Genomic DNA, 57,671 nt, shown 5'->3' on the forward strand with positions numbered 1-57,671 from the left:
GAACCGTCACCCGGGCGCGCCCCGAGACGCGCGAGCGCAACTGGTCGAGCACCAGCCTGACGAGCTCGTGACCGATCTGGTGGAAGTCCTGCTTCACCGTGGTCAGGGGGGGTGAGGAGTACCCGCTCAGGGCGATGTCGTCGAAACCCAGCACCGAAACATCCTGCGGTACCCGCAAGCCCTGTTCGTGCAGCGCGCGGATCAGCCCGAACGCCATCTCGTCGTTCGCGCAGTACACCGCGGTGATCGACTGCTCGCGGGCCAGTTGCTGCCCGAGCTGGTAACCGGAGCGCGCCGTCCAGTCGCCCTGCCACAGCGCGGGCACGACCAGCCCCTGTTCTTCGAGGCTGCGCCGCCAGGTGGCCGCCCGCACCAGGGCCGGCTCGGAGTCGGCCGGCCCGGCGAGGTGGTGCACCGTGCGGTGGCCCAGGCCGAGCAGGTGACGCATCGCGTCACGAGTGCCCTGACCCTGATCGGAGACCACCGCGGGGTAGTGGCCGATCAGTCGCGAGTCGGACACCGCAACGGCCAGGCTCGCCGGCAGCGCCAACGTTTCGGGGGCGACCTGTTCGGCTCGAATGATCACCAGAGCGTCGATCGCCTGGTGCGAAAGCCGGAACACCGCATCGCGCCACTGGCTCTCGACGGGGCGGGCCACATTGAGCAGGGTCACCGAGAGATCCTGAGCCTCGGCGGCCTCGACCACGGCCTCAGTGGTGAGGGCCTCGCCGGTTCGTTCGAACCGGTGGGCGACCACGCCGATGGTGCCGAACGACCCGTTGCGCAAGGCTCGGGCCGCGCGATTGGGCGAATACCCAAGCTGGTCCATCGCGTCGAGCACCCTGGCCCGGGTCTCTTCTCGCACCGGGTCTGCACCAGTCGACACCCGCGACACGGTCTGTGCCGAGACTCCGGCCAGCCGCGCGACGTCTTCGATAGACGGGCCCGTCTTGCGTCGTCCCCGGCGCGGATTGCTGGCCATGGGTCGATGCTAGCCGGTGTCATGGCTACGTCACCATGCCGATGCCTGACCGGCTCCGCGACGTCGAATATTTCGTGGAGTTCTGGCTCAAAATTGCGTGACAGTGGCCGCGGCGACTGCTACGTTAACGTAAACATTAAGCCGCTGAGTAAGAGTGATTCACCAAGGGCGACGGAGCCCTTGACGGGAAGCACCGACCCGGGATTTCGGTACACCACCGCGACCAAAGAAGGAATCGCACCCAGATGAACAAGTTCTCAACGATCGCCACCGTGGCGATCACCGCGTTGCTCAGCCTGGGCATCGCGGCCTGCAGTGGCGGCACTCCCGCCACCAGCCCGGCGGCCACCACGGTGGCGTCCAGCGGGCCCAAGACCGGCACCCTCACCGTGTGGTGCTGGGATCCGACCTTCAACATCTACGCGATGAAAGAAGCGGCCAAGATCTACGCCAAGGACAACCCCGACGTGAAGGTCAATGTCGTCGAGACCCCCTGGGACGACCTGCAGACCAAGCTGACCACCCTGGCCCAGTCGAAGGAGACCAGCCAACTGCCCGATATCTTTTTGGTGCAGAACAACGCCTTTCAGAAGAACGTGATCAACTACCCCGAGTTGTTTGCCGACTTCTCGACCTCGGCTGTCGACTACAGCCAGTTCCCCACCGGGGTCACCGCGTACTCCACCGTCGACGGCAAGAACTACGGCGTGCCCTTCGACAACGGCACCGCCATCACCGCGCTACGCACCGACGTGCTGAAAGAGGCCGGCCTGACCATTGATGACTTCACCGACATCACATGGAGCGACTTTCTGACCAAGGCCAAGCAGGTCAAGGCCAAAACCGGCAAGCCGCTGCTGTCTGGCCAGGCCGGGTCGTCCGACTTGATCACGATGATGCTGCAGAGCGCGGGCGCCAGTCTGTTCGACGATCAGGGCAACCCGACCATCACCAACAACGAGGCGCTGCTGAAGTCGATCGAGATGTACCAGCAACTGGTCAAGGCAGGCGTGCTGGTCGAAGTCAACAGTTGGGATGAGTATGTGGGCAGCTTCGTGAACTCGAGCGTTGCCGGCACCATCAACGGTGTCTGGATTCTCGGTTCGATTCAGAGCGCCAAGGCGCAGAAGGGCAAGTGGGCGATCACCAACCTGCCCAAGTTCGACTCGGTGCCGAACGCGACCAACTTCTCGGCCAATGGCGGCTCGTCCTGGGCGATCAGCCCCAACGCCAACAAAGAGCTGGCGGCCGACTTCCTGGCCAAGACCTTCGCCGGTTCGAAGGAACTCTACGAGACCATCCTGCCCAGCTCTGGCGCGCTGGCGAACTGGCTGCCGATGGCCGACAGCGCCGTCTACCAGCAGCCGCAGCCTTTCTTCAACGACCAGCCGGTGTTCAGCAAGGTGGTCGGCTTCTCCAAGCAGGTGCCCGCGAACAACACCGGCGCCTACTACTACGAGGGCCGTGACGCGGTGAGCGCCGCGATCACCAAGATCATGAACGGCGAAGATCCGGCCAAGGCGCTCGACGAGGCGCAGAAGACCGTCGAGTTCGCGATGAAGTGACCTCGTCGCACCTATAGAGGGAAGCACTGATCAACGCGACCACCGCTGGTTGAGCCTGTCGAAACCCCTTGCCAGGGCACTATGCCTGCGGTCTCGACAGGCTCGACCAACGAAAATCAGCACTCCCTTTAGTAGTCCAGTCCCGAACGGGCCAGCGGTGGCCGGGGCGCCCGGCCGCCGCTGCGACTCGGCTAGAGATGGGAAACCCGATGGCAACTTCGGCCAGACCCGCGCGTCCGCAGGCCACGCCGCGCGACGACAGCGTCGCACCGTCCGATCGTCGGCCCAACCGCCGCAGCCGGCGTTTCGGCATCGAGCAGCGCCGCAACCTGACCGGCTGGTGGTTTCTGCTGCCGGCCGCGGTGCTGATCGGCTGGATGAACTTCTGGCCCATGTTCGAGGCGTTGCTGCTCTCGCTGCAGACCGGACGAGGTGCCCGGCTGACCTGGGCGAACCCGCTGTGGTACAACTACGCCCGGCTGTTCGACGACGAGATCTTCAAGCTGACCGTCGTCAACACCTTCATCTACCTGATCGTTCAGGTGCCGATCATGCTGGTGCTGGCTCTGATCTTGGCCAACCTGCTGAACGCGCCCAACCTGCGCCTGCGCGGCTTGTGGCGCACCGCGATCTTTCTGCCGTGCGCGGTGTCGCTGGTGTCGTATTCGCTGGTCTTTCGCACCATGTTCGCCACCGACGGCCTGGTCAACGATGCATTGTTGGCGCTGCACTTCATCGACTCGCCGATCAACTGGCTGGGCCAGACCGGCACCGCACGGCTGGTGATCATTCTGGGCCTGCTCTGGCGCTGGACCGGCTACAACATGGTGTTCTACCTGGCCGCCCTGCAGAACCTCGACTACTCGACCATCGAGGCCGCCCGAATCGACGGCGCGGGTTCATGGCGCACCTTCTGGTACGTGACCGTGCCCCAGTTGCGGCCGATGATTCTGCTCACCGCGATCATGTCGACCAACGGCACCATTCAGATGTTCGACGAGTCGTGGAATCTCACCCAGGGCGGGCCGGCCTACACCTCGATGACGATGTCGCACTACCTGTATGAACTGACCTTTCAGAAGAGCTCGAACATCGGGTATGGGGCAGCCATCTCGTACGTGATTCTGATCATGGTGGCGCTGCTCGCAGCGATTCAGATGAAGGTGGGTGACAAGCGTGATTAAGGCGCTGCGCGGTCTTCCGGGCTATCTGTTCCTGGCCGTCGCGGCTTTCGTGTCGGTCGGGCCGCTGTACTACATGGCCGTCTCGGCCACCAACACCACCGCGGACGTGCTCAACTCGCGCCTGCTGCCCGGCAACGCCCTGATCGACAACTTCAACCGACTGGTCGGGGCGCAAGACGTCGGCGCGGCGATGTGGAATTCCACGGTCAACGCGGTGGTCACCACGGTGCTGGCGCTGCTGGTCTGCTCGATCGCCGGTTACGGTTTCGAGGTGTTCCACTCCCGGGGTAAGGACCGGCTGATGAGCGTCATGCTGCTGGCCATGATGGTCCCGTTCGCCGCCACGATGATTCCGCTGTTCCGCATGTTCGCCACGTTCGGGTTGACCAACACGACCATCGCCGTGGTCCTGCCGGCGATCGCCACGCCGTTTCTGGTGCTGCTGTTTCGACAGGCGTCGCGATCGTTCCCACATGAGATCATCGAAGCCGCCCGCATCGACGGGCTGAACGAGCTGACCATCTTCTTTCGGATCTTCCTCCCCACCATGAAGTCGACCTACGCGGCCGCGGCGGTGATCACCTTCATGGCGGCTTGGAACAACTTCCTGTGGCCGAAGGTCATCCTGGTCAAGAGCGAATACCAGACCATGCCCATGCTGATCGCCAACCTGCGGGCCGGTTATGTCACCGACTACGGCGTGCTGATGCTCGCCGTGCTGATCACGTCACTGCCCACGATGGTGATCTTTCTCGTGCTGCAGCGCAGCTTCGCCCAGGGAATTACAGGAGCAATCAAGTGAGTTTCGATTCAGCGCGCATCGCTGAGCCCACCTATTTCGCCGAGAACCGGCTGGCGCCGCACTCGGACCACCGCTGGTTCGCATCCGCCGACGAGGCGGCGCAGGGGGTCAGCAGCTTCGAGCAGAGCCTGAACGGGGTGTGGAAGTTTCACTACGCCAAGAACCCGGCGGCGGTGCTGCCGGGCTTCGAGGCGCTCGACTACGACTGTTCGGGCTGGGACGACATCGCGGTGCCCGGGCATCTGCAATTGCAGGGCTACGACCGGCCCCAGTACGTCAACGTGCAGTACCCGTGGGACGGTCACGAGAGGGTCGAGCCGGGCGAGGTGCCGCGGCTGTTCAACCCGGTGGGCAGCTATGTGACCTGGTTCTGCCTCAACCACCCGATGGCCGAGGGTGAGCGGGTCAGCGTGTCGTTCAAGGGTGCCGAGAGCGCGGTGGCGGTGTGGCTCAACGGCCACTACCTCGGGTTCGGCGCCGACTCGTTCACACCCTCGGAGTTCGACCTGACCGACGCCCTGGTGCCAGGGGAGAACAAGCTGGCCGCACAGGTGTTCAAGTGGACCTCGGGCTCGTGGATCGAAGACCAGGACTTCTACCGGTTCTCGGGGCTGTTTCGTGACGTGGTGCTGTACCGGCGTCCGGTCGCCCACGCCGAAGACCTGCGGGTGAGCACCGAGGTCGCCGGCGACCTGAACTCGGCCGAGTTGACGGTGTCGGTCGCGCTTCAGGGCGCAGGCAGCGTCCGGGCTCACCTCGAGGGCGTCGGCGCGTTGAGCGAGGCGGCCGACGGCTCGCTGTCGGTGCGCCTGGTGCAGCCTCGGCTGTGGAGCGCGGAGCATCCGCACCTGTACGAGCTGGTGCTCGAGGTGCTCGATACCGCCGGGGCGGTGGCCGAGGTGATCGTGCAGCCGGTCGGCGTGCGGCGGTTCGGCATCGAGAACGGGCTGCTGGCGATCAACGGGCAGCGGATCGTGTTCAAGGGGGTCAACCGGCATGAGTTCGGGCTGAACGGCCGGGTGGTGTCGCGCGAGCGAACTGAGGCCGACATTCGGCTGCTCAAGGCGGCCGGGGTCAACGCGGTACGCACCAGTCACTACCCGAACAACTCCCACTTCTACGAGTTGTGCGACCGCTACGGGCTGTACGTGATCGATGAGATCAACCTCGAATCGCACGGGCACTGGGACGCCCTGTGGCGCGGCCGGATCACGCTGGACCAACTGGTGCCGGGCGATCGTGAGGAATGGCGGCCGGTGCTGCTCGACCGGGCGGCCAACCTGTTGCAGCGCGACAAGAACCACCCGTCGGTGGTGATCTGGTCGTGTGGCAACGAGTCCTACGGCGGCACCAACATACTGGCCGTCAGCGACTACTTTCGGGCTCACGACAGCCGTCCGGTGCACTACGAGGGTGTGCATCACGACGAGCGCTTTCCGCAGACCAGTGACGTGCGCAGCGAGATGTACACACCGGCTCGCGAGGTCGAGGGCTATCTGGCCACGCACCGCGACCGGCCGTTCATTCTGTGCGAGTTCGCCCACGCCATGGGCAATTCCTTCGGCGCGGTCGAGCGCTACGTCGACCTGGCCTACCGTGAGCCGCTGTTCCAGGGTGGGTTCATCTGGGACTTCGCCGACCAGGCCATCGCGCTGACCGACCGCTACGGCACGCCCTATTTCGGCTATGGCGGCGACTGCGGCGAGGCTCCGTCCGACTACGAGTTCAGCGCCAACGGCATCGTATTCGCCGACCATTCGCCGACGCCGAAGCTGCAGGAGGTGAAGTACCTGTACCAGGGCTTTGTCATCGCGGTGACGGCGGTCGACTTCGAGGTGACGAACCGGCTGCTGTTCACCGCATCGTCCGACTACGAGTGCGTGGTGAGCCTGGCCCGCGAGGGGGTCGTCCTGGGCGGGGGTGTGGTCGACACCGACGTGGCGCCCGGCGCCTCCGCCCGCTACCCGCTGCCTTTCGCACTGCCAAAACGGCCTGGCGAATACACCGTCGAGGTGTCGTTTCGGTTGCCCGCGGCCACGGCCTGGGCGCCGGCCGGGTACGAGGTTGCCTACCAGCAGGAAGTGTTCGCGGTGGCAGGGGTAGCGGCCGTCGTCCGCGGCGCGGCGCCGGAGTTGATCGACGGCATTCACAATGTCGGCGTGCGCGGCAGGCATTTCTCGGCCCTGTTCAGCAAGCTGCACGGCGGGCTGGTGTCGTACCGCTTCGGGTTCACCCCCGACGGTGGCAACGAGTTGTTGCAGGCGCCGCCGCGGGTGAACTTCTGGCACGCGCCCACCTCGAACGAGAGGGGCTGGGGCATGCCGTTCGAGGACGGCCAGTGGCTGCTGGCCAGCCGCTACGCCAAGCCCGACCCCGAGGCGTCCGGCCCGCTAGTGAGTGTGGCCGGCGACGTGGTCGAGGTGCGCTACGCCTACCTGCTGCCGACCACGCCGGTTGGACGCTGCGAGGTGGCCTACCGGGTGCGCGGCGACGGGCACGTGACGGTGACGGTGACGGCCTCGCCAGGGGCGGGGCTGGGCGATCCGCCCGAGTTCGGCATGTTGTTCACCGCCGACGCCGACCTGCACCGGCTCACCTGGTATGGCGAGGGGCCGCAGGAGTGCTCCGTCGATCGTCGCGGCGGGGCCCGGCTCGGGGTCTACAGCGGTGAGGTGCGCGACCAGTTGACGCCCTACGTACGTCCGCAAGAGGCGGGCAGCCACACCGGGGTGCGCTGGGCCGCCGTGACCAACGACCGCGGGCTCGGGTTGCGGTTCGACTGCCCGGGAGGCATGGAGTTCTCGGCGCTGCCGTGGACGCCGTTCGAGATCGAGAACGCCGCCCACCCCAACGAGTTGCCGCCGATTCACCACACGGTGCTGCGCCCCGCGCTGATGCGCCGAGGCGTCGCCGGCGACAACTCGTGGGGGGCCCGCGCGCACCCCGAATACCGGCTGCCGGCGGGTCAGGAGTTGGTGTTCACCTTCGGCTTCGAGGGCGTCCGCTGAACCATCGGGACGGTTCTGTTGGTTCAGGGGACGGTTCCGTTGGTTCAGGGGACGGTTCCGGTTGGTTCAACGCGCCGGCGGTCGACGAAACCCCATCCGGGACGCCACCAGGGTGGCCCGCTGAACCCGGCGAAGATCGGCGGTGCTTCCGCCGCCGGCGGCCCAGCACCCCGTTGCCGGGCGAAGCCGAGCACCGAAAGTGGGATCCCCCTTGGCTTGCGGATGATTTAGGTTAGGCTCGCCTTACTGAAATCGTTCTGGCCGAGACCAGGGGGGCATGTGCATTCCACCAACGCCGAGCAGACCGACACGCTGCGCCAACGGTCGCTCTCGCTTGCGCGCCGGCTGCTGGCCGGGGCCGGACGTGCCTCGCTGGTCGCCTACGATCTCGCACCGCTGGTCGAAGCCGGAGCGTTGAGCCATGGTATGAGCGCACATGGCGACCTGGTGGTGGCCTGTCTGACCGATCGTGAGATTCCCGCGACGATGTGGCACTCCACTCCGCTGCGGGTGCGGGTCGACGTGGTGAAGGAGGCTCCCGAGTGGGAGGTGCGGATCACCGCCTGTGCCGTGCACCTGCTGGGTGAACTGGAATGGTTGGCCCCCGACCTGGTGGCGGACTACCTCAGCCAGGCCGCCCTCGACCCGCAGTTGGTCGAACTCGCCACCGCACCCGGTGGCCGCATCGGCATTGTGCGCACCGACCGGGTGCTGGTGCACGACATTGCCGGTGTGCTGCCGTTCGCCTACGACGAGGTGGCCGAGCGTCGCGACAGCTTCCCCGACCGCGATCAGGAGTGGGCTGCCCGCGATCTGCTCGGCCAGCTTCCGCCGGCCCAACTCGCCGGGCTGGCGTATGCGGCGGCGTCCGGCTGGATGTCAGGGGTCACGCTGTCGGTGCGCGAAGAAGCGGCCTGCCCACACATCGAGGGGCATGTCTTCTGCGTCGATGTCGATCGCACCGGCCTCACCCTCATGTCGGTCGACCTGGGCCGCGCGTGCGTGCACTTCGTGGCCTTCGACCGGCCCGTTGACGCAAGCGACGAGCTGGCCGATCGAATCGGCCAGCTCGTCGAGGCTAGTTCGGCGATCAGCCCGCGGAGTAGCTGAGGCAGTCGGCGCTGTCGCCGACCGAGATCACGCCGGCGGTGCAGAGCAGATCGGTGTTGTGCACGCACTCGAGGCGCTTGCAGGCCCCTACCTGGCCGGTCGCCGACGACAGTCCGCCGCGGGCGTCGAGCGCGACGAAGGTGGTGCAGGTGGCAGCCCCCGAGCCGCCGACGGTGATGCCGATGGCGGTGCAGCCGCCGTTGTTGAACGAACAGGTGGTCGTGCCACACGACTGGACGAGCGATGCGGTGCTCATGTTGTGTACCTCCCGGTGTTAGGGCGTTGCCGTCGATTACCAAAAGAATAGGCCGATGATTGTGGTCGTACAAGGATTGTTAGCCTTACCTAAGTCGTAGACAAATATCACTCAACAACATTTGCGTAAATCGCGATGGGTGCCTACTGCTGCTCTGTGGCTAGGGGTGACGCCATCGGGCCCCCTGGGTGGGGATGTTTTGCAACATGGCTCAGTAATGTCAACACGTGCGTTTTGTAAATAAACTTTGCGGCATGTCGCGCGCTCGATGCGCGCTGCGCTGATGGCAAGCCGTCCAGCCGTCCAGCCGTCCATGCTCGGCCGGGCTGGACGGGGGTGGGCGAGCGCCGCCGTGCCGGCCCGGAAAGCCGGGGGGGGGGGGTCTTGCTGGTCAAGGTCCCGGGCGCCCTCTGGGTGGAAGATTTGCCGATCTTCCCGTCTCGCGGCGGGCTCGAAGTGCCGTGGGGTGCTGACGCGGAGAGTCGCCGACCCGCCGTCTCGATCCGCGCGCGAAGCCGCGGTCAGTCGCTGGCAAGGGGGTTTCGACGTAGCTCAACCAGCGGTGGTTGCGTCGATCCGATGGGTCAAGGCCTCGGGGGTGCAACTCTTCGAGAGCCGAGGGGGCGACGACGGCAGTGCCGAGGCAGGCGTGCGGCATTCGAGTGCACTGCCGAGGTTGCGTTTGCGTTTCGCGTGTCGAATCAGGCTATTGCTCCGCAATAGCGAAGCAATAGCCTGCGCGCATGACGAAACTACGGATTCGTGACGCTGCCACCTACCTGGGGGTGAGTGACGACACCGTGCGGCGCTGGATCGACTCGGGGCAGTTGCCCGTCGAGTCCGATGCGAGCCGCCGCAAGGTGATCGACGGACGGGTGCTGGCCGAGTTCGCCGCCTCGCTGGCGCGCCCGATTCCCGACCCGTCCGAGGTTGCTCGGTCGGCCCGCAACCGGTTCGTGGGTCTGGTTACCCGGGTGTTTTCCGACCCGGTGATGTCGCAGGTCGAACTGCAATGCGGGCCGCATCGGGTGGTCTCGCTGATGAGCACCGAGGCCGTCCGTGAGCTTGGGCTGGAGCCCGGCTCGGTTGCCGTCGCGATCGTCAAGGCCACCACCGTGATCGTCGAGGTTCCGCACCCCGACTGACCAACGGTCCTTACGCCGAAGGGTCTGTCTTCACTCACGTGACCCGTCCCGGCCAGGCACACCAATCCCATCACGTCAGCACAGAGGAAAAACGCCATGCGCACTACCGCCACCATCGGCCGGATCGCCGCCCCCCTTGTCGTTGCCGCAGTCCTGGCCGGGTGCTCGGCCGGGTCGACTGGCACCGCCGCGCCCACCACCACCGTCACGGTCTTCGCGGCGGCGTCGATGAAAACCACCTTCACCACCCTGGGGGCGAACTTCGAAGCCGCGCACCCGGGCGTGCGGGTCACCTTCAACTTCGCCGGCTCGCAGGCCCTGGCCGAGCAGATTACCCAGGGCGCGGCCGCCGACGTGTTCGCCTCGGCCAACGCGGCCAATATGACCACCGTCACGGCTGCGGGCCTGGCTGCCGCCGAGCCCACGACCTACGCCACCAATCAACTCGAGATCGCGGTTCCGCCCGACAACCCGGCCGGCATCAGCGGTTGGAAAGACCTGACCAAGAAGGGCTTGAAGCTGGTGGTCTGTGCGCCGGCGGTGCCGTGCGGAGCTGCGACGGTGACGATCGAACAGGCCACCAAGACCACCCTTGCGCCGGTGAGCGAGGAGCAGGCCGTCACCGACGTGCTGGCCAAGGTGCAGGCAGGTGAGGCCGATGCCGGGCTGGTCTACCGCACCGACGTGATTGCCGCCGGCGCCACCGTGAAGGGGATTCCCTTCGACGAGTCGTCGAAGGCGATCAACAGCAACGCGATCGTGGCACTCAAGACCGGATCGCAGCAGCAACTCGGCCAGGCCTTCGTCGACCTGGTGCTCAGCGACGCCGGGCAGCAGGTGCTCGCCAAGGCCGGCTTCGGCCCCACCAGCTGACGGTGCATCCGTCCACCACCCCGGGCCGGCCAGTGCGCGCGCCCCGCACCCGAGTGGCCCGCACCCCGGCGGTCCGCACCTATTCGGGGCTGCCCCGCTGGGTGTGGCTGCCTGCCGCGGTGGGGGCGCTGTTGGTGGTGCTGCCGCTGGTGGCGCTGACCACCCGGGTGGACTGGGCACGGTTCGGCGAGGTGCTCACCAGCGAGTCGTCGGTGGCGGCGCTGCAGTTGAGCCTGCAGACCTCGTCGGCAGCGACCCTGCTGTGCCTGCTGCTCGGGGTGCCGATGGCGTTGGTGCTGGCCCGGGAGCATTTCCCGGCCCAGCAACTGATTCGCTCGGTGGTGCTCCTGCCGCTGGTGCTGCCACCCGTGGTGGGTGGCATCGCGCTGCTCTACACCTTCGGACGCCGGGGCTTGCTGGCGCCGGCGATGGACCTCTTCGGCATTCAGATCGCCTTCTCGACCGTTGCGGTGGTCCTGGCCCAGACCTTCGTGGCGCTGCCGTTTCTGGTGGTGTCACTGGAGGGCACTCTGCGCAGCGTCGGGCATCGCTACGAGGTGGTCGCCGCCACGCTGGGCGCCCGGCCGTCCACGGTGTTGGGCAGGGTCACCCTGCCCCTGGTGCTGCCCGGACTGGCCTCGTCCGCCGTGCTGTCGTTCGCCCGCGCCTTGGGCGAGTTCGGCGCCACCATCACCTTTGCCGGCAGCCTGCAGGGGGTCACCCGGACGCTGCCGCTGGAGATCTACCTGCAGCGGGTCACCGACCCCGACGCGGCGATCGCGCTGTCGCTGGTACTGGTGGTGGTCTCGGTGCTGGTCACCCTGGTTACGGCCCGGATCGCCGGCTGGAGCCGGGCATGACGTTGGAGTTTCAGGCCACCCTGGCCGCGCGGGGTTTCGACGCCGCGATCGAGGTCGCCGACGGCGAGCGGGTGGCGGTTCTCGGCCACAACGGGTCGGGCAAATCCACCCTGCTGAGCATTCTGGCCGGCACCCTGCGACCCGACGGGGGGCGGGCCCGGCTGGGTGGTCAATTGCTCTTCGACCTGGGGGTCGGCGTGCGCCGCTGGCAGCCGCCACCCGCCCGGGGTGTCGCGCTGCTGGCCCAGGACGCACTGCTGTTCCCGCATCTGAGCGTGCTCGACAACGTGGCCTTCGGGCCGCGCGCGGCCGGTCGCGGCCGGGCCGAGGCGCATCACGCGGCGCGGTCCTGGCTCGACCGGGTCGGGGTGCCCGACCTGGCCGGACGCCGCCCGTCCCAGCTCTCGGGAGGGCAGGCGCAGCGGGTGGCGATCGCGCGCGCGCTGGCCGCCGAACCGCGGCTGCTGCTGCTCGACGAGCCGATGGCTGCCCTCGATGTGGCGGTCGCCCCGCTGCTGCGCCGGGTGCTGCGCCAGGTGCTGGCCGGCCGGTCGACGATCATCGTCACCCACGACCTGCTCGATGCCCTGCTGCTCTCGGATCGCATCGTGGTGCTGGAGAACGGCCGGGTCGTTGAACAAGGCCCGACCGACGAGGTGCTGCGGCACCCGCGCACCGGGTTCACCGCCCGGATCGCCGGGCTCAACCTGATTCGTGGACGGTTCGACGCCGGTGCGGTGCGAGACTCGGCCGGGCTGGCGATGGCGGGGGTGCTCCGCGAGGGCGATGAGCCGATCCCGCCGGGTGTGCCGGCCGCGGTCGTGTTCGCACCCAGCGCGGTGTCGATCTTCACCGAGCCGCCGCACGGCAGCCCGCGCAACGCGCTCCCGGTCGTGATCGCCGAGTTGGAGCCGCGCGGCGAACTGGTGCGGGTGCGTGGCGATGATCGCCACGGGCATCTGCTGGCCGCCGACATCACCCTGGGCGCGGTCGCCGAACTCGACCTCTACCCCGGGCGCGAGGTGATCTTCGCGGTGAAGGCTGCGGCGGCAACGCTGTTCGCCATCTAGCAGGGCTGAGCCAGGCGTCGAACATGTGTTCGATTGAAGCATTGTCTGCGCGGCGAGTCAAGCGGGCAAGAACGTCGCGAGACGTTACGGTGACTCAGTGAGCACCGCCGAGTACGTCCCGAGCCGGATCAAGTCGACCGACCCGCTGCACGAGCCTTGGTCGCTCACGGAGGAGGAGCGTGAGGTGTTCCGGCAGCGATCGCGTGCGTCCAGGCTCGCTCGGCAGGCAGCGCTCGCAGGCACGGGCGAAGAGCCGGTTCACGAGGTGAATCGACCACGGTTCGACCCGCTCACCCTGATGCCGAGTTGCGACCCGAACGGACTCACCACCCTGTCGCTCTTCAGCGGCGGAGGCGGCCTCGATTTGGGCTTTGATCTGGCCGGGTTCACACACGGGGGTTCGTGGGAGATCCTGCGGGATGCCGCTGCCACCTTGCGGCTCAATCGTCCGTCGTGGGTTGTCCACGGCGGCGCGGCGGGCGACGTGAGAGACGTCGATTGGCTGCGGTACCGCGGCAGTGTTGCGGTCGTCCACGGCGGGCCGCCGTGCCAACCGTTTAGCAATGCGGGGAAGCGGCGCGGCGCGGCAGACCCTCGCGACATGTGGCCCGAGTTCGTGCGGGCCGTCCGTGAGGTGCAGCCCGAGATCTTCGTAGCCGAGAACGTCGCGGCGCTGGCGTCTTCGACGTTCTCCGATTACGTCGACCGCACCATCATCAAGCCGCTCGGGAGGCAATATCGCATCCAGCGGGTGATCCTCCAGGCGTACGAATTCGGCGTTCCTCAAGTGAGGCGTCGGGTAGTGTTCTTTGGATTTCGGACCAAGGCGCTGGAGGCTCGTTGGGTGGAGCCTCGGGCCCGCTACCTCAGGCCGGGTGGTGTGCCGAACGGCTTGCCTGAGGTGATGGGCGTGAGAAAAGCACTGGGCCTGCCCGACATCGGCCACGACGATGTGTCTCCGACGATCCGTAGCGGGCTGACCGGGCCTCGCCACACCACGTCAATCCTCAACAGCGTGTCGGCTCAGAAGCGGTTCGAAGCTCTACAGGTGTGGCCCAACGGGGTCGCAGCCACCAGGGAGGCGGCGAGGGCCTTCGTCGCCAAGAATGGGCATTTCCGGCTCGCGGTGGCGGATGTGGCGCTGCTGCAGGGTTTCCCCGATTCGTGGCGGTTCGCGGGCGCTACGTACATGCAGCTGGGGCAGATCGGGAACTCAGTAGCGCCGCCGGTCGCCTATGCGGTGGCGTCGTCGGTGGCTGCCGCCTTGGCGAAGTAGCCTCGCACGAGTTCACGCACTCGCCGTGCGTGTTCCTCGGTGATCCTCTCGAACCGGTCGAAGTAGCCGGCCTCAATGTGCGGGTTGTTGAGCGTTGCGCCACGAAGGATGACGTAGCGGGCACGCTGTTGGAGTATCTCGGTCATCCGTTCCGGTGAGTATCCGTCGGCGACGTCCTGCTGTTCGCGGTAGTCCGCGGCTCGCCACTGGTTCTTCATGACCCAACGAGCATCCTCCCGCGCGTAGGTGTCTTTGCGGCCGAGGATCGTCTCCACCATGTCTCTGGTGACGAGCGCGGGAAGGGAGTCCGCCAGCCGAATGTCGGGCAGGACGTAGCGTTCCCTTGCCGCGATCCACGGCTCCATGTCGTCCGGGGACGCATACGTGCAGTACTTCAGCTTGGTGCAGTACTTCAGCTTGGTGCCGTCCGGGTTGTAGAAGGCGAACAACCAGTGCAGCCCGTCGCGCCACTTGCGGATGTGATCGGGTCCGAAGTCGCGCACGGTCGATACCGAGCCGCTGGTCGTGGACTTCAGCTCGAACGGGACTACCCGCCCGTCGATGTTCAGATAGGCGTCGATGTCTCCTCTGCCACGGTCCTCTGGAACCGCCAGATTGAAAAGCTGCACCATCTGGTTCTCACGTGCATCGTCCTGTACCGGCACGGGATGATCGTTTCACGTCCATCGCGGTCGCGCTCTGGATCTGTCCCCACGCAGGTGGTGCTGCCGCACGCGTGGCTGGAGTCCACTCTCGGAACAGGGATGCGCTGACCAATGCGCCTAGCGCGAGTTGAGTTTGTTGAAATCCCTAGTGAGAGCACTCCGGTGGGGGTCTCGACGAGCTCGACCGGCGAGAAACTTGAGAGCACTCGGGTGGGGGTCTCGACGAGCTCGACCGGCGAGAAATCAGTGTTTCACGGGACGTGGCCCGATTCGTTCGGCACGGTTCCGGTGCGCCGCAGCGCAACCGCAGCGTGACTGGAATGGCAGCCGTCAGTCATCCAGTGGCGTCCAGGCGTCCGCGGTGGCCAGGTTGCCGTCCAGTGCGCCGACGCCGTCACCGGCGATCCGCAGATTGCTGGTGTACTGCCAGATCGACCACCCGCCCTTGTCGGCCCAGGGTCCGACGCGGGGCAGGCTGCTCGGCACCCGTCCGTTGTCGGTGCCCCAGGAGGCCACCCAGAGCCGGGCGATGTCGGCGACGTCGGACCACACGTACTCGCCCTGCGATCGCTGCTCCGTCGCGCTGGCACCCAGGTACACGTAGAGGTTCGCCTGGTAGCCGTCCGCGATCAGCAGTGCCTTGAGCGTGGTGAGGAACCGCGTCGCCTCAGCCGGTGTCCAGGCCCGCAGCTTCTGGGTGTACTTCTTGCCCTTCGCGGTCTTGGTGTAGGTTCCGCCCGGCTCGATGTCGATCACGAGTGGGTTGGTGCTCGTCTTGGAGTAGTTGCCGTCCGCCTTCAACCAGGCGGCGAAACGCTTGGCCGTCTTGGCCGGCGTGAAGCTGCCGGCGAACAGATTGCCGGGGCTGGTGTCGACGCTGGTGGTCCAGCCGTTGAACCAGTAGGCGCCCTGCCGCAGCCCCGCCGCCTTCACCTGATCGGAGAGGGTGGCGTAGGCGCAGTCGGCCACCGCCGGGGTGCTGCCGGTGGAGCGCGCGGCGTTCGTGCAGGCGTCGGTGTAGCTGTGGTTGATCGGACGGCCGCTGCCGCCGAGCCGCAGCAAGGCGAACCCGTTGCTGCCCGTCCACTCCGCCAGTACGGACGGCTTGACCCGGGCCGACGGCACGTACTGGTAGGACGACAGGTCGACGCCCTGGCTGAGGCCCTTGAGGCCGAACGCTTTCGCGGCGTCTTTGGCGGGGGTCTTGCTGGGCTGCCGCACCGTCAGGGTCGCGGTCTTCGACGTCACCGTGCCCTTGGCGCCCTTGACCTTCACTCGAAATCTGGTGCCGGTGGCCCACGTGCTGGAGGTGGCTCTGTAGGACGACTTGGTTGCCTTCGTGATGCTCTTCCACGACCCGGACGCCGGTCGTGACTGCCAGGCGTACTTCAGCCTCGTGCCGGATGCCTTGACCTTGAGCGTGACGCTGGTGCTGGTGCCGTAGCGGTTGATCGTGGCGCTCTTCGGCTGGGTGGTGATGGTGGTCTTCTTCGCCTTGGCCGCGGCCTTGGCGGACGCCGTGGCCGCGGCTTTCGCCGGGGCTGCGACGACGGCGGTGAGCAGGCCGCCGGTCAGCGCGAGAGTGAGAGCGGCGGCGCCGAGAGTGCGGGCGGCGCGGAGTGCGGCAGCGGTCATCATCAAAGGCCTTCGGTTGTGGGGGGGGTGTGGCCTAGACAATCACCCGCCCGCACGGCGCGGCAATCGAGCCCTGAAGTCGAGGTTGACTTCCGTTCTCGCCGAGAGGTGGTGCCGCGGGCAGGAAGGCACAGCCGAGTTGGTGCTCGGCCGGGTTTCGTGGACGCCTGCGAGCGTGGCTGGGCGGTCACCTCAGCAGGTGCGCGCGCCTGCACTCTTGTGAAAGTGAAGGTATGTGCGTTTTCACAGATGTGCAGGTATGATCACATTATGACTATGCAGGTCTCGACGCCCTCGCAGTTGGGTGCGGCCGTCCGGCGGCTGCGGCGCGACCGGGGCCTCACCCAGCGGCAGCTCGCCGCTTCGGCCGGCATCTCCACCAGATGGCTGGTGATGTTCGAGAACGGGCAGAACGTGGGTGCTGAGGTCTCGAAGATCTTCGATGTGCTCTGGGCGTTGGGGATGACGGTGGAGGTCGTCCCGTCCCCCGAGCCCTCCCCGGAAGAGGCGGAACTGTTGGCCCTGCTCGGGGACGGCTGACGTGCCCGGCGAACTCGCGGTGCTGCTCTACGGACGCCAGGTCGCCCAGTTGGTCGAGGGTCACGGCCATCGCAGCCTTCACTACGGGGTCTCCCCGGGCAATACGCCCGTCTCGCTCTCGATGCCGATCCAGGCCGGACGGCACGGGAATCGTGTGGTCGAGCCCTACCTCAATGGGTTGTTGCCCGATCGGCCGGACGTCCGTGCTGCGATGGGTCGCGAGTTAGGCGTGTCCGGCAACAACCCGTTTGCGCTGTTGCGGCACGCCGGCCTGGACTGTGCCGGTGCGGTGCAGTTCTGCGAGCCGGACCGAGTGCAGGAGGCGCTGGCGCGTCCCGGCAGCCTGGAACGGGTCGAGGAGTCGGAGATAGCTCGCCGGATCGGATCGGTGCTGGACGGATCGATGCGCAGTTGGATCGCGCCCGCGGAGCGCTGGTCGCTGGCCGGCGCGCAGGCGAAGTTCGCACTCCATCGCGATGCGCGCGGTGGATGGTCGGAGCCGGGCGGCGCCACGCCCAGCACGCACATCATCAAGCCGGGTATCCCCGAACTGTTCGATCAGGCACTCAATGAACACGTCTGCATGTGCGCCGGCCGCGCGCTGGGGCTCGACATGGCCGCATCGGAATACACCGAGTTCGAATCCCTTCCGGCTATCGTCGTGCAGCGCTACGACCGGCGTGCCGACGCGCAGGGTGACGTGGTCCGCATCCATCAGGAGGACCTGTGCCAGGCGCTGTCGGTGCCGCCCGACAAGAAGTACGAGACGGACGGCGGGCCGGGTGCCGCCGCGATCCTCAGGGTGCTGTCGCAGAACGCCGCCGGACGTGACCGCGAGCGTTTCGTGGTCGCCCAGGCGTTCAACTACCTGATCGGCGGCACGGATGCGCACGCCAAGAACCTCTCGGTGCTGCTGGTCGGACGTATGGTGCGGCTGGCGCCGCTGTATGACGTCGCCTCCGGCTTCCCCTACGAAGGGCTGGCCATGGAGCTTCCGATCGCTGTCGGTGGCGAACGCCGGTTCGGGTTCGTCCGCGATCGCCACTGGGTCAAGCTGGCCAACCAGGCCCGGCTGGACGGCGACCGGGTGCTGGGCATCGTCCACGACCTCGCGCGGCGAGTTCCCGATGCCCTGCGTGACGCGTTCGCCGAAGTCCCACTGTCGCGTTCGTCCACTGCCACCGGACTTCGCGAGCGGATGCTGGCAGCCGTGCGGCAGCAGTGTGAGTCCGTCCTGCGAGGCTGGTAGAGACGCGCCGATCATGACGTCCACTTCGCAAAGACCGGGACCTGCGTGCAGGCGTTGGAGCAACTGGTGGAGCGCTGATCCAACGTTGGTCGAGCCTGTCGAGACCTCGGACGGGGCGCGGCCGAGCAGGTCCCTCGAAACCTCAACCAGCGTGGTTCAGGCACCTATCTCCGGATCGCCAACAGAGCGCCGTGCGGACGGGCGCCCGGCTCGGTGCGGGTGGCCGTCCGGCTCACCGTGAAACCTGCGGCCTCCACCCGAGCCGCGAAAGAATCGATGGGCCAGAAGTAGGCGGTGGTGACCGCATGCTCGAAGGGCTCAAGTCGTGCTCCGGTACAGAAGCCGAGTGCCAGCCCACCACCGGACCTGACGCAACGGGCGAACTCGGCCAACGGCACGTCGATCAGCTCGGGTTCGGTGTGGATGAGCGAATACCAAGCGAGGACGCCGGCCAGGGCCGCGTCGCCCACGCCGAGGTTCTCGGCGCGACCGACCCGGTAGCGATCCGACGGGTAGTTGGCCCGGGCGCTGTCGATGAACTCGGGCACCGGGTCGACACCCTCGACGTCCACACCGGCGCCACTGAGCAGATGTGTCCACTGACCGGGTCCGCAGCCGACATCGAGCACTGGCCCCTGCAGGCCCAGCGCCCAGGCCAGGATGAAGTCGCGATCGATCTCGGCCACCTGGTCGACGCGGCCGAACAGGGCGATGTACTCCGCGGATCTGGCCGCATATGCGGTGCGGACGACGTCCAGAGTCATGTCTGGCCGCGCACCGTTCCGCGCGGGCTGCGGGCGCCCGTACGATCGCTCGGCATAGGGGCACCCAGGTCGAACGTATAGGTGTCATCGGGCTGAGCTGAACGGCGCGGGTCTCCAGTTCTCGGCCGCGGCTCCGATGAGTGCAGCTGATCCAGGGTGCCTGGTGTGTGCTCCAGCCCGGCCACCGTGTCCTGAAGTTGGCGATCGAGCACCTTCCGGTCGGTGATGACCACCACCTTGTCGAAGATCGGGGCATCGTCCGGCCCATGCAACCGCGACAACGCGTGGGCGCTCCACGCGATCGTGTTCGACTTGCCCGAGCCTGCCGAGTGCTGCACCAGCCGGTCCACTCCCGCACCGTCGTGGTAGGTCGCCTGCAGGATCGCGCGAACCGCATGCCACTGGTGGAACCGCGGGAACAGCACCCGGTTACCCTCGACATGGATGAATGACCCGAGCAGATCGAGCCACGCGTCGCGCTGCCACACCTGCTCCCACAGATACGACGTCTGGTACCCCGACTTCACCGCAGGGTTGCCGGCCGTGCCCATGTGACCGGCGCCGCCGCTGCCCTGGTCGAACGGCAGGAACACCGTCTCCTGGCGCGCCAGCCGCGTCGTCATCGCCACCCGGTGCGGGTCAACGGCAAAATGCACCAAGGTCCGTGCGCGGAAGATCAGGTCGTTCGGATTCCGATCCGCGCGGTACTGCGCCATCGCGTTCTCGACGCTCTGGTGGGTCAGCGGGTTCTTCAGCTCTGCCGTCGCCACCGGAATCCCGTTGACCACCAAGGTCAGGTCGAGCGAGTCCGCCGGGTTCGACTCCGAATGGTGTAACTGGCGGACGACGCTGAGCCGGTTCGCCGCGTACCTCTCGGCCTGTTCAACATTGAGGCCACTGGCCGGCTTGAAATAGCACAGCCGCACGCTTACGCCCGAGTCTTTCACTGGCGACCGCAGCACGCTGATCGTGCCGCGATGGTCGATGGCGCCGACAACGACCTTCAGGAACTTCTCCCGCGCCGTTGCCTCACCGCCGTGCCGGGTCACGAGTTGCTGCCACGCCTTGGGCTGCGACGCCTGGACGAACGCGATGACCTCCTCGCCGAAGACACCGGCCTTCCGGTCATAGGTTGCCGGTGGCAGTGAGTGCCAGCCGTCCGCGAGCAGGTGCGCCTCGATGTTCGTCTCGAAGGCGAGCTCTTTGGCAATGGTCATGGGGTGACTACTCCGGTCGGGTGAGTACGTCGAGGAATCTATGGTTCACGAATAGGACCTCGCGGCCGACCTTGAGGTCGGTGAGTAGGCCGCCGGAGACGAGGGCGTGCAGCCAGCCCGAGGCCGTCTGACGAGACACCTCGCAGCGCTCCGCCACCGTGTTGATCCGGCAGTACGGCTGCTCGAAGAGCACGTTGAGGAAGCGGGCGTCCCGTCCACCCGGCGAGGCTGCCCGGGCACGCTCGGCGATTTCGTCCTGACAGGTCCGGATGGCTCCGATCTTGCGTTGGGTCGATTCGGCCGATGAGCGGACCGCCTCAAGCATGTACACGATCCAGTCGATCCAAGCGCCGTCGGCCGTGACCGCCAGCAGTAGCCGGTAGTAGTCGTTCTTGGTCTGGATGATGGCTCGCGACAGGTAGAGGATCGGCTCGCTCAACAGCCCAGCTTCGATCAACATCAGTATGTTGAGCACGCGCCCGGTGCGGCCGTTGCCGTCATGGAATGGATGGATCGCCTCGAACTGGTAGTGCGCCAGAGCCATCCGCACCAGGGGGTCGAGGTCTTCGTTGGAGTGGATGAACTTCTCCCACGCCGAGAGCTTGTCGCGGATCAGATCTCGACCCTCGGGCGGGCTGTAGATCACTTGCTGAGTGGCGGGGTTGGCGATCCGGGTACCTGGGACGGCGCGGACGTCCATCTCATGACCGTGCAGGGCGGAGCAGATCTGCGCGGCCGTGGCGGCCGTAAGCGGCCGCTCGCGGATCGCACTCAGCCCTGCGAACAGGGCGTTTCGATAGCGCAGCGCCTCTTTGGTGGCCTGGTCGCCGCCGCCGGACTCGGCGTGCTTGAACAGTTCGTCAGCAGTGGTGACGATGTTCTCGATCTCAGAACTGGCCTGGGCTTCCAACAGCGGGACCGCGTGGATCAAGACGCCCGGGTTGGGCAGTAACTTGCCGGCCTGCGCCAGGGACGCCACTGCAGCCCGAGCCTCGATGGCGGCCTTGAGGACGGGTTTGGGCTCAAGGTCGATGTCGTGGGGTGGGAGAGCGGGCAAGTCGTTGTTAGGGACGCTGGCAGCCCATGGCATATGTCACCTTTCCGGACACGTCGCGGAGACGTGTTAAGTATTGCTCAGAAACCTAACACGTTGACGCTTCGTCAGGAAGGGCGTGGGCGACGGGGCGGTGGCCGTGGATCACGGTTGTTCCACAGGATCAACTGTGATTCATGTCCGACGTCGTCGCATCTGTCAGGTCAGCGGACATGTTCCGCAGACATGTTAGTCAAATCGGCGAAAACTTAACATGTCGGCTCCTACTGCGGCGCGGCGCGCCCCGGCGGTAGTGACGTCGAGTTCGCCGGTGACGGTGGCGATGATTCGGCGTTGGCCGCGGTCCCGGACCGGAGCCGCTCGGTGGCTATCAGCGACCCTCGTCGGTCGTGCCGGTGCCACGGAGCAGCTGGGACAGAGGCAGGCCTATGAGCAGGATGGCGTCATCGCGCCACGACCGGAAGATCGGTTCGTCGGCAGCCTGGGCCCGACGCAGGTCGGTCGTTGTGGTGTCCAGCCAGGAGAGATCGTTGCCCGTGAGGGCGTGCATCATGGCCTCGGTCTGCGCGAGCTGAGAGTCCCAGGTCTCCTGGTCAGCAGCGGAAAGACCCTAGGGCCGGACGACCAGGACGTCGATGTCGGACTGCGGACCGGCCTCACCCCGAGCAAGCGACCCGTAGAGCGCCGCATGGAGGCAGCGGATCATCCAGTCGTTGATCTGGGCGGTCAGCCCGCGTTGGACGGCGGCGGTGGCGTCGACCGCCGCGAGGATCAGAGGGGCGAGCACGTGCGAACGGTTGAGCCGATGGAGGTTGGCTCGCCCGGCGGGCTCCACGAGCACCACGCCCTCGGTGACCAGCCGGATTAGTGCGCGCAGGGTCGAGGTGTGGTTGGCGCCCGCGAGCTCGGCGACCCGTCGCCCAGGCAGCGCGCCCTCAGTCCGGGCCAAGACGGTCAGCGCGCCCGCATCGGCTGCGGAGAGCAGCGTTGCCAGCTAGGTGCGTGCACGTCGATGGGGCAAGGGAACTTGCGCGAGCGCCTGAGGTGCGCGCGGCTATTCACCGACCTGGGTACTTCGCAGGGGAGTCAAGCAGCATGAGCAATGCTGAGTGGTGTTCGGCATACCGAATGACTCAGTAGGCGAGAGGTGTGGACCTCGTTGGCCTAAGGACAATCGGTAGCGGTCCGCGAACATCCGTACCTAAGGCCCACTGCCACCTCAGTGCTGCATGTCGACGAACCGGCTGTAGTGACCCTGGAAGACCGTCGGAATGGTCGCGGTCGGGCCGTTGCGGTGCTTGGCGACGATGAAGTCGGCCTCGCCGACCCGGTCGGAGTCCTTGTCGTAGGCGTCGGCGCGGTGCAGCAGGATGACCATGTCGGCGTCCTGTTCCAGCGATCCGGATTCGCGCAGGTCGGAGAGCATCGGCTTCTTGTCGGTGCGCTGCTCGGGGCCACGGTTGAGCTGGGAGAGTGCCACCACCGGCACGCTCAGCTCCTTGGCGAGCAGCTTCATCTGGCGGCTGAACTCGGACACCTCGAGCTGGCGCGATTCGACCTTCTTGCCCGAAGTCATCAGCTGCATGTAGTCGACGATCACCAGCTTCAGGTCGTGCCGCTGCTTGAGCCGGCGGGCCTTGGCCCGGATCTCCATCATGGTCAGGTTCGGCGAGTCGTCGATGAACAACGGGGCGCTGGACACCTCACCGGTCTTGCGGGCGATCCGCTGCCAGTCGTCGTCGCCCATCTGCCCCTTGCGAATGTGGTTCAGCGGCACTCCGGCCTCGGCCGAGATCAGTCGCTGCACGATCTCTGACTTGCCCATTTCGAGTGAGAAGAAGCAACTGGTCAGCTTGTTCTTGATGGACGCCGCGCGGGCCAGGTCGAGCCCCAGGGTCGACTTACCCATGCCGGGCCGGGCCGCGATGATGATCATCTGGCCCGGGTGCAGGCCGTTGGTGAGATCGTCGAGCTCGATGAACCCGGTCGGCACTCCGGCCATCACGCCGTGCTGGCTGAGCGACTCGATCTCGTCGAGGGTGCGCTCCATCAGCACGCTCAGCGGCTCGTAGTCGTCGGAGGTCTTGCCCTCGGCCACCTCGTAGATGGCCTGCTGCGCCTGGTCGACGATGCTGGCCACCTCGCCGCCGCCGGCGTAACCCATCTGGCTGATCTTGATCGATGCCTCGACCAGCCGGCGCAGAATCGCCTTCTCTTTGACGATCTCGGCGTAGTAGCTCGCGTTCGACGCGATCGACACCATCTGCAGCAGGTCGTGCAGGTAGATGTGCCCGCCGATCTTGCCCAGCTCGCCCCGCTTGGCCAGCTCGTCGGCCACCGTAATGGCGTCGGCCGGCTCGCCGCGGCCGAACAGATCGATGACCGCCTCGTAGATCTGCTCGTGCTTGGGCAGGTAGAAGTCGCGGCCCCGGACGACCTCGGTGACGTCGCCGATCGCGTCCTTGCTGAGCAGCATGGCGCCGAGCACCGACTGCTCGGCTTGTACGTCTTGCGGCGGGGTGCGATCGGGCGCGCCGAACTCGCGAGGGTCTTCCTCGTACGGGGGAAGCGACGCGAGCGACATGACCCTCCTGTGCCTTGAACGGCTGCTGCATCAACGACGCTAACGGCCCGCGCAGACACTTCTTGGTGGGCGCGCGAGAACCCCGCCGATGAGGTCGGCGTCAGCGTGGTCGATTGACGTTCACATGTTCGAATTCAATACTCTTCGGCGCTGCCCGCCGATGTGGACCGGGCGGCGTATCGCACGACGATAGACCCGGGTTCGGGTCAACGTCCAACCCAAGTTATCCACAGAAGTGACTTTCGCCTGTGGATTCTGTGGAGCCACGCCGCAGAGCCTGTGCACGACGCGCCGAGCGTGTCGTGGACGGCGAAAATGTCCGGTCAACAAATGCGCTGTGACTAGGCATTTTAAGACGTTGTTTAGGTGAATTCCGACTGAAGGAAGGCTGAGGGCCGGTTCGCGGTGGGGATTTGACAGGCCACGGGCGAAGGGGTGTATGCCCCGGTCGGCGGCGGTTGTCCACACCTGTTGTGTCGCGGCCACATACCCATAGGGGGTATCCTGACAAGGGTGGATGCCTAGCGTCGCGGCACCAGGAGGAACAGATGTCACATACTGCACACGAAACACAGCCCGATGGCGCCGAAAACCCAGTCGAGCAGCCGCGCTCGCACGGCTACCTGACCGCCAAAGATGACTACCTCAAGCGTCTGCGTCGCATTGAGGGCCAGGTCGGCGGGCTGGCGCGGATGATCGCCGGCGAGCGGTACTGCATCGACGTCCTCACCCAGATCTCGGCCACCACCAGGGCCCTCGAATCGGTTGCGCTGGGGTTGCTCGACGAGCACCTGCGGCACTGCGTGGCACATGCCGTCCGTCAGGGCGGCGACGAGGCCGAAACCAAGCTGGCCGAGGCTCGCGACGCGATCGCGCGCCTCGTCCGTTCGTGAACCAACCCAAGGAGAACATCATGCAAGCCACCTACACCGTCGAAGGAATGACCTGCGGGCACTGCGTCGCAGCGGTCACCGAAGAGGTCAAAGCCATTCCCGGCGTCACCGACGTCACCGTCACCCTCGAGGGCGGCCAGCTCACCCTGACCTCGGACGCCCCGGTCGACTTCGACCGCATCGTCGAAGCCGTCGCCGAGGCCGGCGACTACTCCGTCGCCTGACCGCCGCAAGCCCAACCAGCCGTGGTTGCGTCGACAACCACGACCGTGGGTCACGACGTTGCGCAGGTTGTGGCTCATTGCGCGCGGTGCACCCTGCGCAATGAACCACAACCCACGCAACGTCCCCATGGGGCGTCCCGATGGGGCGTCCGGGCGGGGCGGACTACGGAAGAGGCAGTATGACGAGCATCCGGCACGAGTCGATCGAACTCGACATCGACGGCATGACCTGTGCCAGTTGCGCCGCGCGTATCGAGAAGAAGCTCAACAAGGTGGACGGCGTGACCGCCTCGGTGAACTACGCCACCGAGAAGGCCCGGGTGCTCACCGACGCGCCTGTCCCGGTGGCCGAGCTGATCGCGGTGGTGGAGCGGGCCGGCTACCACGCCGCCCTGCCCGACCCGGCCCGTCCTGAGGTGGACCACGCCGCGCAACTGCGCAGCCGGGTGATCGTCAGCGCGGTGCTCGCGGTGCCGGTGATCGCCCTGGCGATGGTCGAGCCCTGGCAGTTCCCGGGCTGGCAATGGGTGTCGCTGGCGCTCACCCTGCCGGTGTATGGGTGGGCGGCCTGGCCGTTCCATCGCTCGGCGCTGGTCAACGCCCGGCATCTGGCCACCACGATGGACACCCTGATCAGCCTGGGCACCACCGCCGCGCTGGGCTGGTCGCTGTACGCGCTGCTGTTCGGGCACGCCGGCATGATCGGCTACACCCACGGCTTCGAGTTCATGCTGATGCGCGGTACCGGCCAGGGCAGCCTGTACTTCGAGGCAGTGGTCGCGATCGTCGCGTTCCTGCTGCTCGGCCGCTGGCTCGAGGCGCGCAGCAAGGCCCGCGCCGGCGAGGCCGTCCGGGCCCTGCTGCGACTGGGTGCGACCGAGGCCACCCTGCTGCGCGGCGGGGCCGAGACCCGGGTGCCGGTCGACTTCATCAAGCCCGGCGATCAGTTCGTGGTGCGTCCGGGCGAAAAGATCGCCACCGACGGCGAGGTCGTCGAGGGCACCTCAGCGGTGGACGCGTCGATGGTCACCGGTGAGTCGGTGCCGGTCGACGTCGGCCCCGGCGACCTCGTGACCGGCGCCACCCTCAACGCCAACGGACGCCTGGTGGTGCGGGCCACCCGGGTGGGCGCCGACACTCAACTGGCGCACATCGCGCGGCTGGTCGAGCAAGCCCAAACCGGCAAGGCCGACGTGCAGCGCCTGGCCGACCGGATCAGCGCAGTGTTCGTGCCGATCGTCATCGGCCTCGCGGTGCTCACCTTCGTGACCTGGCTGCTGCTGGGCGAGCCGGCCCTGGCCACCTCGGCCAGCGTGTCGGTGCTGATCATCGCCTGCCCGTGCGCACTCGGGCTGGCCACCCCCACCGCGCTGCTGGTGGGCACCGGACGGGGCGCCCAGCTCGGCATCGTGATCAAGGGGCCCGAGGTGCTGGAACGCACTCGCTCGATCGGCACCATCGTGCTCGACAAGACCGGCACCGTGACCACCGGCGAAATGCGGGTCGTCCAGACCCAGAACCGCTCGCCGCTGGCGCAGGCGGGAGCGCCCCACCTGGTTGGGCCGGCGGTCGCCGACGACGGGGCGTGGTTGCGGCTGGCCGGTGCGGCCGAGGGAGCCTCGGAGCACCCGATCGCCCGGGCCATCGCCGCGCACCTGCATTCCGACGCCGCCGTCGCCGAGTTCGAGAACCTGCCCGGGCAAGGCATCCGCGCGCTGGTGGACGGCCACGAGGTGCTGGTCGGCACACCCGCGCTGGTGGTCCAGGCGGCCCCTGACGCCGCCCTCAGTGCCGCGTTCGCCGCCGCCCAGGCCAAGGGCCACACTGCCGTGCTGGTGGCCGTAGACGGGGTGCTGCGGGGCATGATCGCGGTCGCGGACGCCGTGAAGCCGACCGCCGCGCAGGCCATCGCAGAGCTGAAGGAACTGCGGCTGACCCCGGTGTTGCTCACCGGCGACAACCGAGCGGTGGCGCAGACCGTGGCCGCCGAGGTCGGCATCGACCAGGTGATCGCCGAGGTGCTGCCCGCGGACAAGCTCGCCGAGATCAAGCGGCTGCAGGCCGACGGCAACCAGGTGGCGATGGTCGGCGACGGGGTCAACGACTCCGCCGCGCTGGCTCAGGCCGACCTCGGCATTGCGATGGGCACCGGAACCGACGCGGCAATCGCGGCGTCCGACCTGACGCTGATGCAGGGCGACCTGCGGCTGGCGGCCACCGCGATCCGGCTGTCGCGCGCCACCCTGGGCGTGATCAAAGGCAACCTGTTCTGGGCCTTCGCCTACAACGTGGCGGCCATTCCGCTGGCCGCGTTGGGCTACCTCAACCCGATGATCGCCGGTGCCGCGATGGCGTTCTCATCGGTGTTCGTGGTGCTGAACAGCCTGCGGCTGCGCACCTTCAGCGCAACCGGCAGGCTCAGTGCAGCCGGCCACCCAGCCGGGGCCGTCCGAGATCGGGCTTGAGGGAGTCGCTGACCGCCACCGGACGTCCGGCGATCAGGTCGTCGTAGATGCCCATCATCTCGGTGGCCTGGCGGTCGATCGTCCACTGGCCGGCCAGTTCGCGGCTGCGGGCCGACGCCGCGGCGGCGAAAACCGGGTCTTTCAACTGCCGCAGCATCGACATGATCGCCTGGCTGAACGACACCATATTGGGCCGCGCCACCAGGGCGTTCACCCCCCGGTCGACCACCAGGTTGAGCTCGGGGTCGGTGATCACCAGCGGTAGCCCGCACAGCGCCGCCTCGTGCAGCACCAACGCCTGGGTGTCGGTCACCGACGGGAACACGAAGACGTCCGAACCGGTGTAGTAGGCGGCCAGCTCGTCGCGCGGCACGCGTCCGACCAACCGGGTGCCGCCGCGGCGGGCCGCCCGCTGCAACCGGCTGCGCAGCCCTGGCGGGCTTCCGCGCCAGTCGCCGACGATCATCAGCTCGGCGTTCGGCTCGAAGTCGCGCACCAGTTCGAACGCGTCGAGCAGCAGGTCGAGACCCTTCTCGGGCGAGACCCGTCCGACGTACAGCAGCCGTGGCCCACGGGCCTTCGCGATCGGCGGACGATCCGGCAGCGGGTCGAGCCCGTTGGGCACCACCCGCACCCGCGCCCCGGGGGCCAGTTCGAGCACCCGGGTGGCCGTCTTGTCAGAGGGGGTGGTGACCACGTCGGCGCTGGTCAGCATGTCGGCGGCGGCCTGCAACAACTGCAATTGGGCCCCGCCCCGCCGCGGCCGCTTGAACCGCATCTTGGCCAGCGCCTTCCACGGCTTGGGCTCGGCCCGCAGGGCGAACATCTGGTACGCCGCGTACAGAAACGGCCCTAGATGCCAGTAGTGCTCGGCGTAGGCCTCCAGATCGGTGTGCCAGGTCACGATCAAGGGACGTTTCGCCCGCTGCGCCACCCACACCCCGAGCAGGCCCACCCCGCCCAGCCCGTGCACGTGAATGATGTCGGGCGGGTCGGCCACCAGTTGGGCCAGCCGGAACTCCAGGTCTTTGCCGAGTGACATTCGAATGCCGGCGCCTGGAATGCGCACCGACGGCATGCGAATCTCGCGCCGGTGCGGATCGCCGGCCAGCGGGTTCGGGCCGTTGGCCTCGGGCGCGACCAGGAGCACCCGGTGCCCCGCGGCCAGCACCTCGGACTCCAGGAATTGCACCGCGTACAACAGCCCCGAGTGGGCTGGCCCATAGTTGTCGGTGAACTGCGCGATGGTCAACGGACGCGCATCTGGCTGGTCCGCCACGGGCTCGGGCTCAATGAGCTGCGGGTACTCGAACGTCGTCGGGTCGTCCGGGGCGGGTTGCGCAGGTTCGAGGTCAGCCATGCCGTTCAGGCTAATGGAAGCGCTGATTTTCGTTTGTCGAGTGTGCGGTCTCGGGTGTGGCGTTGTGGCGTGGGGTTTCGACCGGCTCAACCAGCGGTGGGTGCGGTCAGTACTTCCTCGCGGTCAGGAGTTCCGCAGGTGAGCGAAAGTCGGCTGGCTGTCGCTGCGGAATCTCCGATGGTCGGTCGAGCTGCCGGACGCAATCAGCGGTGCGCCGAGCCGAACGCATGGCGAGCACCCTCCAGGCCCGCGACGTAACCGGCCCGAGCCAGCGCCTGGGCGTCGGCGTCCGCCGGCGTGGCGAGCAGCCCGCGAAACTGGTCGACCGTGGCGAACTCGTGCCTGGTCATCCAGTCCTGCAGGCCGGCGACCAGGTGGTGTGCATACCCGGCCCCGTGCCGCACCAGCGCCGACGTGCTCATCACGACGTCGGCACCGGCCAGCAGGTACCGCACCACGTCGGACGCCTCTTCGACCCCTGAGGTCGCCGCCAGCGAGGCATGCGTGTGCCGGGCCAGGGCGGCGATCCAGGTGCGGGGCAGGCGTGCCTCGAAGCGGGTGGACAGTGCAACCGACGGCCGCACCGCCAGGGTCTCGATGTCGATCTCGGGTTGCAGAGACCGGTTGAACAGCACCAGGCCGTCGGCGCCGGCCTCGACCAACTGCAGCGCCATCTGGCCCGGCGACGAGAAGAACGGGCTCAGCTTCACCGCCAGCGGCACCTCGACCACCTGGCGCACGGCCGTGACGATCTGCAGGTGATGTCGCTCCACGTCAGCTCCGGTGACGCTCACGTTGCCGGGGGCAAGATAGATGTTCAGCTCGATCGCGGCCGCGCCGGCGTCGGCCAAGCGTTGCGCGATCTCGACCCAGCCGCCAAGCGAAGAGCCGTTGATGCTCGCGATCACCGGCACGTCGACTGCCGCCGCGGCCCGCCGCACCAGGCCCACGTAGGCATCGGCCACACCCCGGTCGGCCGCCTCGGACGACGCCGGAAAGTAGCTCGACGCCTCCGCGAACGAGTCCTGATGAGCCTGCTCCAGGTGCAAGTCACGCTCGAGCTCGCGCCGCACCTGCTCTTCGAACAGCGAGTACATCACCACCGCACCCACACCAGCGGCGACCAGGTCGCGCACCCCGTCGACCGTCTGCGACAACGGCCCGGCCGATGCCACCACCGGATTGCGCAGAGTGAGCCCCAGATATTTCGTGCTCAGGTCCATCTGCAGTTCCCCTTCTCAGCCTCTGCTCAACGGGCGTCCGCGGCGAAGGCGTCCGCGCCTCGACCGGCCAACTGTTCGTACTCGGCGAACCGCCGCCGAACCTGGTCCTGACCCAGTTGCAGCATTCGTTCGGCCTCGTCGGGGTGAGTGTTCGACAACATCCGAAACCGCAACTCGTGCTGGTGATAATCGCGCAGCGAGATGCGTGGCCGCGGCGAGTCGAGCAGGAACGGGTTCTTGCCGGCCTCGCGCAGCACCGGGTTGAACCTCATCAGCGGCCAATGCCCCGAATGCACGGCCCGGTACTGCTGGTCGAGCCCCTTGCGCATGTCGATGCCGTGCGCGATGCAGTGGCTGTAGGCGAGGATCAGCGAGGGTCCGTCGTACATCTCGGCCTCGCGGAACGCCCGCAGCGTCTGCTGCGGGTCGGCCCCCAGCGCCACCCGCGCCACGTACACACTGCCGTAGGCAATGGCCTGCATGGCCAGGTCTTTCTTGTAAGTGGACTTGCCGGCGGCGGCGAATTTGGCGACCGCGCCCATCGGGGTCGACTTCGACGACTGCCCGCCGGTGTTGCTGTACACCTCGGTGTCGAGCACCAGCACGTTGATGTCGCGTCCCGAGGCCAGCACGTGGTCGACGCCGGCCGAGCCGATGTCGTAGGCCCAGCCGTCGCCCCCGACGATCCAGACCGACCGCCGCAACAGGTGATCGGCGACGCTGCGCAGGTCTTCGACCAGCCGCAGCCGGTGGTCGGGTACGGGTGTGCCGGGCGGCAGCTCGGGCAGCGCGTCCACCGCGGCGGCCACCGGCTGGCCGCGCCGCCCGAACTGCTCCACCTCGCCCTCGGCACCGCTGGGCAGCACCAGGGGGAACGGCACGGTGACCTGGTGCGGGGTGGCGCCGGTGGTCAGCATCTCGTCGAGCAGCACCTTCAGCGTCTCGACCCGCACCCGCTGATGGGACAGGTCCGACTCGTACTGCTGCGGCGCGGTCAGCACCAACCCGACCAGTTCGTCACCCAGTTCGGGGCGCAGCGCGTCCAGCCGTTGCCGGGCCAGGTCGGTCTGCAGATCGGCGGCCAGCCGCAGGCCCAGGCCGAACTCGGCGTTGTCTTCGAACAGTGAATTCGACCAGGCCGGCCCGCGTCCGTACTGGTTGCGCGACCAGGGCGTGGTGGGCAGGTTGCCGCCGTAGATGGACGAGCAGCCGGTCGCGTTCGCCACGCTGGTGCGGCCGCCGAACAGTTGGGTGAGCAGCTTCAGGTACGGGGTTTCACCGCAGCCCGAGCAGGCGCCCGAGAACTCGAACAGCGGTTCGAGAAACTGGGTGCCGCGCACGGTGGCGAAGTCGACCCGGGAACGCTTATTCACCGGCAGCGACTCGAAGAAGGCGACGTTGGCCCGCTCGGCGCTGCGATCGGGCACCGGGGCGAGGTTGATCGCCCGCCGGTCGGGGGTGGCGATCGGACGCACCGGGCAGGCCTCGACACACAGGCCGCAGCCGGTGCAGTCCTCGGCGTACACCTGCAGGGTGTAGCGCGAACCGGGAAATCCGGCCGCGTTCAGCGGGGCCGACGCGAAGCCGTCCGGGGCGCCGGTCAACGCGTCCTGTTGGTAGTACTTGGCCCGCAGCACCGCGTGCGGGCAGACGAAGGCGCAGTTGCCGCACTGAATGCAGGCATCTGGGTCCCACTGGGCGATGATCTCGGAGATGTTGCGCTTCTCGTACTGCGTCGTGCCTGAGGGGTAGGTGCCGTCCACGGGCATCGCCGAAACCGGCAGGGAATCGCCGGTGCCGGACAGCATGGCCGCGGTCACTGTGCGGACGAACTCAGGTGCGCCCACCGGCACCGGGGGAAGACGCTCGGCGTCGCCGACCGGGGCGAGGGGCACCTCGACCCGGTGTAGCGCCTCGACGGCGGCGTCGACCGCTGCCTCGTTGCGGGTCACCACATCGGCGCCCTTGCGGGCGTAGGTCTTGCGGATCGCCGCCTTCACCTGCTCGATCGCGACCTTTGGCTCAAGCACCCGGCTGATCGCGAAGAAGCAGGTCTGCAGCACGGTGTTGGTGCGGTTGCCCATGCCGGCCCGGCGGGCCACGGCGCCGGCGTCGATGGCCCACAGTTCGATGCCCAACTCGATGATTCGCTGCTGCAGGTCACGGGGCAGCCGGCCGAACAACTCCTGGCTCGGGTAGGGCGCGTTGACCAGCAGCACGCTGCCGGGGCGGGCGAATTCGAGCACATCCACCCGCTCCAGGATCGACCAGTGGTGCACGCCGATGAACCCGGCCGCGCCCACCAGGTACGGTGCCTCGATCGGACGCGGCCCGAACCGCAGGTGCGAGACCGTGCGCGAGCCGGACTTCTTGGAGTCGTAGACGAAGTAGCCCTGGGCGTACAGCGACCCCGAGCCGCCGAGAATCTTGATGGTGTTCTTGTTGGCGCCCACCGTGCCGTCGGAGCCGAGCCCGTAGAACACCGCCCGATGGGTGTGCGGATCTTCCAGGTCGAGGCCGGCAGGGTAGGGCAGCGAGAGCCGGGTGACGTCGTCGGTGATTCCGACGGTGAACCGCGGCCGGGGCCTGGGCAGGGCCAGTTCATCGAAGATGCCGACCGCCATCGGCGGGGTGAACTCTTTGCTCGACAACCCGTAGCGCCCGCCGATCACCACCGGCATCGGATGGACGTCCGGCTGCCGTGCCGACGCTTCGGCCAGCGCGGCCGTCACATCGAGGAACAGTGGCTCGCCCCCGGCCCCGGGCTCTTTGGTGCGGTCGAGCACCGCGATGCTGGTAGCGGCCGGCGGGATCGCCGCCAGCACGTCCTCGACCGGGAACGGCCGGTACAGCCGCAACTGCACGCAGCCCACCCGCTGTTGCTGCGCCACCAGGTGGTCGACGGCCTGGGTCACCGCCTGTGTTGCCGAGCCCATCACCACGATCACCCGCTCGGCTTCGGGGTGCCCGTGGTACTCGACCAGGTCGTAGCGGCGTCCGGTGCGTTCGGCGAAGGCCTGCATGGCGGTGCGCACGATGCTCGGAACGGCCAGATAGAACGAATTCACGCTCTCGCGCGACTGGAAGTAGGTGTCGGGGTTCTGCGCGGTGCCCCGAATGATCGGGTGTTCGGGCGACAGCGCCCGGTGCCGGTGCGCTCGCACCAGGTGCTCCTCGACCAGGGCTGACAGGTCGTCGTCGGTCAGCAACTCCACGGTGTTCAGTTCGTGGCTGGTGCGAAACCCGTCGAAGAAGTGCAGAAACGGAACGCGCGAACGCAAGGTGGCCACCTGCGCGACGGCGGCCAGGTCGTGCGCCTCCTGCACCGAGGCCGAACTGAGCAGGGCGAAGCCGGTCTGGCGCACCGCCATCACGTCCTGATGGTCACCGAAGATGCTCAGCCCCTGTGCGGCCAGCGACCGGGCCGCGACGTGAAACACCGTCGAGGTGAGTTCGCCGGCGATCTTGTACATATTCGGGATCATCAGCAGCAGGCCCTGCGACGCGGTGAACGTGGTGCTCAGCGCCCCGCCCTGCAACGCCCCGTGCAGGGTGCCGGCGGCCCCGCCCTCGGACTGCATCTCGACCACCGTGGGCACGGTGCCGAAGATGTTGCGCCGGCCCTGCGCCGACCACTCGTCGGCCAGCTCGGCCATGGTCGACGACGGGGTGATCGGGTAGATGCTGCACAGCTCGTTGAGCCGGTAGGCCACCGACGCGGCCGCCTCGTTGCCGTCGACGATGGCTCTCATCGCGGTTCCGCAATCATCTCGATGGCATGCACCGGGCACTGCTCGTAGCAGGTCGCGCAGCCGGTGCAGCGCTCGTAGTCGAAGCGGTAGCGGAAGCCCTTGCCGAGCTTCACGATGGCGGCCTCAGGGCAAGAGCCCAGGCAGCCGTCGCACTCGAAGCAATTGCCGCACGACAGGCACCGGGACGCCTCGACGTGCGCCTGTGCGTCGTCCAGGCCGCCGTGAATCTCGTCGAAGTCGGTGACCCGGTTGGCCGGGTCGAGTTCGGGTTGGGTGCTGCGCCGGTTGTCGCCGAAATACCACAGGTTGAGCGTGTCGAAGGTTGCCAGGTCGTGCTTGGGGGTCTCCAACGGCGGACGGCTGGCCAACCAGGCGTCGATGGTGCGCGCGGCCCGCTTGCCGTGCCCCACCCCGACCGTCACGGTGCGTTCGGACGGCACCGCGTCGCCGCCGGCGAAGATGCCCGGCACGTCTGTCATCAGGGTGCGCGAATCGACCTGCAGCACGTCGCGGTCGAAGCGCAGGCCGGGAATCGAGTGCAGAAAATCTGAGTCGGCCTCCTGGCCCAGGGCCAGAATCACGGTGTCGGCCTGCAACGTCTCGAATCGGCCGGTGCCGACCGCCCGGCCGTCCTCGTCGAGTTGCATCACCTCGACCGTCATCGCGGCCTCATCGTCGATCGACGAGATGGTGCGCAGCCAGTTCATCTGCACCCCCTCGGCCAGCGCCTCGGCGTGTTCGGAGGCATGCGCCGGCATTTGTTGCCGGGTGCGGCGGTAGATCACGATCGATTCCTCGGCGCCCAGCCGGCGGGCCACCCGGGCCGCGTCCATCGCCGTGTTGCCGCCGCCGTAGACGGCGACCCGGCGCCCGATCACCGGACGTTCGCCGCTGGCCACGTCGCGCAGAAAGCTGACCGCGTCGACGATCCGCGAGGCGTCGCGGGTGGGAATGTCGACCCGCTTGGACAGATGGGCGCCGATCGCGACGAACACTGCGTCGAAGCCGCCCTCGGCCTGCTCGGCGAGCAGGTCGGTGACCCGGTGATCGAGCACGATCCGCACGCCGAGAGCGGTGATTCGGGACAGCTCGGCATCGAGTACGTCACGCGGCAGCCGGTAGGCGGGAATGCCGTAGCGCATCATGCCTCCGGGCCTGGCCGAGGCGTCGCGAATCTCGACGGTGTGGCCGAGCATGGCCAACTGGTAGGCGGCCGAGAGCCCGGAGGGGCCCGCGCCCACGATCAGCACCCGGCGTCCGGTGGCCGGCCGGGTGGGGCCGAAGCGCCAGCCCCGCTCGATCGCCAAGTCGCCGAGGTAACGCTCGACGGAATGGATGGAGACCGAACCGTCGAGTTCGACGCGGTTGCAGGCCGTCTCGCACGGGTGGTAGCAGACCCGGCCGTGAATCGCCGGGAACGGGTTGTTGCGGGTCAGCTCGCGCCAGGCGGCCTCGTCGGCGCCGGCCTTCACCAGCCGCAACCACTGTTGAATGTTCTCTCCGGCAGGGCAGGCGTTGTTGCACGGCGGCAGCAGGTCGACGTACACCGGCATTCTGGTGCGCACCGAGCCGACCCGGCCGGTGGTGGCCGCCAGGTCCGGAAGCTGGGTCATGTCCAGGCGGACGGGATCGACCATGGCGTCCTCTCTCAGCAGCGAGGTGAACGCTTGTGAATCTAGTCCTGAGCGTCGTCGGCCACAGCCGAACCGAGAAAGCTGTGCGACCCGCCACGTGGTTCGGTGCTGCCGGCCGCAATTTCTCGCCGGTCGAGCGTGTCGAGACCCCTCGTGGGAGCACTCCGTTTGAGGTCTCGACAAGTTTTGAGGTCTCGACAAGCTCGACCAGCGGCGGTTCCTTTGGCGCGAAGACTGCTGCAGCGACCGGCGGCGACATGTAGAGGTCTCGACACGCTCGATCAGCGGCGGTTCCTTTAGCGACCGCCCGCGTTGCGCCTTCGGCGGCCGTGCCGTACCACTACCGGCGGGTTCTTCTCAGTCCGCGGCAACGTTGAGAATCCGGGTCCGCACCTCATCAAGTGACCCGGCGCCCGCGGCCAGCGCGTAGCCGGCCAGAAAGGTCGACAGCGGGGCCATCGGACGAGCCACCCGGTGCGCCACCCGTCCGGCCAGGCCGAGCACCGCATCGACATCAAGGGCCGTGCGGGGCACATCGAGGGCGGCGCAGACCGCGTCGATCCAGGGGTCGTGAACGCTGAGGTCCTCTTTGTCGGTCATGGCGTGCTCCTTCGGCGTGGGTAGAACCCGGTCGGTCACTTGACCTTGTCGGCACCGACCGCCCAGGTGTTACAGGCACCCAGGTTCTCACCGCTCAGCCCGCGCGCACCCCAGTACTGCTGTGCCTTCACGCTGCCGTGGCCTTCGGCGTCGCTGGTGTCGCCCCACACGTCGAGAAAGAACTCCCGATCGGTGTCGGTCAGCTTGAAGCTCGGCACGTTCGCGAACGCGTAGTACGTCCAGCAGAACACTTGTAGCTCTTGGCGGCGCACGGTGATCGCGCGCTTCTCGTCGAGCTCGTCGGCGGCCTCGAAGAAGTCCATCATCGCCTGCACGTGGTGGCCGTACTCGTGAATCACCACGTCTGCCACCGCCAGTCGGGCGTACTGCGCGTCGGCGTAGACCTGGTTGGAGAAGTAGACGGTGCCGTCCGACTCGCAATAGAACGCGTAGGCGTCGGTCTGCCCGCCGCAGCGCGACTCGACCGAGGTGTCGTAGTAGGTGACCTGCACCTTGCGGTAGCTGCCGCCGGCGGCGTCGACGATCGGGTGGTAAAGCGTCTCGAGGCAGCCGATCAGATCGGTGACCTGCTTCTTGTACTGGGTGCGGGACGAGATCGTGCCCACCGTGGTCGGGCAGCTTCCACTGAGTTTCTGCCGGTACAACGGGCTGTCGGTGAGTTCGGGCTTGCCCACCCCCGAGGTCTTGGGGCTGGTCGTCGACCTGTCGGTCGGCGTGGCGGTGGCGCCGGTTGTGGCGGTCGCTCCGGGCAGCGGTTCGGTGCCGATCGGCAGGGTCTGCAGGCCGGCCACCACCAGCCCCACTACGACCAGCAGCACCACCATGAAACCGAGCGGTCCCGGCCCCCGGCGAGGCGGTGTCGGGGCGGGCACCCGCAGCGGCGGGGCGGGTGGTCGCGTCGAGGGCATTGCGGAGGTAGGGGTGACGTTCGCCGGCCGGTACGGGCTACTATCCACCGGCCACTGACTCACGGGATCAACGATATGGCACCGGGCCAAGGGCCAACTCGATGCTGCGCTGACAACGGGCGATGACGTCCGGGTCATGGGTGACCACGATCAGTGGCACGCCGCTGAGGCTGGCGAACAGGTCGTCGAGCAGGGCCTCGGCGGTGACCGCGTCGAGGTGCTCGGACGGCTCGTCGAGCACTACCGCCTGAAAATCGCCGACGAACACCCGGGCCAGCGCGAGCCGCCGGGCCTCGCCGCCCGACAGCGTGCCGGCCTGTTCTCCCACCACTCGGTCGGCGGGCAGCGCAAGACCGGCCCGGTCGAGTGCCCGGCGCACGTCGTCGTCGCTGGCCCCGCGATTGCCGATGCGCACGTTTTCGGCGATAGACGTGGCGAAGATGTGCGCGTCCTGGGCCAGGTAGCCAACCCGTCCGACCACCGAAACGCTGCCCGATCGGGGCGGGATCAACCCCAGCACGGTGGCGGCCAGGGTGGTCTTGCCGGTGCCTGACGGCCCGACGATCGCCACCGCCTCGCCCGGCTCGACCACCAGGTTCAGTCCGCTCAGCAGCACCGGAGCGCCGGGCCAGCCGATGGCCAGGTCGGTGAGCACCAAGGGCCCGGGTGCGGTCCCCGCCGGCGGCAGATCACGATCGCCGTTGCCCACTGGTGGGGCGTCCAGCACTTCACGCACCCGGCGCAGGGACGCCAGCGAACGGGTCGCGCTCTGCGCCGCCTGAGTGAGCGTGCTGAGTACCTCGTGCAGAGCCAGCGGGGTCAGCACGAGCACCGCCAGCATCACCGGTGGCAGCGTGCCTGCCACCACCTGCCGTCCGCCGATCGACAGTGCCGCGATCACCGCGGCGCCGGCGGCCAGTACCTGGCAGCCGGCCGCGACCCCGCGAATCCAGGCGCTGCGGTCGTCTAGCTGCTTGAGCCGGCCGTCGGTGGCCAGCACTCGGTTCAGTTGTTCGTCGGCCGCGCCGTAGGCGACCAGCTCGGGGGCGGTGCGGGCCAGCTCGTGCACGCCGGCGGCGAACTCGCCCCGGGTGGGTGCGGCGGCCTCGTCGTAGCGGCGTGAGACGCGCTGGGCCAGCGCCGGCACCAGCACCCCGGCCACCAGCGCCGAGCCGAGCAGCCAGGCCGCGGCCGCGGGCGAGAAGACGGTGAACGCCGCCGAGGCGGCCACGATCACCAGCGATGCCGAGGCGACCGGCACCACGAACCGCACGATCAGGTCGAGCACGGCGTCGACGTCGGCGGTCACTCTGGCCAGCAGGTCGCCGCGGCGGGCGCCCAGCAGGGTGGTGCGGGCCAGGTGCTGGTAGGTCTCCAGGCGCAGCGCGCTCTGCAGGCGCAGCGCGACGTCGTGGCCGACCAGCCGTTCGAGGTAGCGAAACAGGCCACGGCTGATGCCGAACACCCGCACGCCGATGGCGGCCACCTGCAGATAGAGCACTGGCGGGTGCTCGGCCGCCCGCGACAGCAACCACGCCGAGACGGCCATCAGCGCCACCGATGCGGCGCTGGCGCCGAAGGCCAGCAGGGTGGCCAGGCCGGTGCGGGCGTAGGCGTGCGGCAGCAGGCGCAGCACCCACAGTCGGCCGGCGGGGGCCGCCGGCCGAGCTGCACGCATGCCAGCAGAATAGGCCACCTGCTGAGCCACTCACGCAGGTACCCTTGGCGCACACCGACGCAGGTGCACACCCAGGGAGGGCGCCATGAGCCAGCCGCCGAATACGCCCAGTGGGGGCAGCCCGCAGCAGCCACCGTCGTCCGGCTGGAACCCGAACCCCGACGCGGGCCAGGATCGGGGCTCCGACCCCACGCAGCCATTGCCGGCTGGTCAGCAGTACCCGCCCACGCAACCTTTCCCTGCCAGCGAGCAGCATCCGACCACGCAACCCTTCCCGGCGGGTGGCCAGTACCCAGCGGGTGGTCCGTACCCGGCTTCGGGCGGTCAGTTCGCTGCGCCAGCCCGGCACGGCGCCTTCGCGGCCGGTGCTCAAGGGGGCACGGCTGGTGGTCAAGGCACCCCGAACGGTGCGTACGGCCAGTCGGGTCAGTACGGGCAGCCAGGCCAGTCGGGTCAGTACGGGCAGTCGGGCCAGTCGGGTCAGTATGGGCAGTCGGGCCAGTCGGGTCAGTACGGGCAGTCGGGCCAGTCGGGTCAGTACGGGCAGTCGGGCCAGTCGGGTCAGTATGGGCAGTCGGGCCAGTCGGGTCAGTATGGGCAGTCGGGCCAGTCGGGTCAGTATGGGCAGTCGGGCCAGGCAGGTCAGTATGGGCAGTCGGGCCAGCCAGGTCAGTATGGGCAGCCTGGGCCCTATGGGCAGCCGGGCCAGGCGCCGTTGGGTGACTACGGAGCCCCCGGGCAGTACGGGCCGCCCGGCGGCGGCTTCGGCGCCCCGCCAGGCGGCAGCTACCCTGGGTCGAGCGGCGGTCGCAACCAGGCCCCGTTGATCATCGGCATCGTGGCAGGTGCGCTGGTGCTGGGCCTGCTGGCCTGGTTCTTCTTCATTCGTCCCGCGACGACCGCCACGCCCACTCCGTCGACTGCCGCGCCGAACCCCAGCGAGCCGATTGGCACGCCGTCGGTGCTGGCGACGCCCACCGAATCGACCTCGACCTCGCCCAGCACAACCCCGAGCCAGACCGCCAGCCCCATGCCGTCCGGCACCACCACCAAGTCGTGCAGCGACCAACTCACCAAGACCCAGTGCCAGTGGGCGGTGTATCTGCGCAAATTCGTGGTGATCAACACCTGTGCACCCGACGAGTCCGACGTTCGGCGCGAGGCTTTCACCTGCGTCGCCAACGGCCGCGGCAAGCTCGACGGCAACGCGACGGTTTCGCTGCGCTGGGCCGACGACAGCGGTGACCTGACCGACCTGATGAGCGACTTCTTCAGGCGCGCCGGAATCGCCAAGAGCAAGATCGGCAAGAACTGGAAGAACCCGCCGGCTCTGACGAACTGGTGGTACAGCGATAAGCCCAAGGAGATTCTGGGCAAACTCGGTTCGGCCAAGGCCAAGGACGGCAGTGGCCGTGTGGCCTGGACGTTCAACAAGCAGCGGTTCTACATCGAGGCGACCTCAGATACCGACAGCGTCGACACCATGATCGACTGGTGGGCCCGCGGGTAAGCCTCGCGCAACGCAACCACCGGTGGTTGTGCTTGCCGAAACCACTGCTGGTTGCGTCGAAAACCCTTGCCCGTGCGATGTCTTCGAGGTCTCGACAAGCTCGACCGGCGGGGTGGGGGTGGATCGGGGTCTCGACAAGCTCGACCGGCGGTGGTCGCCGCTTCCTCTAGGAAGACGCTCCGGCCGCCCTGAGTTCGACCACTTGATCGGCCCGCGCGATCACCGCCGGCCGGTGCGACACCGCCAGGGTGGTCACCCGCAACGCCCGGACAGTATCGAGCAGGCTGGTTTCGGTGGCGGCGTCGAGCCCGGCGGTGGGTTCGTCGAGCAGCAGCAGGTCGGCGCGTCCGGACGCCACTCGCAGCAATGCCCGGGCCACCGCGACCCGGCGACGTTCACCCGCCGACAGCCCCTCGCCGTCGTCGCCGACGCCACGGGCGGGGTTGAGGCTGCTGCCTCCGGCCTGCTGCAGGGCCAGCGCCACGGCGGGGTCGTCGGCAGCCGGATCGCCCAGCCGCACGTTGTCGGCGATGGTTCCGCTGACCATGCCGGGGATCTGCGCGACCCAGGCGATGCGGTTGCGGCGGGTCGGGGCGTCCGCCGGTAGACCGCCGAGGTCGATCCGGCCAGCGGTGGGTGAGACGAAACCCATCAGGGCGTTCAGCAGGGTGGTCTTGCCGCTGCCGGACGCCCCGGTGACCACCGCCAGTTCGCCCTGCCGCAGGGTCAGGCTCAGTGGGGCCAGCGCCGCGGTGTCGGCGTCGGGGTAGGTGTGAGTGAGTTCCCGCACGCTCAGCACCGACGACTCCGGCGGACGATCGGCTCGCGCACCCTCGCGACGGGCAGTGCCGCCCGCCTCGGACGGCGTGGTCTCGGCCTGTTCGGCCGGTATGGCGTCGCGGCGCTGACCGGCCGCCCCGGCCTCGATGATCGCGAAGGCCGATTCGGCGGCCGCCATACCGTCGGCGGCATCGTGGTAATGCACGCCGACCTGGCGCACCGGCAGGTACGCCTCGGGAGCCAGAATCAGCACGAAGAACGCCGTGGTCAGGTTGACCTCGTCAAACACCACCCGAAAGCCCATGGCCACCGCCACGATCGCCACCGACAGCGTGGCCAGCAGCTCCAGCACCAGAGCTGAGAGAAATGACAGCCGCAGCGTGGCGTTCGTCTCGCGGCGATGGGCGGTCTCAGAACGCCGTAAGCCCTCGGCCTGGGCCCGGGCGCGTCCGAACACCTGCAGGGTCGGCAAGCCGGCCACCAGATCGGCGAAATGCCCGGCCAGCATGGTCTGCACCCGCCAGCGCCGCCGGGTGCGGGCCTGCGTCGTCCAGCCCACCAGTGCCATGAAGACCGGAATCAGCGGCAGGGTGGCGGCCACGATGAACGCCGACGTGAAGTCGGCGCCCAGAATCGCGATGCCGATGATCAAGGGCACCGTGACGGCCAGCAGCAACTGCGGCAGGTACTTGGAGTAGTAGCCGTCGAGGGCGTCCAGGCCCTGGGTGAGCAGGGTGACCAGAGTGGCGGTGGACGCACCGGGGTCGACCGGGTTGGCCAGCCGTGCCGCCAGTACGTCGCGCCGCAGCCGCGACTTAACCGCCGCGGCCGGCGCGGTGCGCCAGCCACTGGTTCAGCCAGGCCAGCACGGCGCGCCCGGCGAACACCGCCACCAGCACTCCGAGCACCTCGCCGAGCCCGGTCAGGGTGTGGGTCTCGAAGATGCCGCCCAGTGCCTGGGCAAGGGCGGACGCCTGCACGACGATCAGCATCGCGGTGGCCGACCCGACTGCGACGCCGGCGATCAGATAGACCAGGGTGGCGCGTCCGCGACGCAGCAGTCGGGGGTCGAGGGGCCCCCGTCCGGCCCTCGTGGTGCCGGTCGAGGAAGTCACCGGTCCATCATTGCTCACCGTGCCGGTCGAGCCCGTCGAAACCCGCCCCGATCAGCTTTGATCTGCGGCTTCTCGGCGCCCCCGCCGAGAAGCGTGCGTATTGAGTTGCGGCAGCGCCGCAGTTCACTCCCGACGCGCAGATATGCGCGTTATGGCCGGCCATGGTGCGTGGCATAACGATCGTTTCGACGCACGGGGCTGCCCGGAGGATGCCTGCCGGGGCCATAACGCACGAATCGCCGCGCCCACACCTTCGCGCAACCGGGTCGCCCGTGCGCACCCCGCTGGAGCCGCTCGCCATACCGCCCATCGGTGAATCGAGGTTCAGTGGGCGGCCGAGACGTCGTCGGGAATGTTGCCGGTGCTCAGCCGGCGGCGGAACACCCAGTACGACCAGGCCTGGTAGGCCAGCACGACCGGCACGAACACCACCGCGACCCAGGTCATGATGCCCAACGTCATCGGGCTGGCGGAGGCCGTCACGATGTTCAGCGGTGACTGGGCCGCGGAGTTGTCGAAGCCCAGGTCGGGGTACATGCCCACGAAGATGTCGATCGCGATCACGGCGATCGCGACGGCAGTGCCCACGAAGGCCCAGCCGTCCGCGTCTTGTCGCACCGTGTACCAGGCGAACACCAGACCGGCGGCCGCGACCACCATCAGGATCCACCCCGCCACGCCGATGCCGTAGGCCAGATTCGACCACAGCAGCCACACCCCGCCGCCGACGATGGCAACCAGGCCGACGCGTTTGGCGAACGACGTGGCCCGCTGGTGAATCTCGCCGCGGCTCTTCAGTGCCACGAAGATCGCGCCGTGAAACAGGAACAGCACCACCAGCACCACGCCGCCCAGCAGGGCGAACGGGCTGAACAGCGACCAGAACCCGCCGCTGAACACGTGCACGCCCTGACGGCCCTCGGCCACCTGAACCGGCATGCCTTTGACGAAGTTGGCGAAGCCCACGCCGAACACCAGTGACACCACGAACGACCCGATGCAAGCACCCCAGTCCCAGCGGTTCTTCCAGGCCTGTTCCGGACGCTTCGCGCGGTACTCGAAGGCCAGGCCACGCACGATCAACGCGATCAGGATCAAGAACAGCGGCAGGTACAGGGCCGAAAACAAGGTGGCGTACCAACTCGGAAAGGCGGCGAACGTGGCGCCGCCGGCGGTGAGCAGCCACACTTCGTTGCCGTCCCACACCGGGCCGATCGAGTTGATCAGAACCCGCCGCTCCTTGTCGTTGCGGCCGAGAATCGGAATCAGCATGGCGACCCCGTAGTCGAAGCCCTCGAGCACGAGGAACCCGATCCAGAGCACGGCGATGAGGCAGAACCAGACGATCTGCAGGGTGCTGGGTTCGACGATCATGTGCAGCAACCCCCTCTCAGTAGGCGAACGACAAAACGTCGTCGTCGTTGGTGATCTGCTCGACCGGTTCGACCTCGGGCAGCCCCAGTCGAATGTACTTCAGCATCAGCTTCACCTCGACAACCGCCAAGCTGCCGTACACCAGGGTGTAGCCGATCACGCTGAACCACAGTTCGGCAATCGTGACCCCTGGCGACACGCCCGCCATGGTGGGTAACACCCCGGACACCAGCCAGGGCTGGCGGCCCATCTCGGTGAAGATCCAGCCGAACGAGTTGCCGAACAACGGGCCCAGCGGCATGCAGATCATCAGCGCCGTCCACCACCAGGTGGTGGGTGGCAGCCCGCCCTTGCGGAGGAACCACAGCAGCAGCAACGCCACGCCGATCGCAGCCATGCCCAGGCCGATCATCAGCCGGAAGCTCCAGTAGGTGACCGGAATGATCGGGGTGACGGTCTCGACGCCCCAGGCGCGCATATGTTCGGCGTAGGCCTGCTGCAGTTCGTTGGTCGGGTCGACCAACTGGCCCTGGGCGTGGGCCTCCTTCAGCTCGTTGATGCCCTGCACCCGGCCGTCCCAGGTGCCGGTGGCCAGAAACGACAGCAGGTTCGGCACCTCGATCGCGAACAGCGGGCGGGAGCCGTCCAGGGTGCCGATGGTGAAGACCGAGAACGGAGCGCCGGTGCCGTCGCCGCCGGCGCTTTCCCACAGTGCCTCGGCGGCGGCCATCTTCATCGGCTGCACCTCGGTCATGATCTTGCCGGACTCATCACCGGTGATCACCAGGCCGACGCCCGAGACCATCATTGCGATCGCGGCGAACGTGGCGGCGAAACGATGGGCGGCCTCGGTGTTGTCCTTCGGATGGGACGGCTTGGTGCCGTCGCTGATCTCGTCGGCGGAGGCCTGAGCGGCGCGCTCGGCCCGGTTCAGTTTGGCCAGGTGCCACCCCGAGACCGCCGCGACCAGTGCCGAGGCGGTCAACCACGATGCCATCAGCGTGTGCGGCAGCGCCCAGAGCATCACCGGGTTGGTCAGCACGGCACCGAAGTCGGCCATCTCGGCGCGATCGGTGACCGGGTTGTAGACGGCACCCTGCGGATTCTGCATGAACGAGTTGGCCGCCAGAATGAAGATCGCGCTCAAATTGCTGCCGATCGCCGCCAGCCAGATTGCCATCAGGTGCAGATGTTTCGGCAGCCGGTCCCAGCCGAAGATCCATAGGCCCAGGAACGTCGATTCCAAGAAGAACGCAACCAGGGCCTCAAAAGCCAGCGGTGCGCCGAAGACGTCGCCGACGAAGCGTGAATACTCGCTCCAGTTCATGCCGAACTGAAACTCCTGAACGATGCCGGTCACCACGCCCATCGCGAAGTTGATCAAAAAGAGCTTGCCGTAGAACTTGGTCAGGCGCAGGTACTTGTCGTTGCGCGTGCGGTACCACATCGTCTGAAAGATCGCCACGATGAACGACAGGGCCAGCGTGACCGGCACGAAGAACCAGTGATAGACCGTCGTGATGCCGAACTGCCAACGCGCCAGTGTGAGCTGATCCATGGGCGCAATGTACTACTGGGTGTCGTAGCTCAGCAATCGTGGTTAGGCTGGGTGCGTGCCCGTGTTCGGTGACCTTGAGCAGGCGGTGATGGACGTGCTGTGGGCGAGCCCCACGGCAATGTCTGTGCGCGATGTTCAGGGCGCCCTGGCCAAAGAACGTGATCTCGCTTACACCACCGTGATGACCGTGATGGACCGGCTGGCCAAGAAGGGCCAGCTCAATCGCGAGCTCGACGGGCGGGCCTGGATGTACCGTCCGGTTTACTCGTGGGTCGAGGTGGTGAGCTCCGAAGTGGTCGCCATGCTCAGCACCGGTACCCCCGATCAGGCCCGTGCCGTGCTGCGGGCCGTGCGCGAGCGGGTCGGCTGAACCGTCCCGCCCGATCATCTATGGGCACCCCGAACCCAGACCATCGGAGGCCCGAACCCAGGCAATCGGAGGACTGCGTATGAAGATGGGTTTTCGCTGGTACGGCGACGGCAACGACACCGTGTCGCTCGACGACGTCAGGCAGATTCCCGGTGTCGAGACGGTGGTGTGGAGCCTGCACCACAAGCAGGCCGGCGAGGTATGGCAGGAGGCCGAGATCGAGGCTGAGATGGCCCGCATCACGGGCATCTCCAGCGAAGCGGCGGCCCGCGGGGTGACCAAGCGGTTGGACGCCGAGGTGGTCGAGTCGGTGAACGTGCACGAGTCGATCAAGCTCGGCAAGACGGTGCTGGGCATGAGTCGCGACGAGGCCATCGCCAACTACATCACCACGATCGAACGGCTCGGACGGGCCGGGGTCAAGGTGGTCTGCTACAACTTCATGCCCGTGTTCGACTGGCTGCGCACCGATTTGTGGCACCCGCTGCCGGACGGCTCCACCGCGCTCTACTTCGAGAAGGCGGTGGTCGACCAGCTCAGCCCCGAGAAGCTGATCGCCGACATGCGGGCCAACAGCGGCAGGCTCACCCTGCCCGGCTGGGAGCCCGAGCGGCTGGCCAGTTTCAGCGAACTCAATGCTGCCTACCAGGGCGTCACGCACGACGACATGTACCGCACCTACAAGTATTTTCTCGACGCCGTCGTTCCTAGCTGTGAGCAGTACGACGTGAAGCTGGGCGTGCACCCCGACGACCCGCCCTTCGACCTGTTCGGCTGGCCGCGGGTGGTCTCGACGATGAACGACCTGGGCACCGTGCTGTCGCTCAACGACAGCCCGTACAACGGGCTCACCCTGTGCCTGGGGTCGTTCTCGGCCAACGCCGCCCAGGCGCCGCGGGCGGTCGAGGCGGTGCAGACCTACCTGCCCCGGATCCATTTCTCGCACGTGCGCAACATCAAGCACTACCCCAATGGCGATTTCAGCGAGGTGGCGCACCGGGCCTGCGAGGGTGACGTCGACACCGTCGGCATCATGAGGGCGTACGCCGACGGCGGCTACACCGGTTACATCAGGCCCGACCACGGCCGCCACCTGTGGACCGAGAACAGCACCAACAAGCCGCGGCCCGGCTATGGGCTCTACGACCGGGCGCTCGGCATTCAGTACCTGCTGGGGGCCTGGGACGCTGCTCGGTACGGCCGCTGAAGGCTGGGCCTGCGAACGGGCCGATCCGGGAAACTGGGCTGGGCAACGAGTCTGGGCAACTGGACGAGTCTGGGCACCTGGGTCGGGGAATGCCGGTTCGGCCCGGGCGGTTAGCAACGGAGTGACCGACGTTCCGCTCTCGATTCTCGATCTCGCCCAGGTGCTGCCCGGTGAGTCCGTGGCCGACGGGCTCACCGCCACGGTGCGGCTGGCTCAGCAGGCAGAGAGCTGGGGCTACCGCCGCATCTGGTACGCCGAGCACCACAACATGCCGGGCATCGCCTCATCGGCGACGGCGGTGCTGATCGCGCACGTGGCGGCCAACACGTCGGCCATTCGGCTGGGTGCGGGTGGGGTCATGCTGCCCAATCACGCCCCGCTGGTGATCGCCGAACAGTTCGGGACGCTGGCCGAACTGCACCCGGGTCGCATCGACCTGGGTCTGGGCCGTGCGCCCGGCACCGACCAGGTCACCGTGCGGGCGCTGCGCCGCGACCCGGCGGCGGCGGACACCTTTCCGGCCGACGTGCACGAGTTGCAGGGCTTTCTGAACGAGTCGCTGGTGGCAGGGGTGTCGGCCACCCCCGGCAAGGGCACCAGGGTGCCGCTCTTCATTCTGGGATCGTCGCTGTTCGGTGCTCAACTGGCCGCCGCACTGGGCCTGCCGTACGCGTTCGCGTCGCACTTCGCCCCGGACGCCCTCGAGGTCGCGGTCGCGACCTACCGGCGCGATTTCCGTCCCTCGGAGCAACTCGAACAGCCGTATGTGATCGCCGGCGCCGGAGTGATCGCGGCCGATGACGAGCAGGAGGCCCGGCGACTGTTCGAGGTGACCCGGCGCGAACGCGTCCGTCGGTTCCTGGCCCGTGGCCGTGAGCTGTCCGACGACGACGTCGAGCTGTTGCTGGACGGCCCCGGCGGGGCGCAGGTCGACCACATGCTGCGCTACACCGGTGTCGGCACCGGCCAACAGGTCGTGAGCTGGCTGAACGGCTTCGCCCGGCACGCCACTGCCGACGAGGTGATTGTGGTGAGCTCGGCGGCGCAGCGGGCGGCGTCGGTGCGCACTCTGGAACTGCTTGCCCCCGACCCGTCGTGAACTGCCGGCGCGGCGATGACCTCGCCGCGCCGGCAGTGCTCAGCGATGGGGAAAGCGTTGACCAACGCGACCACCGCCGGTTGAGCCTGTCGAAACCTGCTGGCCGCAGGGGCTTGTCCGCGGTCTCGACAAGCTCCGCGGTCTCGACAAGTTCTGAGGTCTCGACAAGCTCGACCAGCGAAAAAGTCAGCGCAACAGCTGCCCGCTCTGCACCAGGCGGCGCAGCCGGCTGTCTTCACCGGTCTGCAGGGTGCGGTCGCGGGTGAGCGCCGTCAAGGTGATCTTGCCGGCGAACAGGGCGGTGCTGTCGGCGTCCCGGCGGGGCTCGTCGACGCAGTGGTCGGCCGGGCAGACGGCCCAGCCGATGGTGAAGGTCTTCGAGCCTTCTTCGCTGGCCGTGTAGGTGTGCACGCCGAAGGTGCCCAGCCCGACCCGGGTCCAGACCGGCTTGCCCGGCTGCTGACCGTTGGTGACGTCGGGGTAGTTGACGTTGAGCACGAAGTCGTCGGTGAGCAGCCGCTTGGCGCGCAGTTGGCCGATCAGTTGGGCGCCGAAATCGGCCGCCGCCAGGTAGGTGGGCCGGGTCACCAGGTCGGAGACCGACTCGACATGGCCCGAGAAGGCCACTGCGGGAACCTCGTTGTCGATCGCCGCGAGGGCTGCCCCGACCGTGCCGGAGTCGTTGATCGAGGCGCTCACGTTGGGGCCGGAGTTGATGCCGGTGACCACCAGATCGGGGGCCTTCGTCCAGCCGACCAGGGCCTTCAGGCCATCGTGCAGGGCGAATTTGACGGTGTCGGCGGGAGTGGCGCTGAGGCTGTCCGCGGTGCACGCCGTGCCCCGGCACAACCCGAACACGGCACCGCCGGACGGCGCCGAGCCGCAGTCGCTTTCATAGCCGGTGGGTAGCGTGGTGCGTTGCGCGGCGGTGAACTGGCCGCTGTTGGTGACCGATCCGCCGGCTCCGCTCATGTAACCCCAGGGCGCGATCACCACGACGTCGGCACCGGCGGCACACAGCGATTTGCGCATGTCGTACAGGCCGATGCCGTCCTTGCCGTTCGCGCGGGAGGCCTGCATCGAGTCGTCGTTCGACATCAGAATGCGCATGCCGGCCAGTGGCTTCTTGGTTGACTCTCGGTGCTGCGGAAAGGCCTCGGCGCCGAGCGCCGCCGCCACCGCTGCCGGGGCGCTCTGAACGCTGGCCGGTGCCGCCTGGGCTACGAACTGAGGGGTGATGATCGCGGCCAGCGCGATACCCGCCAGCAGGCCGACCTGCAGCTTCTTGTTTCTCATGGGGGGCCTCTCTGCACCGTCGCGGTTCCGTCACCGATGACGAAGGCTTGCCGGACGGCGCCACCCGCATACGGTGGCGGCTGTGGGGTCGCCTGGCAACCGGGTGGTCGTGATCTGGACGCTTCGGGTTGCTGGGCCGCGGCGAGATTCGTCCACGCCCCGGTCGCGGCACGAAGGTCCCGATCGCCGGTCGAGTCTGTCGAGACTTCGGGTCTGCCGCTGCGGCACGGGGTTTGGACGTTCCCGCCGAACGGTTGAATCAAGTGATTCCCGGGGGCCGCCGATCAGAGCAGTGCGCGGATCGCGGCGCGGCGCGCCAGGAATCCGGCCAGCGCCACCTCGGTGCGCTCGGGTTCACCACCGGCGGCCAGGTTCACCATGCCCTGATCGCCACGCCGAACCGCCTCGCGAATGCCGTCGATCGCCACCTGGACCCGAGGCTGGACGGCGTCCAGCACCGCCAGCGGAGTGGTGCCGTAGGCGTCGCCGAACACAGTCAGCCGGTGCGCCGCCTCGCGGGCTGGAATCGGCCGGAACAGCGGGATCGCCGTCCACGCAGTGTGCCCGAGGTCGGCGGCTCGGCAGGACGGCCCGGCGAGATCCCAGTCGAACACCCCCGCGACCTGATCGCCGTCGAAGGCCACGTTGTACGGGGCGGCGTCGTTGTGGGTGATCAGTGTCGGGGCGTCCACCCCGAAGAACCGCCACGGGCCGGGGTGCTCAAAACCTTCCGCGGCCCCATGAAGTGCGCGCAGCCAACGGCTCAGTGCCGCCAGCTTGGCGTCACTGAGCATCTCGGCGTCCACGTCGATCACCTCGCCGGGCAGGTAGTCGAGGATTTCCCGGCCACGGGCGTCGAAACCATGCACCCGCGGGACGGACTGCAGCCCGGCGTCGGCAAGATGGTGCAGCAGGGCGTGCACGGCCGGCGTCCAGGGCCCGGTCGGGCGCCGCACCGTGTCGCCGATCCGAACCGCGCCGCCGACATTCCCGCCCGGGAGTGGTTCTCCTTCGAGCAGCACCTCGCGCAGCTCGGCAAGAAACGGACGGTCGGGCTCGAGCCAGTCGACGTCGTCCAGTTCTTCGGGGGCCAGCCAGCGCAACGCGTCGTGCTCGGTGCCGGTCGGCTCGCCATCGACCAGCGCGCACAGCGCCACGCGCAGTTCCAGTCGGCGGCCGCGGTCAACACCCCCGACGGAGCCGGTCAACCAGTGATCCACCCGGACGCCGCAGCCCAGTTCTTCGGCGATCTCCCTGGTCAGAGCGTCGTTCGGAGCCTCGCCAGGGTTGGCCTTGCCGCCCGGGAACTCCCACCGGCCCGCCTCTGCGGGCGGGTAGCTGCGCCGCGCCGCCAGCACGCAGCCGTGCCGGACGATCGCCGCACCCACCACGCTGATCACCCGGTGATGCTATCGGCCGGGGCACACCAGCCTGTTCTCGCATCACCGCGACGACCGCCGGCGAGAGCGGTCTAGGCATGGGCCGGCGCAGTTCGGCCAGAATTCGCGGATTGCCGGCATCGGGTGGGTCAGGGCGATCTCTTTTCAACAAGCCACGGGCGCCGGCCATCGGCAACCATCGCCGGTTGAGCGTGTCGAAACACGTTGCCGCAGCGTGATGACCGAGGTCTCGGCAAGCGCGACCAGCGAAATCAGTGTTTCCCAGCCCGGATGAACCTCAGGCGGCCTGCTCGTCGTCGTCCAGCCCGCCGGCGAACTGCGACCGGTACAGCCGGTGGTAGGCGCCGCCCGCGGCCAGCAGAACGTCATGCGAACCCTGCTCGACGATCGCGCCGTTCTCCATCACCAAAATGGTGTCGGCGTCACGAATCGTCGACAACCGGTGGGCGATCACGAACGACGTGCGTCCGCCGCGCAACGCCTGCATCGCCTGCTGCACCAGCAATTCGGTGCGGGTGTCGACCGAACTGGTCGCCTCGTCGAGAATCAGGATCGCCGGGTCTGACAAGAACGCCCGGGCGATGGTGATCAACTGCTTCTCGCCGGCCGAGACGTTGCTGCCCTCGTCGTCGATCACCGTGGCGTAGCCCTGCGGCAGTGAATGCACGAAGCGGTCCACATAGGTGGCCTCGGCGGCGGCCCGGATCTGGTCCTCGGTGGCGTCGGGGCGTCCGTAGGCGATGTTGTCGCGAATGGTTCCGCCGAACAGCCAGGCGTCCTGCAGCACCATGCCGATGTTGCCGCGCAGCTCGCTGCGGGGCACGGCGGCGATGTTCACGCCGTCGATGGTGATCTGGCCCTCGTCGACCTCGTAGAACCTCATCAGCAGGTTCACCAGCGTGGTTTTTCCGGCTCCGGTGGGGCCCACGATGGCGACCGTCGACCCCGGCTCGGCCACCAGCGAAAGGCCGGTGATCAAGGGTTTCGCCTGGTCGTAGCTTAACGACACCTGCTCGAAGGCCACCCGGCCGCGTAGCGGCTCGGGCAGGTGCCCGGGGCCGTCGGCGATCTGCTCGACGGCGTCCAGCACCTCGAACACCCGCTCGGCCGACGCAACCCCCGACTGCAGCAGGTTGGTCATCGAGGCCAACTGCGTGATCGGCTGGCTGAACATGCGCGAGTACTGAATGAAGGCCTGCACAGCGCCGAGCGTCATGGTGCCGGCCGCGACCCAGATGCCGCCGATCACCGCGATCAGCACGTAGCTCAGGTTCCCGATGAAGAACACGGCGGGCATGATGATGCCGCTGATGAACTGGGCCCGGAACGAGGCCTCGAACATCTCGTGGTTCTTGTCGGCGAACCGGGCGGCCACCTCGCGCTGGCGTCCGAAAACCTTGACCAGCGAGTGACCGGTGAAGGCCTCTTCGACCTCGGCGTTCAGTTGGCCGGTCGAGCGCCACATGTCGGCGAACCGGCGCTGCGACCGTTTCATCACCTGGGCGGTGACCAGCACCGTCAGTGGCACCGAGACCAGCACCACCAGCGCGAGCGGCGGCGAGAGCCAGAACATCACCGCGAGCACGCCGATCACGGTGAAGATGTTGTTCAGCATCTGCGCCAGGGTCTGCTGCAGCGACTGGGCGATGTTGTCGATGTCGTTGGTCACCCGGCTGAGCAGTTCGCCGCGCGGCTGGCCATCGAAGAAGGTGATCGGCAGCCGGTGCAGCTTGGTAGCCACCTGGTCGCGCATGCGGTACACGGTGCGCTGCACGATGTCGTTGATCAGAAAGCTGGCGAACCACAGCACCACGCCGGCCACCACATATACGCCGAGCGCCTGCCAGATCACGCCGGCCAGGGCGGTGAAGTCGATGCCGCCGCCGCTGACGCCGTCGAAGATCAGGTCGGTGCCGCGGGCCAGAATGACCGGCCCGATCGCGTTGCCCAGTGTGGCCAGGGCCGAGATCGCCACTACGAGCACGATCAGGTTGCGTTCCGGGCGCATCATCCCGAGCAGCCGTCTGGCGGACGGGCCGAAGCTGACCGCCTTCTCAGCGTTGCCCAGCCCCTGCATCGGGCCATGCCCCATGCCGCGGCGCTGCACCGAGGCGTGCTCAGAGCGCGCGTTCGCCGTGCGTGGCGTGGTGGCTGCACCGGACGACTGTTGCTCGGTCATGCCGCAGCCTCCTCGGCTTTGAACTGGGAATCGACGATCTCGGCGTAGGTGGGGCAGCTTGCGAGCAACTCGGCGTGGGTGCCCACACCCTCGATGCGGCCGTCATCGAGCACGACGATGGTCTCGGCCTCACGAATGGTCGACACCCGCTGGGCCACGATCAGCACCCCGGCCTGGGCGGTCTCACTGGCGAGTGCGGCCCGCAGCCTGGCGTCGGTGGCCACATCGAGGGCCGAGAACGAGTCGTCGAATACGTAGATGTCGGGCTTCTTCACCAGGGCTCGGGCGATCGACAGCCGCTGCCGCTGGCCGCCCGAGACGTTGCTGCCGCCCTGGGTGATCGGGGCGTCCAACTGCCCCGGCATCTGCTCGACGAAGTCGGACGCCTGGGCCGTGCGCAGGGCCGCCCAGAGTTCATCGTCGGTGGCGTCCGGCTTGCCGTAGCGCAGGTTGGAGGCGACCGTACCGCTGAACAGATACGGCTTCTGCGGCACCAGGCCGATGCGTGACCAGAGCAGGTCGGGGTCGAGGTCGCGGACGTCCACGCCGTCGACGAGCACTCGCCCGCCGGTGGCGTCGAACAGCCGCGGAATCAGATTGACCAAGGTGCTCTTGCCCGCCCCGGTGGAGCCGATGATGGCCGTGGTCCGACCGGGTCGCACCTCAAGATCGATACCGGTGAGCACCGGCTGCTGGGCGCCGGGGTAGGTGAACTCGACCTCTTGCATGTGCACGTGCCCGTGTTCGGCGACGGCCCGCACCGGTTGTGCCGGCGGCACGACGGTCGAGTCGGTCTGAAGAACCTCGGCGATGCGGCGGGCGCTGACCACCGCGCGGGGAGCGATCATCAGCATCATGGTGGCCATCATCACGCTCATCAGAATTGTGGTCAGGTACTGAATGAACGCCAGCAACTGACCGGTCTGCAGCGCGCCCTCGGCCACTCGGAAGGCGCCGAACCAGGTGACGCCGATCGTCGAGACGTTCATCACGAAGAACACGAACGGGAACAGCGTCATCATCCGCCGCCCGACCCGGGTCGCGGTGTCGGTGAGCTCGGCGTTGGCCACCGCGAAGCGTTCGCTCTCGCGCGGCTCCGCGGTGAACGCCCGGATCACCCGCAGACCTGAGATCTGCTCACGCAGCACTCGGTTGATGGTGTCGATGCGCACCTGCTGCGTGGCGAACAGCGGCATCATCTGGCTGATGATGCCGCCGATCGAGACGCCGAGAATGACCACGGCGACGGCGATCGTCCAGGTCAGACCGGGGTCTTCGCGCAAGGCCATGATGACGCCGCCGATCATCATGATCGGGGCCGCGATGATCATGAACGAGGTCATCATCACCAACTGCTGGATCTGCTGCACGTCGTTGGTGGTGCGGGTGATCAGGCTGGGGGCGCCGAACCCGGCCACCTCGCGGGCCGAGAACTCCAGGGTGCGGCCGAAGATCGCGGCGCGCAGGTCGCGTCCGAACGCCATCGCCGAGCGGGCACCGAACCAGACCGCGCCGATCTGGCCCGCCATCTGAATCACGGTGACGCCCAGCATCAGCGCGCCGAGGCTCGCAATCAGGCCGGTGTCGCCGGTGGCGATGCCGTCGTCGACGATCCGGGCGTTCAGGGTGGGCAGGTAGAGCGCGGCGGTGTTGGCCACCAACTGGAGCAGCACGACGAGTGCGAGCTGCCCGTAGTAGGGCCGCAGATAGTCGCGCAGAATGCGGATCAGCATGGGGTGTCCTCGGTTCCGGTGGCGATGCCGTGCACGATGAGCCGGGCGATCCGGCGGGGGTCGGCGGCGTCGGGGTGGTCGGCCAGCGGCATCGCGGACGCGAAGGCCATCGCCGAGATCGCCCAGCAGGCAGTGGGGGTGCCCACGGTGAGCTGGTCGTCAAAGCGGGCCAGCGCGCGCGACAACGCCTCGTCGATGGCCTGGTGGAAATCGCGGTGTGGTGGCCCCAGTCGCTTGCCGTGGGGCTGCCCGGGGCTGATCGCCGCCATCAGCGAACGCACCTGCTGAATGCGGGCCCGCAGAATCCTCACCATTGAGGTGACGGAGTCTTCCAGGTCGAAATCGCCGGGTATGTCGCCGATCGCGGCGATCACCGCATCCGGGGCGAAACAGTCCTCGACCACGGCCCCGATCAGGTTCTGCTTGGTGCCGAAGGCGCGAAAGATCGTTCCCTCGGCCACATCGGCGCATTCGGCGATCTGCCGGGTGGTGATGTTCAGCCCGTGCTCCAGCAGCAGCGGCCGGGTCGCCTCGATCAGCGCCCGGCGCCGCTCATCGGGCGTCATCGGATTAGCGCGGACCATGCCGTCCACTCTACTGAGTGAGTGCTCACTCATTCAAGTTGCGGGCTTCCCAGGTTCGACGTTTCCATGCTTCGGCGTCTTTGACCGGGTTTGAACCACGGAAGGGACGCCGAAACCCGGAAACGTGGGGGAGGGGGGAGAGGGGGAGGAGAGAGAGGGGGGGGGCTTTGGTAGGCTGGGGGTATGTGGAAGTGACCTTTTGTCCGGCTCCTACGAATCGACCGAGGTCTCTCCATGCCCGCATCACTCTTCCTTTCCGGCGTCGCCGCGTCCTTCGGTGCCCGCCCGCTGTTCTCGGGTCTCGACCTGCGGCTGGCACCCGGCGACGTGACGGCGCTGGTCGGCCCGAACGGCTCCGGCAAGACCACGCTGCTGCGAATCGCCGCCGCCTTGCACGCCCCGGACGCCGGCACCGTCCGGTTCGCACCGCCGGAACGCCACCCTCGGCTACCTTCCTCAGGAGCCGCCCTCGCCGGACGAGACGATCCTCGCCTACGCCCGGCGCCGCACCGGGGTGGGTCCCGCCGAGGACGCCTTCGAGGCTGCGGCTGCCGCGCTCGTCGACGACCCCGCCGGCTCGCCCGGCGCGCAGGAATTCCAGACCGAGACACGACACCCGTCCCCGGGCACGCCGGGCCTGACAGCCGGTGTCGACCGTGACCCTGCGACCTCCCGCCATCGGTCATCCACCGAATCGGCCACCGATCGCTACGACCATGCCCTGGCCACCTGGCTGGCGTTGGGCGGCGCCGATCTCGACGTCCGGCTGGCCGGGGTACTGGCCGGACTCGGCCTGGACGCCGACCTCGATCGTCCGCTCGGCACGCTCTCCGGCGGTCAAACCGCAAGGGCGGCACTGGCGTCGATTCTGGTCAGCCGCTACGACGTGCTGCTGCTCGACGAGCCGACCAACAACCTGGACGCCGACGCTCTGGCGGCACTGGCCGACTTCGTGCGGGCGGCCGGTGCACCGGTGCTGGTCGCCTCCCACGACCGGGCGTTTCTCGACGCGGTGGCCACCTCGGTGATCGAACTCGACGAGACCCAGCAACAGGTGAACCATTTCACCGGCGGCTGGAGCGACTACCGTGCGGCCAAGCAGTTGGGCCGCGAGCAGGCGCAGGCGGCGTATGCCGAGTATGCCGACACGCGTGCCGCGCTCATCGAACAGGCCCGTCGCAAGACCGAATGGGCGAGCGCGGGGCGGGCCAAGGCGGCCCGGCTCGGCCCCGGGATGAAGCTGGAGAAGAAAGCTCGCGAGGATCGGGCTCGCCGCATGGACCAGCGTGCCGCACGGGTGCGTGACGCGGCCGAACGGCTAGACGAGGTGGAGCAGCCACGTAAGGAATGGCAGCTTCGCTTCGCCATCGCCGCCGCGTCGCCGTCGGCCGAGCTGGTGCTCACCCTCGACGAGGTCGTGGTGCGCAACGGCGCGTTCGTGGCCGGGCCGGTCACGGCACAGGTGGCCCGGGGCGACCGGGTGGCGCTGGTCGGGCCGAACGGGTCGGGCAAAACCACCCTGCTACAGGCACTGCTGGGGCAGCGGCCGCTGCATTCGGGGCGGGTCTCGTGGGGCACCCGGGTGTCGCTTGGGGTGCTCGACCAGCAACGCGACGGCATTGCCGGGGAGTCGTGGCTGCTCGAAACCGTGGCGCAGCAGATCAACCAGACCGATGGGGCAGCCGTCCGCAGCCTGCTGGCCAAATTCGGCCTGGGCCCCGATCACATCGCACGGCCCTGCGACAGCCTGTCGCTGGGGGAGCGCACTCGGGCTGCGCTGGCCGTGCTGCAGGGCCGCGGCGTCAACGTGGCGGTGCTCGACGAACCCACCAATCACCTCGACGCGGCCGCCATCGACCAGTTGCAGCAGGCGCTGGTGGGCTTCGACGGCACCCTGCTGATCGTGACCCACGACCGCGCCCTGTTGGACGCCCTGGCGCCGGTGATCACCTGGAGTCTCACCGCCGAAGGGAGGGTGCGTTCGGGCCCCGAAACGGGCGCCTGAACGCGTGCACCTCGCAGAGGAACCGCGGTTGGCCGAGCCTGTCGAGACCTCGGATACGCCGCTGTGGCAAGGGGTTTCGACGAGCTCAACCAGTTAGGCGGTGACAACCTCCAGCGTCACCGGAATGTTGCCACGGGTGGCGTTCGAGTAGGGGCACAGCGCGTGGGCCCGGGCCGCCAGCAGCTCGGCGGTCTGCTGGTCGACGCCACCCAGTTCGATCACCAGAGTCACCTCGAGCTGAAAGCCGGTGCCCTCGGGGTTGCGGCCCATGCCTACCTCGGCGGTGACGGCGGGGTCGGTGATCGGCGCTTCCGCCTCGCGAGCCATGCGCTTCAATGCGTTGAGAAAACAGGCCGAGTATCCGGCGGCGAACAACTGCTCGGGGTTGGTCTTGCCGCCCGCGCCACCCAGCTCGGGCGGTTGGGCCAGGTCGGCCTCGAACAGCCCGTCGGAGCTGCGGACGTGGCCGTTGCGGCCTTCGCCGGTGGCGGTGGCGACGGCGGTATACAGAACTTTCACGGTAATTCCCTCCTGCTCGATTGGCAGCAGCCTAGGGAACGCCGATCAATGCGGCTACCGTTGCCGAAACCCCTAGTGAGAGCACCCCGTTCGAGGTCTCGACACGCTCAACCAGGGAGAAGTCGGCGCTTCCCCAGCGCTGGCAGGTTGGTGCCGAAGCCGCCGATAGAATCGCCCGGTGACCTCGCCGATCGATGCATCGTCCTTGCCCGAACAGCTTCAGGTGCGCCGCGACAAGCGGGCCCGGCTGCTAGCGGCGGGCACCGACCCGTACCCGATCAGCGTCGGACGCACCCATTCGGCCACTGAACTGCATGCGGCGTACGGGCATCTGGTTGCGGGCGA

At 67.9% G+C, this 57,671-nt stretch carries 46 protein-coding genes and 3 pseudogenes (2 of these 49 running past the window's edge); 23 read left to right on the forward strand and 26 right to left on the reverse strand.

Translation table 11 applies throughout. From position 1 onward, the window contains the following. Positions 1–982, reverse strand: the 5' portion of a protein-coding gene (locus tag QM721_RS00255; RefSeq protein WP_415117805.1) for a LacI family DNA-binding transcriptional regulator. Its footprint begins 47 nt before the window's first position; only the first 982 of its 1,029 coding nucleotides appear in the window; it begins with the start codon at positions 980–982; the stop codon falls past the left edge of the window. A gap of 245 nt (positions 983–1,227) precedes the next feature. Here QM721_RS00255 and QM721_RS00260 point away from each other — a divergent pair, with 245 nt between their 5' ends. From QM721_RS00260 to QM721_RS00280, 5 genes are all read left to right on the forward strand, one after another. Beyond that, positions 1,228–2,547, forward strand: a complete 1,320-nt coding sequence (locus QM721_RS00260) for an ABC transporter substrate-binding protein (RefSeq protein ID WP_415117807.1) — start codon at positions 1,228–1,230, stop codon at positions 2,545–2,547. A 209-nt stretch (positions 2,548–2,756) separates the two neighbouring features. After that, a complete protein-coding gene (locus tag QM721_RS00265) occupies positions 2,757–3,731 on the forward strand; it encodes a carbohydrate ABC transporter permease (RefSeq protein WP_415117809.1) in 975 nt (324 codons plus the stop codon). Continuing rightward, positions 3,715–4,533, forward strand: a complete 819-nt coding sequence (locus tag QM721_RS00270; protein ID WP_415117811.1) for a carbohydrate ABC transporter permease — start codon at positions 3,715–3,717, stop codon at positions 4,531–4,533. The genes QM721_RS00265 and QM721_RS00270 overlap by 17 nt, the downstream gene beginning before the upstream one ends. Further along, positions 4,530–7,541 (forward strand): glycoside hydrolase family 2 TIM barrel-domain containing protein, encoded by a 3,012-nt coding sequence (locus QM721_RS00275; RefSeq protein WP_415117813.1) that lies wholly within the window; start codon positions 4,530–4,532, stop codon positions 7,539–7,541. Before QM721_RS00270 ends, QM721_RS00275 begins: the two co-directional genes overlap by 4 nt. A 279-nt stretch (positions 7,542–7,820) precedes the next feature. Continuing rightward, positions 7,821–8,651 carry a hypothetical protein gene (locus QM721_RS00280; protein ID WP_415117815.1) on the forward strand — a complete coding sequence of 277 codons (831 nt, stop codon included), beginning with the start codon at positions 7,821–7,823 and terminating at the stop codon, positions 8,649–8,651. Here the strand turns inward: QM721_RS00280 and QM721_RS00285 are convergent. Then, positions 8,632–8,907 (reverse strand): DUF1540 domain-containing protein, encoded by a 276-nt coding sequence (locus QM721_RS00285; RefSeq protein ID WP_415117817.1) that lies wholly within the window; start codon positions 8,905–8,907, stop codon positions 8,632–8,634. The two genes, QM721_RS00280 and QM721_RS00285, sit on opposite strands and share 20 nt — an antisense overlap. A 743-nt stretch (positions 8,908–9,650) precedes the next feature. On the opposite strand from QM721_RS00285, the gene QM721_RS00290 reads away from it, so the two are divergent. The 6 genes and pseudogenes from QM721_RS00290 (at position 9,651) to QM721_RS00315 (ending at position 14,131) form a co-directional block, all read left to right on the forward strand. Next, on the forward strand, positions 9,651–10,052 hold the full coding sequence (locus QM721_RS00290) for a TOBE domain-containing protein (protein ID WP_415117819.1): 402 nt from the start codon (positions 9,651–9,653) through the stop codon (positions 10,050–10,052). 96 nt (positions 10,053–10,148) lie between these two features. Next, entirely contained in the window at positions 10,149–10,925 is a 777-nt protein-coding gene (modA, locus tag QM721_RS00295; RefSeq protein ID WP_415117821.1) for a molybdate ABC transporter substrate-binding protein, read from the forward strand. An 89-nt stretch (positions 10,926–11,014) separates the two neighbouring features. Then, positions 11,015–11,785, forward strand: coding sequence for an ABC transporter permease (locus QM721_RS00300; RefSeq protein WP_415118022.1), 771 nt, complete (start codon positions 11,015–11,017; stop codon positions 11,783–11,785). Between the two features lie 53 nt (positions 11,786–11,838). Next, positions 11,839–12,213 (forward strand): annotated as a pseudogene (locus tag QM721_RS00305) (ATP-binding cassette domain-containing protein); the annotation flags it as partial. A gap of 333 nt (positions 12,214–12,546) precedes the next feature. Beyond that, positions 12,547–12,855, forward strand: coding sequence for a TOBE domain-containing protein (locus QM721_RS00310; protein WP_415118024.1), 309 nt, complete (start codon positions 12,547–12,549; stop codon positions 12,853–12,855). 97 nt (positions 12,856–12,952) lie between these two features. After that, positions 12,953–14,131 (forward strand): DNA cytosine methyltransferase, encoded by a 1,179-nt coding sequence (locus QM721_RS00315; protein ID WP_415117823.1) that lies wholly within the window; start codon positions 12,953–12,955, stop codon positions 14,129–14,131. On the opposite strand, the gene QM721_RS00320 is transcribed toward QM721_RS00315, so the two are convergent. Both QM721_RS00320 and QM721_RS00325 read right to left on the reverse strand, forming a co-directional pair. Further along, positions 14,089–14,796 (reverse strand): hypothetical protein, encoded by a 708-nt coding sequence (locus QM721_RS00320; protein ID WP_415117825.1) that lies wholly within the window; start codon positions 14,794–14,796, stop codon positions 14,089–14,091. The two genes, QM721_RS00315 and QM721_RS00320, sit on opposite strands and share 43 nt — an antisense overlap. Positions 14,797–15,126: 330 nt before the next feature. After that, entirely contained in the window at positions 15,127–16,431 is a 1,305-nt protein-coding gene (locus QM721_RS00325) for a GH25 family lysozyme (protein WP_415117827.1), read from the reverse strand. Positions 16,432–16,701: 270 nt separating this feature from the next. Between QM721_RS00325 and QM721_RS00330 the strand changes: the two genes are divergently transcribed. After that, positions 16,702–16,971 carry a helix-turn-helix domain-containing protein gene (locus QM721_RS00330; RefSeq protein ID WP_415117829.1) on the forward strand — a complete coding sequence of 90 codons (270 nt, stop codon included), beginning with the start codon at positions 16,702–16,704 and terminating at the stop codon, positions 16,969–16,971. A gap of 1 nt (position 16,972) precedes the next feature. Further along, entirely contained in the window at positions 16,973–18,220 is a 1,248-nt protein-coding gene (locus QM721_RS00335; RefSeq protein ID WP_415117831.1) for a type II toxin-antitoxin system HipA family toxin, read from the forward strand. Positions 18,221–18,384: 164 nt separating this feature from the next. Here QM721_RS00335 and QM721_RS00340 read toward each other — a convergent pair whose 3' ends face one another. From QM721_RS00340 to dnaB, 6 genes are all read right to left on the reverse strand, one after another. Next, positions 18,385–18,984: a class I SAM-dependent methyltransferase gene (locus QM721_RS00340; RefSeq protein ID WP_415117833.1), complete on the reverse strand. Its 600-nt coding sequence runs from the start codon at positions 18,982–18,984 to the stop codon at positions 18,385–18,387. Then, positions 18,981–20,201: a type I restriction endonuclease gene (locus QM721_RS00345; protein ID WP_415117835.1), complete on the reverse strand. Its 1,221-nt coding sequence runs from the start codon at positions 20,199–20,201 to the stop codon at positions 18,981–18,983. Before QM721_RS00345 ends, QM721_RS00340 begins: the two co-directional genes overlap by 4 nt. Before the next feature lie 7 nt (positions 20,202–20,208). Then, positions 20,209–21,291 (reverse strand): Fic family protein, encoded by a 1,083-nt coding sequence (locus QM721_RS00350; protein WP_415117837.1) that lies wholly within the window; start codon positions 21,289–21,291, stop codon positions 20,209–20,211. A 334-nt stretch (positions 21,292–21,625) separates the two neighbouring features. Next, on the reverse strand, positions 21,626–21,808 hold the full coding sequence (locus QM721_RS00355; RefSeq protein WP_415117839.1) for a hypothetical protein: 183 nt from the start codon (positions 21,806–21,808) through the stop codon (positions 21,626–21,628). A 57-nt stretch (positions 21,809–21,865) separates the two neighbouring features. Beyond that, entirely contained in the window at positions 21,866–22,204 is a 339-nt protein-coding gene (locus QM721_RS00360; RefSeq protein WP_415117841.1) for a nucleotidyltransferase domain-containing protein, read from the reverse strand. 270 nt (positions 22,205–22,474) lie between these two features. Then, a complete protein-coding gene (gene dnaB / locus QM721_RS00365) occupies positions 22,475–23,839 on the reverse strand; it encodes a replicative DNA helicase (protein ID WP_415117843.1) in 1,365 nt (454 codons plus the stop codon). A gap of 548 nt (positions 23,840–24,387) precedes the next feature. Here dnaB and QM721_RS00370 point away from each other — a divergent pair. From QM721_RS00370 to QM721_RS00380, 3 genes are all read left to right on the forward strand, one after another. Then, complete coding sequence (locus tag QM721_RS00370) at positions 24,388–24,732, forward strand: metal-sensitive transcriptional regulator (protein ID WP_415117845.1); 345 nt, start codon at positions 24,388–24,390, stop codon at positions 24,730–24,732. A 20-nt stretch (positions 24,733–24,752) separates the two neighbouring features. Next, positions 24,753–24,956 (forward strand): heavy-metal-associated domain-containing protein, encoded by a 204-nt coding sequence (locus QM721_RS00375; RefSeq protein ID WP_415117847.1) that lies wholly within the window; start codon positions 24,753–24,755, stop codon positions 24,954–24,956. A gap of 179 nt (positions 24,957–25,135) precedes the next feature. Then, positions 25,136–27,421 carry a heavy metal translocating P-type ATPase gene (locus QM721_RS00380; protein WP_415117849.1) on the forward strand — a complete coding sequence of 762 codons (2,286 nt, stop codon included), beginning with the start codon at positions 25,136–25,138 and terminating at the stop codon, positions 27,419–27,421. Here QM721_RS00380 and QM721_RS00385 read toward each other — a convergent pair. From QM721_RS00385 to cydC, 7 genes are all read right to left on the reverse strand, one after another. Continuing rightward, positions 27,375–28,781 carry a glycosyltransferase gene (locus tag QM721_RS00385; protein WP_415117851.1) on the reverse strand — a complete coding sequence of 469 codons (1,407 nt, stop codon included), beginning with the start codon at positions 28,779–28,781 and terminating at the stop codon, positions 27,375–27,377. The two genes, QM721_RS00380 and QM721_RS00385, sit on opposite strands and share 47 nt — an antisense overlap. 203 nt (positions 28,782–28,984) lie before the next feature. Beyond that, positions 28,985–30,004 carry a dihydroorotate dehydrogenase-like protein gene (locus QM721_RS00390; protein WP_415117853.1) on the reverse strand — a complete coding sequence of 340 codons (1,020 nt, stop codon included), beginning with the start codon at positions 30,002–30,004 and terminating at the stop codon, positions 28,985–28,987. Positions 30,005–30,030: 26 nt separating this feature from the next. Then, positions 30,031–33,756, reverse strand: a complete 3,726-nt coding sequence (nifJ, locus tag QM721_RS00395) for a pyruvate:ferredoxin (flavodoxin) oxidoreductase (RefSeq protein WP_415117855.1) — start codon at positions 33,754–33,756, stop codon at positions 30,031–30,033. Further along, complete coding sequence (locus QM721_RS00400) at positions 33,753–35,393, reverse strand: NAD(P)-binding protein (RefSeq protein WP_415117857.1); 1,641 nt, start codon at positions 35,391–35,393, stop codon at positions 33,753–33,755. The genes nifJ and QM721_RS00400 overlap by 4 nt, the downstream gene beginning before the upstream one ends. Before the next feature lie 354 nt (positions 35,394–35,747). Then, entirely contained in the window at positions 35,748–35,990 is a 243-nt protein-coding gene (locus QM721_RS00405) for a DUF6457 domain-containing protein (RefSeq protein ID WP_415117859.1), read from the reverse strand. Positions 35,991–36,025: 35 nt separating this feature from the next. Next, positions 36,026–36,835 carry a neutral zinc metallopeptidase gene (locus QM721_RS00410; protein ID WP_415117861.1) on the reverse strand — a complete coding sequence of 270 codons (810 nt, stop codon included), beginning with the start codon at positions 36,833–36,835 and terminating at the stop codon, positions 36,026–36,028. A 151-nt stretch (positions 36,836–36,986) separates the two neighbouring features. Next, positions 36,987–38,597: a thiol reductant ABC exporter subunit CydC gene (cydC, locus tag QM721_RS00415; RefSeq protein ID WP_415117863.1), complete on the reverse strand. Its 1,611-nt coding sequence runs from the start codon at positions 38,595–38,597 to the stop codon at positions 36,987–36,989. Between the two features lie 85 nt (positions 38,598–38,682). On the opposite strand from cydC, the gene QM721_RS00420 reads away from it, so the two are divergent. Then, positions 38,683–40,107: a hypothetical protein gene (locus QM721_RS00420; protein WP_415117865.1), complete on the forward strand. Its 1,425-nt coding sequence runs from the start codon at positions 38,683–38,685 to the stop codon at positions 40,105–40,107. Between the two features lie 166 nt (positions 40,108–40,273). Here the strand turns inward: QM721_RS00420 and cydD are convergent. The 3 genes and pseudogenes from cydD to QM721_RS00435 all read right to left on the reverse strand — a co-directional run bounded on the left by cydD (position 40,274) and on the right by QM721_RS00435 (position 44,934). After that, positions 40,274–41,879: pseudogene (gene cydD / locus QM721_RS00425) on the reverse strand (thiol reductant ABC exporter subunit CydD). Positions 41,880–42,326: 447 nt separating this feature from the next. Then, positions 42,327–43,376, reverse strand: coding sequence for a cytochrome d ubiquinol oxidase subunit II (gene cydB, locus QM721_RS00430; protein ID WP_415117867.1), 1,050 nt, complete (start codon positions 43,374–43,376; stop codon positions 42,327–42,329). 16 nt (positions 43,377–43,392) lie between these two features. Then, the gene (locus tag QM721_RS00435) at positions 43,393–44,934 is read right to left on the reverse strand and encodes a cytochrome ubiquinol oxidase subunit I (protein ID WP_415117869.1); all 1,542 of its coding nucleotides are present in this window, start codon (positions 44,932–44,934) and stop codon (positions 43,393–43,395) included. 55 nt (positions 44,935–44,989) lie between these two features. Between QM721_RS00435 and QM721_RS00440 the strand changes: the two genes are divergently transcribed. The 3 genes from QM721_RS00440 to QM721_RS00450 all read left to right on the forward strand — a co-directional run bounded on the left by QM721_RS00440 (position 44,990) and on the right by QM721_RS00450 (position 47,610). Then, complete coding sequence (locus QM721_RS00440; protein WP_415117871.1) at positions 44,990–45,304, forward strand: BlaI/MecI/CopY family transcriptional regulator; 315 nt, start codon at positions 44,990–44,992, stop codon at positions 45,302–45,304. Between the two features lie 79 nt (positions 45,305–45,383). Then, complete coding sequence (uxuA, locus tag QM721_RS00445; protein WP_415117873.1) at positions 45,384–46,511, forward strand: mannonate dehydratase; 1,128 nt, start codon at positions 45,384–45,386, stop codon at positions 46,509–46,511. Between the two features lie 121 nt (positions 46,512–46,632). Then, positions 46,633–47,610 (forward strand): LLM class flavin-dependent oxidoreductase, encoded by a 978-nt coding sequence (locus QM721_RS00450; RefSeq protein ID WP_415117875.1) that lies wholly within the window; start codon positions 46,633–46,635, stop codon positions 47,608–47,610. A 186-nt stretch (positions 47,611–47,796) separates the two neighbouring features. Here QM721_RS00450 and surE read toward each other — a convergent pair whose 3' ends face one another. The 5 genes from surE to QM721_RS00475 form a co-directional block, all read right to left on the reverse strand. Beyond that, positions 47,797–48,906 (reverse strand): 5'/3'-nucleotidase SurE, encoded by a 1,110-nt coding sequence (gene surE, locus QM721_RS00455; RefSeq protein ID WP_415117877.1) that lies wholly within the window; start codon positions 48,904–48,906, stop codon positions 47,797–47,799. 284 nt (positions 48,907–49,190) lie between these two features. Continuing rightward, a complete protein-coding gene (locus QM721_RS00460; protein ID WP_415117879.1) occupies positions 49,191–50,306 on the reverse strand; it encodes an NUDIX domain-containing protein in 1,116 nt (371 codons plus the stop codon). Between the two features lie 277 nt (positions 50,307–50,583). Continuing rightward, a complete protein-coding gene (locus tag QM721_RS00465) occupies positions 50,584–52,485 on the reverse strand; it encodes an ABC transporter ATP-binding protein (RefSeq protein ID WP_415117881.1) in 1,902 nt (633 codons plus the stop codon). Continuing rightward, on the reverse strand, positions 52,482–54,218 hold the full coding sequence (locus tag QM721_RS00470) for an ABC transporter ATP-binding protein (protein ID WP_415117883.1): 1,737 nt from the start codon (positions 54,216–54,218) through the stop codon (positions 52,482–52,484). The genes QM721_RS00465 and QM721_RS00470 overlap by 4 nt, the downstream gene beginning before the upstream one ends. Next, a complete protein-coding gene (locus tag QM721_RS00475; RefSeq protein ID WP_415117885.1) occupies positions 54,212–54,802 on the reverse strand; it encodes a TetR/AcrR family transcriptional regulator in 591 nt (196 codons plus the stop codon). Before QM721_RS00475 ends, QM721_RS00470 begins: the two co-directional genes overlap by 7 nt. A gap of 234 nt (positions 54,803–55,036) precedes the next feature. Here QM721_RS00475 and QM721_RS00480 point away from each other — a divergent pair. Beyond that, positions 55,037–55,168 (forward strand): annotated as a pseudogene (locus QM721_RS00480) (ABC transporter ATP-binding protein); the annotation flags it as partial. Positions 55,169–55,316: 148 nt separating this feature from the next. Beyond that, the gene (locus QM721_RS00485) at positions 55,317–56,807 is read left to right on the forward strand and encodes an ABC-F family ATP-binding cassette domain-containing protein (protein ID WP_415117887.1); all 1,491 of its coding nucleotides are present in this window, start codon (positions 55,317–55,319) and stop codon (positions 56,805–56,807) included. Positions 56,808–56,900: 93 nt separating this feature from the next. Here QM721_RS00485 and QM721_RS00490 read toward each other — a convergent pair whose 3' ends face one another. Continuing rightward, positions 56,901–57,332, reverse strand: coding sequence for an organic hydroperoxide resistance protein (locus QM721_RS00490; protein ID WP_415118026.1), 432 nt, complete (start codon positions 57,330–57,332; stop codon positions 56,901–56,903). Positions 57,333–57,504: 172 nt separating this feature from the next. On the opposite strand from QM721_RS00490, the gene lysS reads away from it, so the two are divergent. Next, positions 57,505–57,671: the start of a lysine--tRNA ligase gene (gene lysS / locus QM721_RS00495; protein WP_415117888.1), read on the forward strand. 1,339 nt of this gene lie beyond the right edge of the window; 167 of the gene's 1,506 nt are visible here — the first part of the coding sequence; its start codon is at positions 57,505–57,507; its stop codon lies off the right edge, out of view.

The sequence above is a fragment of the Micropruina sp. genome, from assembly GCF_047602085.1.
Taxonomy (GTDB): domain Bacteria; phylum Actinomycetota; class Actinomycetes; order Propionibacteriales; family Propionibacteriaceae; genus Micropruina.

Bases quoted from the DNA above. Each gene is read 5' to 3' on its own strand.
- QM721_RS00260 (WP_415117807.1), top strand. From the start codon at position 1,228: ATGAACAAGTTCTCAACGATCGCCACCGTGGCGATCACCGCGTTGCTC.
- QM721_RS00265 (WP_415117809.1), top strand. From the start codon at position 2,757: ATGGCAACTTCGGCCAGACCCGCGCGTCCGCAGGCCACGCCGCGCGAC.
- QM721_RS00285 (WP_415117817.1), bottom strand. From the start codon at position 8,907: ATGAGCACCGCATCGCTCGTCCAGTCGTGTGGCACGACCACCTGTTCG.
- QM721_RS00290 (WP_415117819.1), top strand. From the start codon at position 9,651: ATGACGAAACTACGGATTCGTGACGCTGCCACCTACCTGGGGGTGAGT.
- modA (WP_415117821.1), top strand. From the start codon at position 10,149: ATGCGCACTACCGCCACCATCGGCCGGATCGCCGCCCCCCTTGTCGTT.
- QM721_RS00310 (WP_415118024.1), top strand. From the start codon at position 12,547: ATGGCGGGGGTGCTCCGCGAGGGCGATGAGCCGATCCCGCCGGGTGTG.
- QM721_RS00325 (WP_415117827.1), bottom strand. From the start codon at position 16,431: ATGACCGCTGCCGCACTCCGCGCCGCCCGCACTCTCGGCGCCGCCGCT.
- QM721_RS00330 (WP_415117829.1), top strand. From the start codon at position 16,702: ATGACTATGCAGGTCTCGACGCCCTCGCAGTTGGGTGCGGCCGTCCGG.
- QM721_RS00340 (WP_415117833.1), bottom strand. From the start codon at position 18,984: ATGACTCTGGACGTCGTCCGCACCGCATATGCGGCCAGATCCGCGGAG.
- QM721_RS00345 (WP_415117835.1), bottom strand. From the start codon at position 20,201: ATGACCATTGCCAAAGAGCTCGCCTTCGAGACGAACATCGAGGCGCAC.
- QM721_RS00350 (WP_415117837.1), bottom strand. From the start codon at position 21,291: ATGCCATGGGCTGCCAGCGTCCCTAACAACGACTTGCCCGCTCTCCCA.
- QM721_RS00355 (WP_415117839.1), bottom strand. From the start codon at position 21,808: ATGATGCACGCCCTCACGGGCAACGATCTCTCCTGGCTGGACACCACA.
- dnaB (WP_415117843.1), bottom strand. From the start codon at position 23,839: ATGTCGCTCGCGTCGCTTCCCCCGTACGAGGAAGACCCTCGCGAGTTC.
- QM721_RS00370 (WP_415117845.1), top strand. From the start codon at position 24,388: ATGTCACATACTGCACACGAAACACAGCCCGATGGCGCCGAAAACCCA.
- QM721_RS00375 (WP_415117847.1), top strand. From the start codon at position 24,753: ATGCAAGCCACCTACACCGTCGAAGGAATGACCTGCGGGCACTGCGTC.
- QM721_RS00380 (WP_415117849.1), top strand. From the start codon at position 25,136: ATGACGAGCATCCGGCACGAGTCGATCGAACTCGACATCGACGGCATG.
- QM721_RS00385 (WP_415117851.1), bottom strand. From the start codon at position 28,781: ATGGCTGACCTCGAACCTGCGCAACCCGCCCCGGACGACCCGACGACG.
- QM721_RS00390 (WP_415117853.1), bottom strand. From the start codon at position 30,004: ATGGACCTGAGCACGAAATATCTGGGGCTCACTCTGCGCAATCCGGTG.
- nifJ (WP_415117855.1), bottom strand. From the start codon at position 33,756: ATGAGAGCCATCGTCGACGGCAACGAGGCGGCCGCGTCGGTGGCCTAC.
- QM721_RS00400 (WP_415117857.1), bottom strand. From the start codon at position 35,393: ATGGTCGATCCCGTCCGCCTGGACATGACCCAGCTTCCGGACCTGGCG.
- QM721_RS00405 (WP_415117859.1), bottom strand. From the start codon at position 35,990: ATGACCGACAAAGAGGACCTCAGCGTTCACGACCCCTGGATCGACGCG.
- QM721_RS00410 (WP_415117861.1), bottom strand. From the start codon at position 36,835: ATGGTGGTGCTGCTGGTCGTAGTGGGGCTGGTGGTGGCCGGCCTGCAG.
- cydC (WP_415117863.1), bottom strand. From the start codon at position 38,597: ATGCGTGCAGCTCGGCCGGCGGCCCCCGCCGGCCGACTGTGGGTGCTG.
- QM721_RS00420 (WP_415117865.1), top strand. From the start codon at position 38,683: ATGAGCCAGCCGCCGAATACGCCCAGTGGGGGCAGCCCGCAGCAGCCA.
- cydB (WP_415117867.1), bottom strand. From the start codon at position 43,376: ATGATCGTCGAACCCAGCACCCTGCAGATCGTCTGGTTCTGCCTCATC.
- QM721_RS00435 (WP_415117869.1), bottom strand. From the start codon at position 44,934: ATGGATCAGCTCACACTGGCGCGTTGGCAGTTCGGCATCACGACGGTC.
- uxuA (WP_415117873.1), top strand. From the start codon at position 45,384: ATGAAGATGGGTTTTCGCTGGTACGGCGACGGCAACGACACCGTGTCG.
- surE (WP_415117877.1), bottom strand. From the start codon at position 48,906: ATGAGAAACAAGAAGCTGCAGGTCGGCCTGCTGGCGGGTATCGCGCTG.
- QM721_RS00465 (WP_415117881.1), bottom strand. From the start codon at position 52,485: ATGACCGAGCAACAGTCGTCCGGTGCAGCCACCACGCCACGCACGGCG.
- QM721_RS00470 (WP_415117883.1), bottom strand. From the start codon at position 54,218: ATGCTGATCCGCATTCTGCGCGACTATCTGCGGCCCTACTACGGGCAG.
- QM721_RS00475 (WP_415117885.1), bottom strand. From the start codon at position 54,802: ATGGTCCGCGCTAATCCGATGACGCCCGATGAGCGGCGCCGGGCGCTG.